The organism is Planktothrix mougeotii LEGE 06226, assembly GCF_015207485.1.
GTDB lineage: Bacteria > Cyanobacteriota > Cyanobacteriia > Cyanobacteriales > Microcoleaceae > Planktothrix.
The window spans coordinates 1-43,224 of the sequence record NZ_JADEWU010000051.1 but is presented as its reverse complement, the minus strand read 5'-3'; the positions used below and the strand labels follow the sequence as shown (position 1 = coordinate 43,224).

Genomic DNA, 43,224 nt, shown 5'->3' with positions numbered 1-43,224 from the left:
CCTCTCCCCTTCTCCCCCTCCCCTACTCCCGGTTCCCTGTTCCCTCAAACTGAACATGACAGCCTTGCCCCTACCCAGACGCTCCGATCAATTTGCTGACTCGATTTCGGGTTCTGCAACACCAGAAACCACACCAGTTTTCACCCTGAAAGAACTGGTGGCGCGTTTGCATCGAGAACAGCAAAACGTGAACGAGTTGTTAAGTTCCTTGGGGTATGCCCTGCGTAGCTTCAACAACCTGAATCAATTTTTAGAGTTAACTCCCTTAGTAGCCAGTCGGGTAACGGATGCTGATGGCGGTGCCTTAGTTCTGTTTAAACCCAACGGACAAGTGCGGTTTCAACGGCTCCATTGTCAGGAAGGACGCCAGTGTCAAGATATTCGACAAGCAATTGAAACTGTGACCCGACAAATTTCATTGATGCCAAAAACCAGCCTGGGAGACTTGTCTGAATCGGCTTTACAAACCTATACAGCGAATTTAGATTATCAGGTGAGTCGCTACCTGGGCTCTGATGTGCAGCTATTTGGCACGCCGATTTTGGTTAATAATACGGAACGGGGACGGTTATATGTTTTTAGTCATGATGCCAATTATGTTTGGACACCGACCCGTCAAAAATTAATTCGATTAGTCGCGGATCAAACCGCCGTTGCGATCGCTAATGATGAGTTAGCAACATCCCTACGGGAAAAAGAACGCTTAGATCGAGAGTTAGAAATTGGGGCAGAAATTCAGTTACAATTACTACCTCGAAAATGCCCGACTATCCCCGGTTTAGATATTGCAGCCCAATGTCAAACGGCTAACCGAGTGGGTGGGGATTATTATGATTTTATCCCCTCTAATTTTGATAAACGGGGTGATCATCCCTCTATTCATCAGGATGAACGCTGGAGTATTGTGATTGGGGATGTCATGGGCAAAGGGGTTCCCGCAGGTTTAATTATGACCATGACACGGGGAATGTTGCGGGCAGAAGTGTTAAACCGTCATTCTCCGTCTCAAATTTTAGGACATTTGAATCAAGTCATGTATGCGGATTTAGAAAATTCTAACCGCTTTGTGACGTTATTTTATTCAGAATATGATCCGGCAACTCGAATGTTGTCCTATAGCAATGCTGCTCACCATCCCCCGTTATTATGGCAAGTAGCAACGAATACGATTCGACGGTTAGATACTTTGGGAATGTTGATTGGTTTAGATGCGGATACTTGTTATTATGAAGCCCAAATTCAACTTGATCCAGGGGATACCCTAATTTATTATACGGATGGATTCACCGATGCTATGAATCAACGGGGCGATCGCTTTGATGAGGAAAATCTGAGTAAAGCTTTTCAGTGGGCGTGTCAAAATTGTAGAAATCCCCAATTGATTCTGGAATATTTGTTTGAACAAGTTCAACAATTTATTGGTTCAGGAAATCGAAATGGGGATGATATGACCCTTGTGGTGTTGCAAGTTCAACCCAACAACGGAGGTAATCTTGATGATCACAGTTCTGATACTGAATCCTATTGATGGAGTTAATAGTTTTTATCACAGTTTAGACCTCATGACTCAAGCCCCAATTTTAGCTCAACAAGTGGATGTGGATATTGTTGCTGATTTTGTCAGAACTTGGAACCATATCTTGAAAACAGGTCAACTCTGGGCTTTTTTCATTGGGGTAGTTGCTGGATGGGGACTTAAGAGTTTATTACCTTGAATATTCTTGAATATTCGGGACAGGGGGAAAAGTCGGGGAAATTATTAGCTTCTGACTTTGCACTTGGTACTCAATAAAAGCCAATAGTCAAGACTGTTTATTAGGGTTTTTTCTTCGGGCAATAATTCACTAACTCTTTAAATAAAGCTTCATTTTGAGAGGCGGTTTGTTTGGCTTTTTCTCCGATTTCTTGGGCAGTTTTTCGCGCTTGTAAGAGTTGTTGTTTTCCCTCTGGGGTAATAGAGACTTTCTCCGCAGTCGTTAAGGTTTCACCCAATTGTTTGAGGCTGTTGGATAGGTCTCTAAATTGTTGGGTAGCTTTTTTTTGAATGGTTTGTAAAGGTTTATCTTGGATTTTTAAGGTTTCAATGTCCTGAGAAATTTGATTTAATTGTTGTGAGAGTTTTTGGGTTGTGATTGCATCCCCTTGAGGAGTGAGATTAACCACTAAGGTTTGACCTTCACCAATTGCACTAATCAGTTTTGTACATTCGGCAGATTTACTGCTACAACTAATGAGGGAAAAGGCGATCGCAACAACAGCCACGATCCTTACAGGAATGGAAAAGGATAAAGAAGAGTGATTAGCCATCTAACAATTATTTGTAGCAAATAATATTTAAGGACTTCAGATTACGAATAGGGTGCGTGCGCTGTGGGGAGCGAAGCGAAGGATCACGCACCCTATTGTATTGGGTTAACTTTCATCTTCATCGGGTTGCAGTTCTTTTGCTTTTTCAAAGGCTGCAACGGCGTCTTCAGTTTGCCCTAACTCTTGCAAAGTTAGACCCAGATTATACCAGACATCTGCATCATTAGGTTGCAATTCCAGAGCTTGATTAAAGGACATTAAGGCTGCTTCTAATCTCCCTAAATTGAGTAGAGAAAATCCTCGATTATACAAGGCATTAAAATAGTTGGGTTCTAATTCAATGGCTTGTTGATAACAGTCTAATGCTTCTTCTAATCTCCCTAAATCGGATAACACGTTTCCGCGATTATTCCAAACATAGGCATCATTCGGTTCTAACTCCAGAGCCAGTTCATAGGATTGTAAGGCTTCTTCAATTCGTCCTAAAATCTCTAAGATACTGCCGCGATTATTCCAAGCATCAGCATATTCTGGATGCAGTCTAATCGCTTGTTCAAAGGAGTCTAATGCTTCTTCAAGTCGGTTTAAACTTTTGAGGGTATTACCCCGATAAAACCAAACATAAATATGATCGGGTTGGAGTTGAATTGCTGTATTAAAGGATAGTAAAGCAGCTTCAAAATCTCCGGCTTCGTCTTGTTGAATTCCTTGTTCAAACCATTCCTCCACCTCAGATGAAGTTTTCTCAATAATTGGGGTTTCTTCCAAGGGAATTTCCGGTTGATAATTAACAGGAGGTTCCTCAATAATTGGGAGTTCTTCCGGTAGAATTTCCGGTTGATAATTAACAGGAGTTTCCTCAATAATTGGGGTTTCTTCCGGTAGAATTTCCGGTTGATAATTAACAGGAGTTTCCTCAATAATTGGGGTTTCTTCCGGTAGAATTTCCGATTGATAATTAACAGGAGTTTCCTCAATAATTGGGGTTTCTTCCGGTAGAATTTCCGGTTGATAATTAACAGGAGGTTCCTCAATAATTGGGGGTTCTTCCGGTAGAATTTCCGGTTGATAATTAACAGGAGGTTCCTCAATAATTTGGGATTCTTCCTCTGTTGAGACTGTTACTCCATCTTCCAGAAATTCCGCATCAATAATTGGATAAACCCCAACATTCTCTGAAGGTTGTGCAGGAGAGGGAACCGTTACCCCATCACCTGCAAATTCCGCATCAATAATTGGATAAGGTTCTCTGTTATCTAAATTTTCCGGCTCTTTTTGTGGAGCTATTTGTTCCAAAATACTTGTGCCAATGCGTCCTGAAACATCTCCTATTTCTCCAATTTCCAAACTCGCTAACAGTAACATTCGTCGTGCGAGTTCTTCATGTTGGCTAGGTGTTTGTAGGAGTCGGGTTCCAAAGCGTTGTAACCAAGCCACTAACTCTCCTTCTTGAACTTTATTCCCAATCAACCAGCCTTTAACTTGTCCCCGACTAGCGCCTTGTTGCACTGTGTCCAAGAGTTGCAGAAACAGTGCTTCATATTCCGTATCTGTCCGAGTGGGAAGGGCTTCGGAAGTTGGGGATGGAGGAGAGGGCTGTTTCCCAAACAGGCGTTGAATCAGTCGTTTGAAAAATTGAATAATTCGGCGTAACATAAATAGGCTTAGACAATAGAGTTGTTATGAAGATTCAGGGCAAAACCCCCAAGATATCGGACATAATACACCTTTTTGATTCAGCCGTTTAATCCAATCCTTCTCTAATAATATTAAAAGCTTACAATCTCGCCCTCTGGGGTCAATAGGCCACCACGTCAAAGTTAAGTAAATTCTCGGATGTTCAGGGTCGTTGTGTTGTTATAAACTCAACTATAATTTCTACCGGATTGTCACCTATGTCGAAATTTAGAGTATTAATTGGACTAACCCTGCTACTGAGTTTATTTGCAACTGGAGCGAAAGCCCAGACTCAAAGTGTAAAATTCACTCTCGTTAACGGTACCAGTCGAACTTTAGAATCATTCTATGCTTCGCCTCCAAGTACCAGTGATTGGGAAGAAGATATTTTGGGAGTTGATGTGCTTCCTCCAGGAGAGTCAACGGAAATCACGATTAATGATGGCCGTGAAGATTGCAACTATGATTTCAAAGGGGTATTAGGCCCTAGTGATGATGGCAGCGTTGGACGAGGTGCTTTAATTCAATCGGCAGTGAATGTTTGCGATGGTGGGAGTTACACCTATTACGAAAATTAGGACGTTTGCAAAAGGCAAGAGCCAGAAAACAATATGGGTTGAAATCTCTGCCTTTTGCGGGGTTATTGCATCATTCTTAATAAACCCTGTTGACCGAGAAGCATTTCCCGCAGCAGACTGAAAATCCCCACCCAGATAATCGGGGTGATATCTACACCTCCCAAAGGAGGAACGATTTTACGGGTGACGACTAAAAAGGGTTCTGTCGGCCAAACAATCAAGTTGAAGGGAAAACGCTGTTGATTGACTTGGGGATACCAAGTTAGGACGATTCTGAAAATAAACAAAAACGTCATTAAACCTAGAATTAAGCCTAAACCCCACATTAAAATGGTTGTATTCATAAGATGAGACAAAATATTTTAAGTTTTGTTACTGCTTCTGAGATTAATTTTAACGGTTTTGGGGTATTTTCTCAGAAACCGGGGAATGGCTGCCCCAGATTTTAACCGAAAACTGGATTAACTCAGAATTATCGCCTTTCTAGGACGATGGAGTGTCAAGTATTGTTAAAATAGTAGACCAAGAAATTATTCTAAGACAAGGATCGCATTTGTTATGACACCTTCATTGATGAACTTTTTCTATAGTTTGCTGGCTGGAATTCTGATTGTGGTGATTCCCGCTACCGTCGGTCTGATTTTTATCAGTCAGAAGGATAAAGTCATTCGTTCCTAGACTGACTCTCTGGAGACAAGTCTTGGTACACTTGCCAAAATCCTTGTTAAACCGATAAACTTAGGGGCTAAGAAGTCAGAACTTAATCTGAATCCCTAGCCCCTCCTGTTTATATTTGCCAACAATACGCATCCACAAGTGCCGATCAGTAGAGATTCTCAAGAGAACTCGCTAAGATAGGACTGGCATAGGAGAACGAATAATGGTTAATTTAGGTTTAAATTTCAGCAGCTTAATCGGGATTTTGCTCGCGGTTGCTGGTGCTGGATTATATTTTCTGCGTTCCTGGCGTCCAAAGCTGGCACGGGATCATGATATTTTCTTTGCGGCCATTGGCTTACTTTGTGGCGGAATTCTGCTCTTTCAGGGATGGCGACTTGATCCCATTCTAGCGTTTGGTCAATTTTTATTAACGGGAAGTGCGATTTTCTTTGCGGTGGAAAGTATTCGCCTCAGAGGAATTGCTGTTGTCCAAGCCAAAGAACGAGCTCCGATTGTGGACGATGAACGCTATGTCAGTAACGTTTATCGGGTCGATGCAGAATTAGACGAACTCGAACCCACTGACGAATATATGCCCATGGCTCGTCAAATTCGCGGGAGTCGGGATACTCGTTTAAGTAGAGCCGATAGCTATGACGATGATGCTGTCCGTCGGCGTCCCTCTAGCCGCAAAAATAGCAGCGTTGACTATCCTCCGGTAGAAGATCGTCCTCGCAAGCGTCGTCCCCGTCCCGAATCTCGTCCTGACACTGCATCTGACTGGGGAGAACCCCCCAGAGAACGGGAAGAAAGATCGGCTAGAAAGCGTCCTAACCGTCCTCCCGCATCACCTTCAGTAGAGAAAGAGGATTGGGAAGTTTCTGAAACACCCCGTTCTCGTCGTCGTCCCTCCTCTTCTTCTTCTTCTTCTTCAGAATATCGTTATTCTGAAGACCGCAATCGCAACACAAATTCAACTGATTATGTTGAATATCGACCCGTAGACTATTCCGATGATGAGGTTGATAGTCCTTCCAATTTTGAAAAATAAATTTCATCTTGTAGGGAACAGGGAATAGGTTTCAATATCAGTTTATTTATGCTTGAGGAATGAGGCTTCTGTCTGATTCCTATTTTTTTTCTATTCCCTAGTTTTTCTTAAAATTCTTGATAATGACTTGCGGTTTCTAAGCTCATTAATTTAACACTCTCTGATGAATGAAACCCTAATTTTTCATAAAAAGGAACCATTTCAGGTAAACACATTAACAGAAACGTTTCAACCTCTTGTAAATCGGGATGAGTTAAAATTTCAGCCATTAATTTTTTCCCTAATCCTTGATTTTGATAGGAACTCTCCACCAAAACATCCCAAATTAAGGCTCGATAGGTATAATCTGTTAAAACTCGTGTAAATCCGATTAATTTTTGGGTATCAGAGTCTACTAAACCAATAATAATATCGGAGTGAGTTAACATTTTTTCGATATCTTTTGAGGTACGCTGATGACTCCACCATCCGAGTTTATAGAGTTGTTCTAAATCTTGTATTTGGGTTGGAGTTAAATCTTGAACAACGATAATCGACAAGGGAATTATTCTCCTCAATTTCTATAGAGGGTAATTGCTATTTATTATTAGTATAACATAAAATAATTACTTGGGGAGACTATTTAAAATTTCTAAAGCCGCGCGATCGCACACTCCCTCCTCTCCTAACGCTTGCTTCATCTGTTGATACTGATTTAACATTTCTTGTCGTTTTTGTTGATTTGTTAATAATTCTATCGCCTCTTGAAGGATATTTTCGGGAGTGGCTTTTTCTTGTAATAATTCAGGAACAATGGCTTGCATTTGTACTAAATTAGTCGGGGACATAAAGGGAATCGAAAATTTCAGGAAATGACGAGCAACCCAAGCCGTTAAAGCACTGACTCGATAAACCACCACTTGGGGAACATTTAATAAGGCAATTTCTAAATTAACGGTTCCTGATTTTGTTAATGCTAAATCGGCTGCTGCTAACACTTCCAACGTTTGATAATTATCGGTTACTGTTGAGACTAAAACCGCATTTAATTGATAATCTTGAATAGCGGTTTCAATCGCTGTTTTATAGTCGGGTAACGATAAGGGAATCCAAAATTTTACCTGGGGTATTTTAGCTTGAATCTGTTGAGCCGCTTCAAATAATATCGGCATTAAATATTTAATTTCTTGCCATCGAGAAGCCGGAAGTAAAGCGATCGCAATTTCATCCGGTTGAATGCCTAATTTTCGGCGAGATTCTTCACGACTTGGAGCCATTTTCATTCGATCTAATAAAGGATGACCTACCCATGTCACCTTCGCACCTTTTGATTGAAAATAACGTGCTTCTTCAGGAAAAATGGCAAGAATACGATGCGTTAGTTTAACAATTTGTGCTGTACTGCGAGAGCCGATTGACCAAACCCATTCCTGCGGTGCAATATAATAAAAAATAGGAATTGTTGGCAAGTTATGTTTAATAAAATTTCCGATCCCAATATTTGGCCCCATATAATCAATTAAAATCACTAAATCAGGAGGATGCTCTTTTAAATAGTGTTTGACTTGTTTTTGCATCAAATAGGTCGGGATAATATAGGGGATAGATTCTAAAATTCCAACGGAACCAATTCCTGTGGTATTCCCTAATAATAGCGCTCCTGCGGCTGCCATTTTTTCTCCCCCTAATGCTATAATTTCTATTAATATTCCTGCCTTTTTAGCTTGTCTGAATAAAGCTTCAATTAACAGTGATCCTTGTAAATCACCGGAAACTTCTCCGGTACTTATAAAAATCCGAATAGGGAGAGTGTTGTGAAGCATAGGAAATCAATAATTTATTCTGAGAAAACGTACTATAGAAATTCTATTCCTAACCTAATTTTTAATTATAGGGGTTTACTGACCTGATCCAAAGTCAAATTTGAAATTGGAGGAAGGATATCGGACAAAACACGATAGAATCATGAATTGTAGGTGCAAGCTGTAGCTGTCCCTACAGGAGTCTTCTGAATGCTAAAAAGTAATGTAGCTCAGGAACGTTTATGATCCTTATTAGGTCTTAGTTTATAGACCTGATTCATATTGTAACTTAAATAATGGCAGTCTTATTCATGAACTCTTTATTGACTTTAGCAAGACTTTCTTGGGGAATTCTGATTTTTAGCGGTTTCAATTTTATCGGGAATACTTCTCCCACATTGGCGAGTCCCGTTCAACAGTTGGAACAGCAATCTTCAACGTTAAAATTAGCACAACTTCCTCAACAATTATCTGAGAAACCTGTAGGAGGATTATATGTTCAATCTCTTACTCAAACTCAAGTTTTTCCCCTCAAAAAAACCCAGGTTAACGCTAAAATTTCAGGAAATCTTTCTGAGGTAGAAGTTTCTCAAACCTTTGAAAATCCGTTTAAAGAACCTTTAGAAGCGATTTATGTGTTTCCCCTTCCTGATCAAGCCGCTGTTGATCAAATGGTGATTAAAATTGGCGATCGCACGATAAAATCAAGAATTGAAACCAAAGAAGGCGCGAGAGAAATCTATCAACGTGCTAAAGATCAAGGTCGCACCGCAGCATTATTAGAACAGGAACGAGATAATATCTTTACTCAGTCTGTAGCCAATATTCAACCAGGAGAACAAATATCCGTAACGATTCGCTATCTTGATCAGTTAAAATTTGAGGGAGGAGATTATGAATTTGTATTTCCGATGGTGGTTGGCCCCCGTTATATTCCCGGTCAATTAATTGATAAAAATCAACCCAATACCAATCAAGTCCCCGATGCAGATCGGATTACACCGCCTATTATTGATCCTAACACAAAATCAGACCATAAAATTCAAGTTAATCTTGAAATTGATGCCGGAATTCCGATTGAAAATATTCGCTCAACTTCTCATAAAATTATTACCCAACAACAAGGAAATCGAGTTTTTGTTCGTTTAGATGACTCGGATCAAATTCCGAATAAGGATCTAATTCTAAGATATCAAATTTCAGGAGAAAATACAAGGGCGACGGTCTTAACAGAATCCGATCCCCAAGGGGGACATTTTGCAACTTATCTGTTACCTGCAATTCGTTATAACCCTAATCAAATTATTCCCAAAGACGTTATTTTTTTAATGGATACTTCCGGTTCTCAAGAAGGTGAACCCTTGACAAAATCCAAAGAATTAATGAAACGGTTTATTCAGGGATTAAATGCTGAAGATACTTTTACGATTATTGATTTTGCTAATACGACTAATACTTTATCAGAAACTCCCTTAGAAAATACCCCGGCTAACCGAGAAAAAGCCCTCAATTATATTAATCAATTAGAAGCCAATGGCGGTACAGAATTATTAAATGGAATTCAAGCCGTGATGCGTTTCCCTTCTCCGCCAACGGGTCGGTTACGCAGTATTGTTTTACTCACTGATGGTTATATTGGAAATGATTCTGAAGTCATTGCAGAAGTGCAAAATAAACTTAAACCTGGAAATCGGTTTTATTGTTTTGGGGTGGGAAGTTCGGTGAATCGATTTTTATTAAATCGTTTAGGAGAAATGGGACGAGGAACAGTGCAGATTGTTCGTCAAGATGAACCCACTGAAACCGTTGTTGAAACCTTTTTTAAACAGATTAATAATCCCATTTTAACCGATATTGAAATCACTTGGCAAGGGGAAGGATTAAAACCTGAAATTTACCCCATTACTTTATCGGATTTATTTGATAATCAACCGTTAGTCTTATTGGGACGTAAACTAGATCGACGCAATGGGTTATTAAGAATTACAGGAACCACAGCAAACGGCGATCGCTATGAACAAACCCTACCTGTTAATTTTCCAGCTGTTAATACGAACGAATCTGGTAATATTGCCATTGCTAAATTGTGGGGACGCACTAAAATTAAAGAACTGATGAATCAAATGTTTTCTGGTGAAACAAAATCAGGAGTTGACGCAGTAACACGCACCGCTTTATCCTATCAATTACTATCAAATTATACAGCATTTGTAGCCGTGAGTGAAGAAGTTCGAGTTAATCCAAATGGAACTCGTCATACCGTTGAAGTCCCGATAGAATTACCGGAAGGTGTCAGTTATGAGGGAATTTTTGGCACACCTGCAACCCTGCAACTTCAATCTACAAATTCAATGCCTATAGGACGAGTTCGTTCAGCATCGGGTTACAATAATTATAGGAGTCAACGAAGCCCAGAACTGGCTCCATCTTCTCCCCCTCAATTTCAAGGTGCAGATATACTCGATACAAGGCTAAATGCTGCTCGAAATACCGCTTCTACCATTGCAGTCATTCAACTAACAGGAATCAGCGATCGCAGCCTTTTAGATGACTTAAATCGTTATTTACAGGGGTTAAATTTATCAATTCCTATTAATGGAAAAATCAGCTTTGAAATGATTGTTGATCAAGGCAATGTCCAACGAGCAATTTTTGATGACCTTGACTCTAATTTAGATTTAGATGATAATCAAAAAGAAGCGATAATCATTGATCAGATTCGACGATCACTGTTCACTTGGCAACCTCCAACTTCAGTTAGTGGAAAGATCAGAATTACCTTAGAATTAAAAGCAACAAAATCCTAAATTTCATGAACAATCTGAGATCAATTTCAACCTTAAATCAAAGCTATCCCCTCAGTATTGCCCCCATGATGGATCGCACCGATCGCCATTATCGTTATTTTATGCGACAAATCACCCGGCGAACATTACTCTATACTGAAATGGTGACAACCGCAGCGATTTTGCATGGCGATCATGAAAAATTATTGAGCTTTTCTCCTGAAGAAAAACCCTTAGTTTTACAGTTAGGAGGAGATAACCCTAATCATCTGGCGACCTGCGCTAAAATAGCAGAAGATTGGGGATATGATCAGGTTAATTTAAACGTTGGGTGTCCGAGCGATCGCGTTCAAAATGGCAATTTTGGAGCCTGTTTAATGGCGCAACCGGAATTAGTTGCAAAAGCTATAGAAGCAATGCAAAAAGCGGTTAATATTCCCGTTACTGTTAAACATAGAATTGGCATTGATGACCGGGATAGTTATGAAGATATGGCGCATTTTGTTAGAATTGTTTCTGAAGCCGGATGTCAACAATTTACGGTTCATGCTCGTAAAGCGTGGTTACAGGGTTTAAGTCCGAAAGAAAATCGCACTATTCCCCCATTACGATATCAAGAAGTACATCAATTAAAACAAGAATTTCCCCATTTATTGATTGAAATTAATGGTGGGTTTAAAACCTTAGCAGAAGTCAAAGAACAATTACAATTTGTGGATGCAGTTATGATAGGACGTGCTGCTTATGATCACCCCTATTTATTTGCAACCGCAGATCAAGAAATCTATGGAGAAAAAACACCCCCTCTGACTCGCCGAGAAATCATAGAATCGATGTATCCTTATATTGACTATTGGCTACAAAAAGGGGTAAAATTAAATACTATTACTCGTCATTTATTAGAGATATTTGCAGGACAACCCGGAACAAAAGCTTGGAAACGATATATTAGTGAAAATGCCCATCTTCCAGGTGCAGGAGTCGAGGTTCTTCAGCAAGCTTTAGAGAAAGCAAATTAACGAAATCGTAGGGGCGAGGAAACCTCGCCCTTATTAACCCAGGGAATAAGAGGGTTTGGAAACCAAACCCCTACAATCAAATATTATTCTGTTTTAGAATTGCCATTTTGTTGAGATTGTAATTCGATTAATTTTCGTAAAGAACCTCCAATACTTCGTGTTTGGGGAACTTCACCTTTTCCGGCTGGCCATCCTTCCCGTTGTCGAGAACGGTTGCCATCATTTTCTTCAGTTTGGTCATGAAATAGAATAACTTGAGTCGGAAATGCTAAGTCAATTCCATTAGCAACCAGCTTATTTTTAATGGCTGTTAACACCTTATCTTGTAAATCTAAAGCATCTGCTCGACGAGGAGGTTGAATCCACCAACGTGCTCGAATATTGACGGTACTTTCAGCTAAAGCCACAACAATTGCATCAGGTTCAGGTTGTTTTAATACTCCTTCTGTTTCGTCCATGGCTTCTAACATTAACCGTCTGGCTTGTTCAATATTATCGCCATACCCAATACCAACATCGTATTCTAAACGACGGTTATCAAAGGCAGTATTCACGATAATTGAATTCGTAAATAGTTCCGAATTAGGAATCACAATTCTACGACCATCATAGGTTCTAATGGTTGTTGCTCTCGTTTGAATATTTTCGACAGTTCCTTCAAACTCCTTAAACACAATTTGATCATTAATTTGGAAGGGTTCAGTTAATAAAATTAAAATACCTGCCAGAAAATTCTGTAAAATATCCCGAAAAGCAAACCCAATTGCTACCCCACTAATACCCAATAATTGAACTAAATCTCCCGCTTTCAAAGAAGGAATAATAATCGATAATGCGATAAATAAACCGACCAGAACTGTTGTTCCCTGGGCTAATCGTCCTAAAACTAACCCTAAATTGCGAGCATGGCGACGATTTTGAGTAAAACGTCTCACCATCTGTTTAATTGTTCTAGCAATAAACAAGAAAATAAAGAAAACAATAAATGCTAAGACAAGATTCGGTAAGAGAATGATAAAATCATTAATCATCTCCTGTACCTTATCCCAAGCAGTTGATATTTCAGCACTCATAAGACTTTTGAACTCATCCGTCATTATTAATGTTAGTCAAATTCAGTCGAATTAAAATCTATCTAAGGTTGGTAATTGCGACAACACTCTACAACAATTAAGAACTTATTCGTTTAAGTATTCCTGATTGAGCAAAATCAGGTTGATTTTCTGATGGGGAAATAGGATCAATTAAATGAACCAACTCTAAATGCTGCAACCATTGGGGATTAAAATCAACAATCCAAGGTTGAGAAATTGGTTCATACCATCCGTTGATAAACCCTCTGATTCCTAAGAGCGATCGCTCCATTGTCCCCTTAAAATCTTGATTTAATTGGTTAATTAATTCGGGGTTAGTGGTCAAAAAGTTGCGAAAGTTCAGCACTAAGTCACAAAGAAGCGATCGCAAATAATCACTCTCAATTTCAGGATGTTGAGCTAACAGTTGACTAACAAAAAACATCCCAGAGCAAGGAAGTCCGGTTAAATAAAGGTAACGATGATGGAGCATAAAATTTTGTTGAAGTTTTCACCGAATCTTTAAAGAGAAACCGGGTTTCTGCGATAATATTATATTCCATCCCATTATCAACGCTACAGATGATCCCCCCAACCCCCCTTAATAAGCAGGGGGTTTTCATTTTCAAAATTAGTCAAAAATTAAAATTTCTCAATAACAGGCAGGATGCCTGTTCCACGATCTAATTATCAAATATTAACTAATATTTAATAATTAGATTTTCTTCTAGGCTAGTTCTGAATTTCCTTGTGGTACAGGCATCTTGCCTGTATATTTCTGATAAAAATCTTCGGAGAATGAAAACGCCCTGCTTAATAAGGGGGGAGTTTGTAGCAAACATTTAAGGATGAAATATAACTTTGGTATGATCACCGAGATATTTGTTCAGAAACAGGGTTTCTTCAAGAAACCCTGTGTGGGGATTTCTTCGTTAATTAAAGGTAAACGAATTAGCGGTAATTGAGTTAGCAGGGACACCAATTAAAGTGGCTAAAAGTTCATTATTAGCTGCGGCTCTCCTGTACCTATGGTGATAAGTAAATCTTATAAAGAAAGACAAGCTAGTAGCTTTTCACGCATCATCTCAAAATTTTTGAAGCCATAGCTTTGACGAAGAATTAATTTGATCCGGTTGTTTAATCCCTCCATGACTCCACTGGTTGTTCGATTAATAAAATAATGGCAAATATCGGGAAGATGCGGTTTAAGAGTTTGGGCGGTTTTTCCAAAAACAATGAGAGCCGAATTGAGCCATTTCTTTAATCTTCTCATTCCCATAAGAACCGTTGTACTGCTTTCATAAATATCTCGGAGTTCCTCTTTTAATTCATAAGCGATCCAGTGGCACCAACAATCATCAGGGCATTATTGCCATTATTATTGTTGTTGTAACCCAGTTGAATTGCTGGATGATAGCTGTTAGCGCTAAATAAACCGTCATCGGGTAGTCCATTCCCAGAAGTCGGATTTGTATAAACGGCAAAGGACTGAGTAACAGCGGCATAGCCTGAGTTATCTATTGCTGTTTGGGTGGTGTCTGTGACTCCACCTGTGTAGTTAACAATGACATCATCGCTGAAGATTGAGCTAACATCGAAGTTGACGGTTGCTAACACTCCACCATAGCTTTTCAGGGCTTGGGCTGAAAATGCTAGGGGGGTTTCAATTAAACCGATGGTTTTGTCTAATTTCCAGTCTCCTCTTTAGGATTTTATATAAGATTGATTATTGCAACAACACTCTAAAAATCGCATTGGAATCTCAATTTTATCTCCCCAATGAAGATGTAAATAAGACCCATGAACGTTAGGGAGATTTCCCCATCCTTCTAAAATTAAAGTATTATTTTCTACTGAGAAAAAACGCTGCATTTGATATAACGGTTGAGTTGAGTTTTCGAGCAATTCTGAACGATGAAACTCATGTCCGGTAATTATTTCTCCTTCTAATAATAAAGGCGTTGTTTTTAAGGCTTTGGCTTGATAATACCCTAATTTTAATCGTTTTCCCATCACCGCCGTTGTCGGTAAAACCCCCACCATTGACCAAGAATTATTTTCAAAATCAATAATATTTTCACATAAATACATTAACCCTCCACATTCGGCATAGGTTGGCATTCCTGCTAAAATAGCATTTTTAACCGCTTCTAAAATAACCTGATTTTGGCTTAATTTTTCAGCAAATACTTCTGGAAACCCGCCGCCAAAATATAATCCTTGTATTCCGGGGGGTAAGTGGTTATCGGTTAAGGGACTCCATTCGATTAATTCCGCGCCTAATTGTTGTAAAATTTCTAAATTTTCGCTATAATAGAAGTTAAAAGCAGCATCTCTGGCGATCGCAATTTTAATTCTAGGTTCTACAGTGGCGTTTAAAAATACAGTTTCTTGATGAAATTTGGTTTCTGGAGTATATTTTAATAAAGGTAATAATTGTTCCCAGTCAAACCAAGATTCAGCAAGTTTAGCTAAGTCTTGAATCAGTAAATTTAGTTCAGGTAGTTCTTCCGTTGGAATCAACCCTAAATGACGAGCAGGGATCTCAATATTGTCTTGTCTTTTCAAAATCCCTATAATCGGAATATTGAGAGATTTTAAGGAAGTTTTTAATAGTTCTAAATGGCGATCGCTTCCGACTTTATTTAAAATCAAACCTGCTAAATTTAGATGAGGATTAAGGGTTTTAAATCCTAGGGTAATTGCAGCCACAGAACCCGATAATCGACTACAATCTAAAACTAAAATAACAGGTAAATTCAAAATTAAAGCAATTTGAGCCGTGGAAGCAATTGGAACATTTTCGCCATCAGGAATCCCATCAAATAAACCCATTACTCCTTCAATTAATCCATAATCAGCACTTTGAATATGATTACAATAGCAATTTTTAATATAGGATTCTGATGTTAAAATAGTATCTAAATTATAACAAGGTTTCCCCGTCACATAGGCATGAAACATCGGATCAATATAATCAGGGCCAACCTTAAAAGATTGTACGTTAAAATTTTGTTGTTTTAAATAAGATAAAATGGCTAACGTAACAGTTGTTTTACCAACGCCACTGCGTTCACCTGCAATAATAACGGTCATGTTTTAAAATTTTTAGGGAATACCTATTATTGTATTAGGATTTTAGCGATCGCTTTTCCCCTCCTCGTAGTGAGTCCTTCAGGACTCTTAGCCCTAAAGGGCTTACCGTAGTGAGTCCTTCAGGACTCTTAGCCCTAAAGGGCTTACCGTAGTGAGTCCTTCAGGACTCTTAGCCCTAAAGGGCTTACTACATATCAAACTCTGAGCAACTATCCTTAGTTAGGAGGAACTATTGGATCACTATTTTCTGGTGTTTGACTTTGATCGGCAATAATATATGAAATGGGGTTAGATATGGGTTGTGTGACAAGGGTAGCTTCAACCGGGGAATCAGAAATTTCCGAATATTGAGGTAGAATTACTGCTAAATTCAATAGAGCGAATAAAAGAATATCCAACATTAGTCAGTTCTCCATTTAAGTTCGTTGTAGAACGAACACAGAAGAATCGAGAAGGCCTTCTGCTTGATGAATCTCTTGTGTTCTACTGATATATCAATCCAAAAAACTAAAATTATGCAAAATGGCAGAAAAATTTTTTGGGGGGTTAAATCAGGTGTCAGGTGTCGGGTGTCAGGTATCGGGAAAGAGTGTGGTTATTAACTCAGTTTCAGATTTAGAAACCTTTTAAGAAACCGGGTTTCTGCCCTAACATTTACTACTAATTGCCGATGACTCCCTTAATCACAACTCCGAGAAACCGGGTTTCTGCGTTAACTTTTGCTAGTAACAGAAAGCTCAATTAAGAAACCCGGTTTCTGAACCCCACTAGCATTTCCATTTGCGATAGCCTTCGGCTGGGCGGAGCCCATCGCATCTTAAATCTACATTATGATCGAAGATATGAAACCCAGTTTTTGACCCCCAGCGCTTGCGAGAAACCGGGTTTCTGCCCTAACCTTTGCTATTAACAAAAAGCTTAATTAAGAAACCCGGTTTCTGAACTCCCTCCAGGTAGCGATCGCAGTTTTATAATTTAGCTTCTACATACTCACAAATTGATAGAGGTTCAGGGATTTTAAACCCTTCTTCTTGTAATCCTTCTAAATGAAAAATAATGGCTTCTTGCATTAAAATTCGTACCTCTTCAACAGTTTCACCCACTGCTACACATCCGGGTAAATCAGGGACATAAGCACCATAACTATTTTCGCCTTTTTCAATTACAATAGCATAACGCATTATTGATCCTCCTCGATTTGTGCTTGTCGCCAAATACTTTTAAGCGTTCCGATGGGTACATCAATACTTAACTTACCCGAAACGGTCACAGTTCCTATTTTATCAGGATGTTTAAATTGCCGATGACTCCCTCGCGTTCTCGCTAAATACCAACCCTCTTTTTCTAATTTTTTAATAACATCTCTAACTTTCATTATTTCTTTAGATTAATTGTAAGTTAATGCTTACAGTTCTGGACAATCTAACAAAAAGTTAAACAACAAAATAAAAGACAAACCTCCAAACCCACGAGGGAGATGACCTAATGGAGCTTGTAAAGAAAAGGTTAGGTCATTGTAATTCTTCTCCACTCCTCTATTTCGCCATCCAACGTGATCACCTAATTTAGATTCTGTCTTATAGTCTACTTTAGTACCGACTTTTAACCAGATTTTTTTCTGAACACTAAAGCCAAAACGGAACATACTGTATTTTACCCATAACTGATCAATTGCAACTAAATCCCCAGATGGAAAATTAATAATTGACTCATGATTTAACCAACCCTGTTTTTCTCTACCTACTGATTGAAGTATGAGCTTTCTAGTCTCTTGGTCTGCTGCTTTCCACTGTTCTGTTATCAGTAAGTTTTCTAGGTGGGAATATTTATCAATCATCAGTTCTCCTCATTAATAATAAGCAGAGCCTCTATTAATATTATTTCTATGTATAACCTAGAAACGAAGGGAAAAGATAATTTTGTCGGAAACTACAACCCAAACTATACGGTTAGCCACAATACCAAAAGCGATCGCAATTCCTACAGTAGTAAACATGAACAACAAAGGGCAAGCGTCCCAACCTGAAGTCCAACCGACCTAAAAAGGTTCGGTAAACACACCTTCAAGGAATGGACAAACCGCCCCCAGTATAGAGATAAGCAATCGTATCTTAAAAACTGTATTGAAATTGGACTCGCCCCCTGATGCAGTTGGGTTGAGGAGTAGTCCAGAAGTCGTATCAAGACGACTGATCTCAAACAGAATCTAACTTTTTTTGTCGTAAACGGAGAACTATAAACCTTATGGGAAAAGTAGTCGGAATTGACTTAGGAACCACTAACTCTTGCGTCGCCGTGATGGAAGGGGGCAAACCTACCGTTATAGCTAATGCTGAAGGGTTACGCACCACACCTTCCGTTGTTGCTTTCGCCAAAAATGGCGACCAACTGGTGGGTCAAATTGCCAAACGTCAGTCCGTTATGAACCCCGAAAACACGTTTTATTCTGTGAAACGGTTCATCGGACGTAAATCAGAAGAAGTCAACAACGAATCTAAAGAAGTTTCTTATAAAGTGCTGCGGGATAGCAGTGGTAATGTTAAATTAGATTGCCCTGCTCGCAACAAACAATTTGCTCCAGAAGAAATCTCTGCCCAAGTGCTGAGAAAACTGGTTGATGATGCCAGCAAATATTTAGGCGAAACTGTTAAAGAAGCTGTTATTACCGTTCCCGCCTATTTTAACGACTCCCAACGTCAAGCGACTAAAGACGCGGGTAAAATTGCCGGAATTGAAGTTAAACGGATTATTAACGAACCGACGGCGGCATCTTTAGCTTATGGTTTAGAACAAAAAAGTAACGAAACCATTCTGGTTTTTGACTTAGGAGGCGGTACGTTTGACGTCTCAATTTTAGAAGTCGGCGATGGCGTGTTTGAAGTATTAGCCACTTCTGGAGATACTCACCTGGGAGGCGATGACTTCGATAAAAAAATCGTAGATTATCTCGCCGAAGAATTCCAGAAAAGTGAAGGGGTTGACCTTCGCAAAGATAAACAAGCACTGCAACGGTTAACGGAAGCGTCTGAGAAAGCTAAACAAGAACTTTCCAGTGTGACCCAAACGGAAATTAACCTTCCCTTTATTACCGCTACCCAAGATGGGCCAAAACATCTGGATATGACCCTAACGCGGGCAAAATTTGAACAATTATGTTCTGATTTAATTGACCGGTGTTTGACTCCCGTTGAGAAAGCCATCAGTGATTCTAAACTCAAGAAGTCGGATATTGATGAAGTGGTGTTAGTGGGAGGGTCTACCCGCATTCCTGCTATTCAAAAGTTAGTTCGCGATGCTCTGGGTAAAGAACCCAACCAAACCGTTAACCCGGATGAAGTCGTCGCTTTAGGGGCTGCTATTCAAGCGGGGGTCTTAGCAGGTGAAGTTAAAGATATCCTGCTCTTAGACGTTACCCCTCTGTCCCTGGGTGTGGAAACCCTCGGTGGAGTGATGACTAAAATTATTCCTCGCAATACCACCATCCCCACCAAAAAATCCGAAGTGTTCTCCACTGCGGTTGATGGTCAAACCAATGTTGAAATCCATGTTCTCCAAGGAGAACGGGAAATGTCCAACGATAACAAGAGTTTGGGAACCTTCCGCCTCGATGGAATTCCGCCAGCGCCACGGGGTGTTCCTCAAATTGAAGTCACCTTTGATATCGATGCGAACGGGATTTTGAACGTTACGGCTAAAGACCGAGGAACGGGTAAAGAACAGTCTATCAGTATTACAGGTGCTTCTACCCTCCCCGATGATGAAGTGCAACGGATGGTGCGGGAAGCCGAACAAAATGCCGCGACGGACAAAGAACGTCGGGAACGCATTGAACGCAAAAACCAAGCCGATACCCTGTCTTATCAAGCGGAAAAACAACTCAACGAACTGGGTGATAAGGTTCCCGAAGCGGATAAGACCAAGATTGAAGGGATGGTGAAGGAACTGCGGGAAGCCATTGCTCAGGATGATGATGATAAGATCAAAACCCTAACCACAGATTTACAACAAGCTTTATTTGCGGTGGGCTCTAGCATCTATCAACAAGCGGGTGGTGGAGCACCGGAAAACGGTGGCCCTAGTGGCGGCGGTTCTACCCCTCCCAGTGGTGGCGATGACGTGATTGATGCGGATTTCACTGAATCTAAATAACTTCATTACTGTGATGTGATTTCCTAATACTCCCCTCATCAAACAGGGGGGTATTTTTATATAGGGAACAGTGTAGAGACGTGCCATGGCGCGTCTCTACATGAACTTTGAGGCTCAATTTATTCCTTAGAATTCATCTTTTCTTCTGTTTGCTCAACAATTGGAGTTCCTGGTTTAATTGGGGTATCAGGAGGCGGAATTACAACTGTATCACCCACTTTTAAACCGGATTTAATTTCTACTTGAGTTAACCCTTTTAATCCCAAGGTAACGGGTTGTTTTTGGGCTTGATTATTTGAGTCTAATTTCCAGACAAAGGGGGAATCATCTGGGGATTGAATCAGTTCTGTATTCAAAATAATCACGTTTTTTCGTTCTTCTAAAATAATTTCTACACTCACAGGACTTCCGGGTATTAAGACTCCGGTAGGTTGGTCTAATTGTACGGTTGCAGGAACCGTTGCTTGACCTGATGAACTGTTGGATTGATTATTGCTACTTTCTGGGGCTGTAGCTTGTAAATTAACGTGTTTAACTCGTCCTTGAAAGGGTTTAGAATTAGGGCCGATAATCGTAATTCGTGCCATTTGATTGGGTTGAACTTGGCTGGCGTTTAGAGTCGATAACTGAAGCTGAACCAGTTCTTGACGAGGATCTCCCAAGGTAATTAAATCATCTCTAAGGTTGACACCATCTCCTGATTTTACCTGAATATTTAGCACCATTCCATCTAGGGGAGACGTGACAATATTGTTCTGTAATTTTAACGCTTGTTCTTGATAGTCAATTTTTAAAAGATTCAGTTGACTCAAACTTTGTTGTAAGTCGGATTGAGATTGTTGAAGTGCAATTTCAGCCTCTAATATTTGATTGGTAATTGTATTTTGAATCGGAATAAATTCCGTTTGTTCAGTATTTAATTTGGAAATAGAATTTTTTAAGTTTAATTCAGCATCCCTTAAACCCGCTTGTTTAGCACGAATAACAGCTTTTTGAGTATCGACCTCTTTTTCAGCAATAAATCCCCGTTCTAACAGAATATTTAATTTATTTAATTCTGCCTCAGCAGCAGCTAAATCTGCCTGAGCTTCAGTCACTCTTTGTTTTTGACGATCTACCTCAGCTTGAGATTGCTGAATTTTAAGTTTTTGAGTGATTTCTTTAGATTGAATTTCCTGTTGATATTGTTCTAAATCATCTTTATACTTGAGTTGTGCAAGTTTTAATTTAGTTTTTGCTTCTTCTACTTTTTGGCGATCGCGCTCAATTAGGAGTTCGTGCTTTTGAATCTCTAACTGTCTTTTTTTTAATGCAGTTTCTCCTTCTATAAATCTTAACCGGATTAAAGGTTGACCCGAAACAATGCGATCGCCCACCTTCACAAATACCTGATCAACCGCACTCTCCTGGGGAGATTTAATTGTGCGTTGTCCCCCTAATTCAACGGTTCCCCCTTCATTGATTTTATTATCAACAGTTCCTAATTCTACTTTCTGTAATCCTGCGGTTATGGGTTCTTCAGAACGGTTTTGTAGTTTATAATACAAACTAGCGGCTCCGAAACTGGCTCCTGTAAATAGGGTCGCAACAATGAGCCATTTAATTCCCCGTTGATAGGCTGCTTTTGCTTGATAATCTAGGCTTGACACGGGTTTTCAATATCCTCCTGGAACTTAAAATCATAGGGGTTGGCTCTCAAGTTTAGGGTTTTGGCTCGATCTTCCTCCATTATGAATCCTAGATTAATTTATTTTTTGTATTATGAAGTTTTATATTCTTTAACAAATTGATTATAACATAGTAGAGAGCCAATTTTTTGTAAGCTAAAATTAAAATATGGGGATTATCAAATCTCACAAGAAATATCTATTTTATACATTTTCTCGTGCGAAGGATTAGAGAATCTAAGGGAGCAATCAAAATGTACACATCTACAAAACCCCAAACTACAATTCTCGCTGTTGATGATAGCATTCCTATGCAAAAATTGATTAAAAAAATTTTGGAAAAGCACTATCATCTGATTGTGGCTAACAATACCATAGAAGCTCTAACTGTACTTCACCAAGAATCTATTGATTTAATGCTTTTAGATATTTCCATGCCCGGTATTGATGGTTTAGAACTGTGTCGCCTGTTACGGGGTTTACCTTATTTTAATCACTTACCCATCGTTATGTTAACAGCCCGTGATCAAATTCAAGATCAAGTCAAAGGAAGATTATCGGGGGCGACGGACTATTTAACCAAGCCCTTCTGTGAAGATAAACTCATCCATACTATTGACCAGCTTTTGAATAGCAGGCTCAGTTTACAATCTACCCGGTAATCGGTTTAAAAAAAGTCCAATTAATAAATATAACATTGAAGAGTCAGATAACCTAAAGAAACGATATAATTTCTTTAGGTTTTCAGACACACCTTAACAATGACAAGCATAATTCGGCAGGGCGAAAAGAAACGAGCTAATCTGCAACAAATCGCCAGTCATTTACCAGGAGTCATTTATCAGTTGTTACTACGCCCTGATGGTTCTACTGAGTATTTATACATTAGTCCCAGTTGCCAACAAATTTATGAGCGCAAACCCGATGAAATTCAGCGCAATTCTACTTTAATGTGGGGATGGATTGATGATCCCGAACAACAGGATTTTATTCAATCTCTTTTGGCTTCCGCCCAGAATTTAACACCTTGGCAACGACAATGGCAATATCAAACTCCATCCGGGAAAACCAAATATTTATCGGCAATTGCCCACCCTCGCCCTCAACCCAATGGCGACATGATTTGGGATGGATTAATTTTAGAAAATATACCCCCCGCATCTTCTCAAGAGTGTTGCCATTGCCTTCCTAAAACTTGTGAAATTGATCGACTGAAATCTAATCAAAATCAGCAAATTTTACCTCATCAAAAAGCTAAAATAGTTTTAGAAGAACAAGAAGAATTTTTATATAATATTTATAATGGCGTAGAACACGTTATTTTTGTTGTAGCCGTCATTAATGAAGCAGAATTTCGATGTTTAGGTTGGAATCCTAAAACCGAAAAAATCACGGGGATAAAATCTGCTGAAGTTTACGGAAAAAGTTTTTGTGAAATTTTAGGTTCACTGGAAGGAGAGAAAGTCTTAAACCATTATCGAGATTGTGTTCAAGCTAAAACCTCAATTCAATATGAGGAAGAAATATATTTTGAGGGCAGGCAAACCTTTTCTTTAACCACCCTTAATCCGATTTTAGATTCCCAAGGAAAAGTCTATCGAATTATTGGTACGTCCGTTGATATTACCCCCCGCAAAAAAGCAGAACTAGCATTACAAGAGTCACAAATTCGGTTTAAACGATTAGCCGAAAATGTACCCGGTGTTACCTATCAATATCATCAATATAATCATCAAGGACAAGGCCATTTTACCTATTTAAGCCCTAAATGTTTAGAGTTAACTGAAATTAAGCCAGAAGTCATTATAAAAAATGCTGATTTTCTTTGGAAATTAATTCACCCTGATGATGTTAATAGCTTTGTGGATTCCATGGCTGAAGCCGTAGATACAGGAAAACCTTGGCAACATCAATACCGTTTAATTACGCCTTCGGGTAAACTCAAATGGATTCAAGCCGGAGGAAGTTTAGGGAAGCAACCTGATGGCTCAATTGTTTGGGATGGTTTACTATTAGATATTAGCGATCGCAAACAAGCGGAAGAAGCATGGCAAAATTCTGAAAAGCAACTGCGAGAATTAGCCGAACGCGAAAAAATTCAAAACTGTATTGCCAATTTAATTCGTAATTCCCTAGATTGGAATAAAATTTTAGAGACAACAGTACAAGAAATTCGGCAACTTTTAAAAATTGATCGATGTTATTTTGTCGGATATCGTGCTGAATTAAATCCCCCCGAATGGGAACTTTTAAAAGAATCCAAAGCTGACAATTTAGTGAGTATTTCTGAACTTTATCCAGGGAATGCTTTACACCCGATTAGTGATATTGTGTTACAAGGAAATATTATCCAAATTGATCAAGTTATTAGCTATAATATTCCCGCAATTCGCAATTTTTTAATGGTTTTAGAATTAGAATCCGTTTTAATTTTTCCTCTGCAAATTCAATCCGGGGAAATGGGAGCATTAGTCTTAGCCCATTGTCAAGAACCTCGTCCCTGGAAACCTCAAGAAGTGGAACTTTTGCAGTCTGTCATTAATCAGTTAGAGATTGCGATTAATCAAGCAAAACTCTATACAGAATCCCAACAATCTGCCCACATTGCTACTGCTAAAACCCAAGAATTAGAACAAACCCTTTCTCAACTCCAACAAGCTCAAATTCAATTAATTCAATCTGAAAAAATGTCTAGCTTAGGACAAATGGTAGCGGGAATTGCCCACGAAATTAATAACCCAGTTAGCTTTATTTTTGGAAATCTAACTTATGCTCAAGAATATCTGGATGATTTATTTTCTGTGATTGAACTTTATCAAAACTATTATCCCCAGCCTCCCTCGGAAATCCAAGAAAAATTAGAGGACGTTGAACTGGATTTTATTGCTGAGGATCTCCCTCGGTTATTGAATTCTATGAAAACGGGTGCAGAACGGATTCGAGATATTGTTAAATCATTAAGAATTTTCTCTCGTTTAGATGAAGCAGAATTAAAAGATATTGATTTACATGAAACCTTAGATAGTACCTTAATGTTATTAGAAAGTCGTTTAAAAGAACAACCCCATCATCCCGCCATTCAAGTGATTAAACAATATGGGATTTTACCTCGGATTGAATGTTATGCAGGAGAACTCAATCAAGTCTTGATGAATTTATTAACGAATGCCATTGATGCGATTGAACAACGCAATAAAAAACATTCATTTGAAGATATTATAGCTGATCCCGGAATCATTTGGATCACAACGTTATTAACCGATTCCCATCAAGTCCAAATTCGGATTGCAGATAACGGAATTGGGATGACAGCCGATGTTTTAGCTAAAATTTTTGATCCGTTTTTTACGACTAAAGATGTCGGGTTAGGAACAGGTTTAGGACTACCTACCAGTTATAAAATTATTGTTGAAAAACATGGAGGTCACTTATCTTGTATTTCAGAAATTGGGCTAGGGACAGAAATTATCATAGAGATTCCGAAACACCAACCCATCGGTCACTAATAGGTCACAAGTAGAGACGCGCCATGGCGCGTCTCTACAGGATGCGGATGCGTAGCAAACATTAAAGGATGAAATATTATTTTTTAACAAATTGCCAACACCCTTAACTTTTTTCAACCGTTAACTCTATTAAGCGGAACATCCCTCTGGAGTATAAAGTTTTAAATATTTCCCCGAAATCCAACCATAGGCTTTTTTCTCATCATTGAGTGGTTTCGCTAACCACCATAATTCTTGATTGTAGGTACATTCAATTAATTCGACATCAACATGATTAGCAATTTGATAAATTACATTATTAGAATCAACATAAGGCGCGGAACGAACATTCAGTTTACTATCCGTTGATAGATTAACCGTTGCAAATTCTCTATCCGAGAAAACCACAGTAGCATGGGGTTTATACACATACCAAACCATACTTTTATCTTTTCCACTTCCTAAAGAGGCGACTAATGTAATTTTGTAATGATCTGAATTATACTCTTCATAATCTTGGATGATTAAGCGACTTCCCAAAGGTAAATTAATTTTTTGGGATTCGGTTAAGGTAGAAGAATCCACAGGACGTAATTTTAATAAAGTGGTATGGGTAATAATTAATCGCATTTTGGTTTCCGGTGTAATATAATCGTGACTTCACCAACAATATCAGGAATTCAGGAGAATTTTCAGACTCAAGGGGGAACAGGGATAGGACGATGATTTTCCAGTTCCAGTCATAAACTAGAGATATATAGCAATAATCCTAGGGGCGAGGCGCGCCTCGCCCCTAAACTGGGATTTGTGTCCCTTTTTTAGGATTAATAATCAGCCCTGATGATGAGGGTACAGTCTATTTTTACTTAATTTTAACAAAAACTATGAACAACACAGCCAAAATTTACACTTTATATTTTGCAATTGATGATATTACAACTTCAATCTGCAACATTATTAATAATCGACCCAATTCAGAAAAAATTAATAGCGATGAACTGTTTAATAAATTCTGGACTAAGGGTAGAAATAAATATTCTGAGCTAAACTATGATCTAGTAGCTGAAATGGGAATAGCAAATTTTAAAGCAGAACAAGAATTTGGCAGAATTGCATCAGCGATAGAAAATGCTTTAGGAAAACTGGAAAATGATCAGAATTGTTACTTGATTTACTGTCTGTGGTTTGCTTTAAATATTGCTATTGTTGAGTATTCTTTTAAAAACCCATCAGTCAACCAACATAACCTATATGTGGAGATAGAAAATCAGTTAAGATTAGCTCATGAAAAATATCTTTTTTCGTCCCAGTCACGTCTGGAAGAGTGGCAGAATATTGAGGCGATAGTCAAATCAAAATTAGGAAATTTTTAACAGAGTTTTCAGTAAGACTAGAAGATAATTATTTGAGAAAGGGTAGGTATATAAACTGATTTTTTATTATAGATCATGATCTATAATAAAAAAATAGAAACTTGATTACAGGATGGTTAAATTAATGAAACCTACCCCCAGAATTGTCATTCCTCAAGAAGTTAGAAGATATGTATTTTTACGAGATAATTATCAATGTAAAAGCTGTGGGAAAACCGAAAATGAAACCCAACTGACCATTGATCATATTATCCCATTAGCAAAAGGAGGGTCTAACGATATTAGTAATTTACAAACCTTGTGTTCTCAATGTAATCAGAAAAAGAAAGCTGATTTTGATCCGCGTTTCAAGCGAAATTTTACAATTTAATAATTTAAACTAAAAATGATATAATAGTAAAATTAAACGACCGAGTTAGGGATTTTTAGTTCTACAAATGATAAATCCTCTGAGAAAAAAACTGCATTACTTAGTTGATCAGATCTCCGAAGAAGACTTAGGAAAAGCCTGGAAATCCTTGCAAACCCTATTTTATGATACCTATATGCTCAAAGCGATTCAAGAAGCCAAGGAAACTCTAACACCCGGAGACTCCTTAACCTATGATGAAGCCCTAGAACTGTTGCATTTTGAGTATAGTAGACCCAGTGGCTCCCATTCAGAACATCACCATCCCACCTATCGTCCTATTCCCCAAATGAATGACTGAGTAACCCCATCGTGACGCTTGATGTCCGCTATGGTCGATCTTTTATTCATGACCTAATAAGCTTAGAACCATCCGCTTATTCTAAGGTCTATCATTTTGTCTTTGTTGAATTTAAACAGATTAAAACTCTCAAAGACTTACCCGAACTTAAGCCATTAGGTTCAAGTGCTATTTTTTATCGCTTTACTTTAGAAAATTATTTAATTGGAATAGAAGTAACCGGTCAAATTGTTAAATTCGTCCGAATTCTACCCAAACCCAAGATTTAGAGCAGAAGTAGGAGGAGACAAGCAACCGTTAACCGCCCCTACTTTATTACAAACTGTTAAGGTGTATTGCAAAGCGTCACAACTAACAGGGGAGAAATGGTTTCCAGGTGAGTGTCCGTGATACCATCACAAATTAGTAAAAAGACGAGATAGATTGGGAGAAGACCGTTGACACTACGGGTTGCTGTTGTTGGTTCTGGCCCTGCGGGTTCTTCCGCAGCCGAGACGCTAGTTAAAGCAGGCATTGAAACCTACCTGTTTGAACGCAAGCTGGATAACGCCAAACCCTGTGGTGGGGCGATCCCGCTTTGTATGGTGAGTGAGTTTGACTTACCTGCTCATGTCATTGATCGGCGGGTGAGAAAAATGAAAATGATCTCTCCCTCCAACCGTGAGGTTGATATTTTCATTGAAAAAGAAGACGAATATATTGGAATGTGCCGTCGGGAAATTCTCGATGGGTTTATGCGCGATCGCGCTGTCTCTTTAGGAGCAATTTTAATCAATGGTACTGTTCATCAATTAGAAATTCCTAAAACCAGTTCCGAGCCTTATGTAATTCATTATCATGATCATGCAACGGCTGAAGGTGGCGTAGGTACCCCCAAAACCCTAGAAGTGGATGTGGTGATCGGGGCAGATGGGGCCAACTCCCGCATTGCTAAAGCCATGGATGCTGGGGATTATAATTATGCGATCGCCTTCCAAGAACGCATCCGTATCCCTGAAGATAAAATGGCCTATTATGAAGATCGGGCGGAAATGTACGTTGGAAACGACGTTTCCCCAGACTTCTACGCCTGGGTATTCCCCAAATATGATCACGTTGCGGTGGGAACAGGAACCATGAAACCCAACCAAGCGCTGATCAAACAATTACAAGCGGGAATTCGTGCCCGGGCAGCCAACCGCATCGAAGGCGGTAAAATTATTAAAGTCGAAGCTCACCCCATCCCCGAACATCCCCGTCCTCGTCGGGTTGTGGGACGTGTGGCTTTAGTGGGAGATGCCGCTGGAACAGTTACGAAGTCCTCTGGAGAAGGCATCTATTTCGCCGCCAAGTCTGGCCGGATGTGTGCTGAAACCATTGTGGAACGGAGTAATAGTGGTCAACGCATTCCCACAGAGGCCGATCTGAAGGAATATATCAAACTCTGGGATAAGAAATATGGGATTACTTATCTGGTGTTAGATATTCTGCAACGAGTCTTCTATCGCACGGATGCGACCCGTGAAGCTTTTGTAGAGATGTGCGCGGATAGGGATGTGCAGAAGTTAACTTTTGATAGCTATCTGTACAAAACCGTCGTTCCAGCAAACCCTCTAATTCAGATGAAGATTACAGCAAAAACCCTAGGGAGTTTGTTACGCGGCAGTGCGTTAGCACCGTAATCAGTTATCAGTGTAGAGACGCGCCATGGCGCGTCTGTACCAGTTATCAGTGTAGAGACGCGCCATGGCGCGTCTGTACCAGTTATCAGTGTAGAGACGCGCCATGGCGCGTCTGTACCAGTTATCAGTTTAAGAGTTAACTTCTTTTCTTGACTGATAACTGATTATAAGGAGAATTTAGTATGAGTTCAAAAAACCCGTCAGAAGAACAACTGAATGCGACGGATATTCTGGAATTAGTACAACAGGAAAAAACAGCTACCTTGAGTCATTTAGTTTCAAGTGTGGTGCATGAAATTAATAATCCATTAGGGTGTATTGCCGGAAATATTACTTATATTAAAGATTATGTCAAAGATTTATTAAATTTAATTGAATTGTATCAAGAACATTATCCCGATCCCGTTAGTGAAATTGCTGATGAAATTGATGCGATTGATTTAGAGTATTTAATGGAAGATGTGCCGAAATTGTTATCGGCGATGGAGAATGGAGCAGAACGTTTACATCAAATTAGTAATGCTTTACGGACGTTTGGGAGATTTGAAAGCGATCGCCCAGTATTATTTAATATTCACGATGGCATTGATAGTGTATTATTAATGTTAAAAAGTCGTTTCAAGGGAACAAAAATCCGATCTCCTATTGAAGTGATTAAAAACTATGGAGACATCCCTGAAATTAACTGTTATCCCGGACATTTTAATCAAGCTTTATCTTATTTAATTAATTATAGCATTAATGCTTTAGATGAAAAAGCCAAAGCTCAACCCTCTAATCCTGAATTTAAACCCACAATCACAATTAAAACCAGCTTAACTTCAGATTCTGTTATTTTATCAATTCAAGATAATAGTTTAGGAATATCTGAGGATGTTCAAAATGCAATTTTTGAAGCTTTATTAATCACAAAACCCGTAGAACAAGGAACTGGAATTGGCTTATCCGTTAGTCGTCAAATTATTGAAGAGCGACATCAAGGTACAATTAAATGTCAGTCAGTATTAGGAATTGGAACAGAATTTATCATCGAACTTCCCAGATCATCAGATTCTTAGACTTAATCCTAATTTCAATTATTAAAGACATCTTCATAAATTTGCGCCATTGTCAGCGTTAACCCCACAGATTCTAAGGTTAAATCGTCTTTTTGTCCTAAAATTTGGATTGTCCAATTTCCTTGATCATCTTGACGATAAACTTCGACTTGCATTTGCGCTTGAGAGACTAAAACATATTCTTTTAAACTGTCTAGGGTTTGATAGTTCATTAATTTTTCTCGTCTATCCGTAGTTTCTGTCGTTTCTGAAAGAACTTCTATAATTAAATTGGGTTGCGTTTTAAAATATCTGTGATTATCTTGGGGGTTACAAGTTACAAGCAAGTCAGGATAATAAAAAATATCATCTTGAACTTTAACTTTCATATCCGACACAAACACCCGACAAGAAGTTCCCCGCAGATGAGGACGCAATAAAGCCAAAATATTTCCTACAATAATATTATGTTCCTCACTCGCACCCGCCATCGCAAATACATAACCACCGACGTATTCATGGCGAGTAGGATTTTTAGCTTCGGCGTTTAGATAGTCTTCAACCGTAAATAGGGGTAAGGGCGATCGCATTTTTTATTCCTCGTCATTATCTTTTATCAACATTCTATTAAAATTATAGTCAAGATTTATGGGTTCGGGAAAACAACATCTTCATAAAGCAAGGAAAGGGGAAATTCAAAATTAAGACTGGTAAGATCAATCTTATCAGTTTCGCTGTACGGGTGTAATTCCCAAAACCCTTTTTCATTCAAACGGAAGCAGTCAACATTGATAGATTGACTATTAATTAATAAATATTCTTTGAGAGTAGAAATGCGTCGGTAATGGGTAAATTTAGTCCCTCGATCATATCCTTCTGTACTAGGAGAAAGAACTTCTACAATTAAACAAGGATATTGAATAAATTGAATTGCTGTGCGATCGCGGCTATCACAAGTTACCATGACATCAGGATAATAAAAAGGCCCCGTTTCTGACACCGCAACTTTTGCATCAGCTAAAGACACTTTACAGCCTTTACCCCGCAGATGATTTTTTAATGCGGTTGTCAGGTTGACTGCAATATCATTGTGAGGAATAGTACCGCCCGCCATAGCAAAGACTTCGCCATTAACATATTCATATTTAAGGGTTTGATCGGTTTCCCATTCCAGATAGTCTTGGGGAGTTAGATAGGGCAACTCAGCATTAGCACTCATAATTTTTTATCTCATAGTTATTGTTATTTTCAGTTTAACTTAGCTGCTGTTTAAGATAGCATTGAAAAAGGGGATTTAATATAAATAGCAAAGATAGGTGCGGAAATAATCAAGGATTGTGGATAATTGGGTGGGTTGCGATCGTGAAAAAAACTGCTTGAGTTCGGTTCAGATTTTTTCAATTGTGGTAATGACTCAATCAAATATTCGCACAGCTTTAAGTTTTGACAACCATTTTATTCAAGCTGGTTTTGAGAATTTGCCTTGATATGAAGCTGAATATATGCTTTGAATACGGGATTAATCTGAAACATCGATCGCTATCCCTATAAAAAATTAAGCAATGGCAAATTCAGTCAAAGGCCGTTTACTTGGATGATGGAAACCTAAAACGATATCGCTTTGCGGAATTCCCGCCGACAGTAAATCATCCACAATACATAAATTAGTTAAATCTTGTTCCACCCAAACCTTGCACTCTTTAATCCTCAGATAGAGGATAATATGCTGGACTAGCTTTGTATCCTCCCAGCCAAAGCGAAACCAAAGATATTGATCTCGAATTTCATCCAAAGCTAGACGATCGCTAATTTCAAATTCTAGTTTTTTCTTGACTTGTTGATTCACCGTCATATCATAATAGTTACTCAAGATTTCTTTGATGATACTGCGATACTTTTCTAAGTCAGCCATTTGACCAATTCCTCCTTATTTGTATCCACTGCTATTAAAAAAACACGATTATCTTTAATGACTATTTGCACAGATTTTCTTTGAAAAAAGCTTTCATATACCAGATGATCTATCGCTAAATAAAGTGTATATTCTGGTTCAGTCAATTGAATTAAGTTTCGATAGACAATGTATTGTCCCAACGCGCTATGAAAGTCATACATCAGGGATTTGCCAACGAAGCTTTTGACTTCAACAACAATTTTTTTGCCTCCGCGTTCAGCAGCAATTGATTTTTCAGCAGCTAGATCGGCATAAAGTTCAGCATCCTCATATTTGATGAAGTAAGGATCGTCTGTGATGAACCAACCGTCTTTGATTAAGGCGTTCTTGACTGCATCATGGTGAACTACCCAACACCCATCTGAGTACAGATAGGGTGTGGGCTTCCCAATTCAATGGGGATTGCCTCAACCTTCGTAGATTTTTTACGTCCCGAAGATTTTGGTCTTACATCCCCTCCAAGGGCAGAAGAGCTAGTTCCTAACTCCAAAAGTCGCAAGCCTTCATTTCTAATATTTATTGCGGCATTGATATCTCTATCATGCGTACTCAGGCAGTGAGGACAGTCTACAAACCTTACACCCAATGAATCATAACCATGTTGCAGCATTGGGATTGGTAGTAGAGTTTCACTACAAAGTTGAGAAGATGGGAAGAAACGACCAATTTCAAGATAAGTATGACCAAATCTCTCAGCTTTGTATTTAAGCATGGTTAAAAACATCCCCCATCCTTGGTCACTAATAGCTTTTGCCAAGTTAGGATTTTTAACCATATTCTTAACTACCAAATCTTCTACACAAATAACTTGGTTTTCGTATGCTATTTTGCGAGATAGCTTGTGTAGAAAGTCTTCACGGACTCTAGCTATTTTGCTAGAAACTTTTGCAACTAAACGTTTAGCCTTACGGCGTTTATTAGAATTTTTATCTGTCTTTTTAGCTAATTTTTTCTGTTTGCGATTTCTATTCTGTCCTAGTTTCGCTAATTGCTTCTTGGGAAGGTCATATTTTGAACCCTCTGAAGTTATAGCAAAATGCTTTAATCCTAAGTCAACTCCGATAGCGCCTCTAATTGCAACTACTGGAATATCTTCTTGGTTAAACAGAATAGAAGCGTAGTAATTACCATCTGCATTTTTTGATATGGTTACAGTGGTGAATTTTGCAGTTGGCAATTCTTTGTGGAACACCGTTTTCATTAACCCCAAATTACCGGGAAACTTAATCACAGAATCCTCTGGCATCAGTTTTACATTTTGGGGGTATTGAATTGATTGTTTACCATGCTTAGATTTAAAGTTAGGAAATTTAGCCCGTCCCTCAAAGAAGTTGACAAATGCGCGCTTATTGATTGAATGTTACTCGTTGCAACACTTGACTGTATGCAAGTCCTAGCCATTCGTATTCCTTTTTCAATCCAGGTAGCAACTTATCCATCGCTGCTTTAGAAAGCCCCCTTCCTGATTCTTTATACGCTGTGGATGTGGCATTAAGCATATAGTTCCACAACCATCTAGTATTGCCAAAACATTGAGCTAAATAGGATTCTTGCTCATCAGTGGGGTAAATTCTAACTTTAATTGCTCTATACATGGCATCGACCTTACCGTGTTTACATATTTATGGTAATATATATTTTTATAGTTGTGTCAACCAAAACAAAATATTTTGCTCGTTTCGTCGTTGTAGTCTTCCTGGTTTTCGCTGCGCTCAAATATAGTCAGACTACACTCCTCAACTCACGCGCAATTCATCTCAACACTGACCTGAGTACAGGTACAGTGTGAGCCTTCTTGCTGTTTAAGGTAAAGGTCTTTGGCAGGCATGGTCTGAAGGTCGTGGTAGCAATTTCATTGTACACCATTTCTGGCTTGTAGCGCAACTATAGCAATCGCCCCTACATATATGCTTTGAATACGGGATTAATGTGAAACATCGATCGCGTTTCTATTTGTACTTTTTCTATTAAATCACGTCTAATTAATGATTGTATTGCTTGCATAAATTCAGGTTTTGATAATTCCAGGTTAGCAGGTTTTTGGGCAATATTCACAGATTGATCTTGAGTCGCTAACCAATTAATTACCGTTTTTTCTGATTCCGATAAACGCTCTAAGTGAGATTTTAAATTAGGTTCTAAATCCCCTATATAGATATCATTTTGTTCAGTTAAAAATAAGGAAACACTACCATTAAACAGTTCAATAATTGTTGAAGCAATAATCTTTAACCACCTAGGATGACCTTGATAGATTGTAATTAATTCTAACCAATTTTCCTGATCAATTAACCCTTTTTCTCGTAAGATTTCGGTTGCTTCTTCTCCTAATCCTTTGAGATTTAAGGTTTGTGCGGAGCTATTTTCTGTTTCTAAATTGGCTATTTCTATGGGTTTTGTCCAACTCAGGAGAATTAAACAACTTTGATGGGGAGATGTAGTAATTTGTTTAAAAAATTTACTATAATCTTCATATTCAGGTAAATATTGACCAGCTAATTCACCTTTTTTTAAAATATCCTGTAGGTCATCAAGAATCACTAAACACCGAGAGTTACGAAAATAATCAATAACTGTAGATAAGGGGGTTTGTTGAGATTTAGAAAAAAATTCTTTGAGTTCGGTTTGTAGCGTTGACAGGGTAGGAATATTATTAAGGCTTTTCCAGATAATATAATCAAATTCACTATTAATTTCCTCTATCAGCTTAACTGTTAGCGCACTTTTCCCAATTCCACTTAATCCATAAATCGTAATTAAGCGAGTATGGTCTTCTAATATCCATTGTTTGAGGGTAGTTAATTCTGAAGTGCGGTTGTAAAAGGTTGTTAATTCGGGTGCATTTTTTAAGTCAATAATGGGGGATTGATTTTGGTTTTTGGGAGTGTGAGGAGAAGAAGGTGATCGAGCGGTTGTCGAACAGATATTCAAGTTATTAATCGCTACATAATCTCGTCCAATATTACTACTAATAGCTGAGGAGGAAATATTCTCGAAAGCTGTCTTCTCTAAGATGGATTTAAAATTTGTTTTAGTAATATCTTGCTTTAATGCTTTTGATAGTATTTTCCAAATTTCTGAGCCTGTGTTTCTCACATGACTTTTGCTTAAATGTAGTTTTTCTGCAATTTTGGAGTAAGTTTGAGCTTGTAAACTTCCCTTGAGTATAGCTTCTTGTAGGTAATCGAGGTGGGAGCCTGTCTTAGCAAAAACTAGGTCATCGGCCATTTTTAACACTTTCTCAATGTCCATAGGTACAGGAAAGGGTAAGGTTTACTCCCTAATATTGTAGCTCATTTTTCGTACATTTCGTATCTTTTGTACTTTGGCAATCATTGTATCGTACAAAAGTCCGTATTTTTCAAACTTTACATCCCCGTCAGGTTGGTAGTATTTTATTTGATAAGTATACAAGCCAACAAAGGTGTAGCCTTGCTTAAACCTGATGAACTGACAGTCTTATTTTTTGGCAAGACTGGTGTTGGTAAGAGCAGCACTCTCAATTCTATGTTTGGACTGAACTGGGCTACTGATAATGCTGTTGCTTGCACGAAAGAACCTCAGATTGCCTACTTAGATCGCTCTCACTATGCAGGGTTTCCCTATCAGCAAGTACGAGTTGTTGATATGCCGGGAATTGGCGAGAGTCTGACTGACGATGAAACGTATATGCCTCACTATGAAGAATGGATACCTCAGACCCATTCTTTAGTGTGGGTGACTCAAGCAGATACGAGAGCTTACAAGCGGGATGAGATTTTTTTGACCAAGTTCCTGCCCTTATTTCAGCCGTCTCTTTTCCTGATTGTTGCTCTTAATAAGATAGATTGCCTCGGTGTTGATGAAGATGAAAAGCCGTTTAATCTGGAGCGAGGAGAGCCTTCTGAAGCACAACTTAACCGGATCTTTGAAAAAATAGAAGATGTTTACCACATTTTTCAAGGTGTTCTTAATGGAAAAGTCAGCTTTGAGAAAAAGCAAATTATCCCGCACACATCTGTTTACGGCTGGGGCTTAGACAACCTGAAAACTAAAATATTCGCAAGGGGTTGAATTATGTTGAGTTCTTTGTTTGGAAAAAGTGAGCAAACTCCGGTTCGGCTTGTCATTGGTTTAAACCAAGTCGATAAAATGATTCCCGATGGGTGGGATGATCGGTTAAATATGCCCACTCAAAAGGCTGAAAAAGAAATTGAGCGTCGGAGCAAAGATATAATTCAACGGTTAAGTAGATACACTCATCTATCTTCTGACAATATCGAATATTACTCGGCTTTGAAGCGTTATCGGTTGCTACCTTTGCTGACTAAAATCATCAAAAATGCCTACGCGGGATTCAAACTCGATAACGTACAACCTGCCGATCCTTTTGAATTAGCAGATCCTGAAGTGAAAGCTTTTGCCGATGAGGAGCGCCAAAAAAGAGCAAAAAGTAAAGGGAAAGAAGTTAATGCCAAAGACAAAATGTTCGATGAAATGAGAAAAATTCTCTCAGAAGATGAGTTAAACTTGGTGCTCGATAAGTTCAGACAGGAACGCAGAATCCCGCCCAAAGTTGCTATCCTTGGCAAAGCCGGTGTGGGGAAAACAACAACCCTTAATAGTGTGTTTAATGCACAATGGAAAACGAGCCACACAATTGTTGGTACAACTAAGGCTCAAATGAAAGAATTTTCCCTCTCAAGCGGCGGAAGTTTAGCTGTTGTTGACTTACCGGGCTATGGACGTAGTATTGCAGAAGATCGAGAGTATGAAAAAATTTATCAGGAGATTATTCCTTCCTGTGATTTAGTATTTCTGGTTCTGCAAGCAAATACCAGAGATTTTGCCGATGATCAAGAAATGATTATGAAAATTTCTGAGTGGCTTAGAAATTTTCCTACCCCTCAGCGCTAAGGAGTCTGGAAAATGGCCTTAACCGAAGCTGACAAGAGAAGGCTTGAGCAGATTTTCGATCAATTAGAGTATCACGAGCAACAAAAGGTTTTATCGTCTCAACAGGCTTTTGAAAATTGGTTGCGTAACAGCGCTTATTCAATTTACTGTAAAGTCAGAGATTGGTTAAATGACCTTTGGAACTGGTTATTTGAATAGTTTGCAGACCATCATTGGATGGGAAGAGGTAACGCTAATATGGGAAAAATGACAGATGAAGAAAAACGCCGGGTGATGGAAATGCTGGATGAACTTGATCGAAGCCAATTAGAGAAAGTTTTAGCTTCGTTAGAAGCTTTTGGAAATTGGTTATATAATAGTGCTTACTCAATTTATTGCAAAGTCAGGGATGCTTTGAGGAGCTTGTGGCAATCCATTTGTAATTTTTTTAGTTAGTTGTTTGTCGCGGGAGTTATCTCAATGGCGTTAAGTGATTACGAAAAGCAGCAAGTTATAGAAGAACTCGACATTTTAGAAGAAACAACACGAAGAGTGATTTTAGCCTCTCTTGAAGCTTTTACAGAATGGTTAGCCAATGTGCTGTATGTAATTTATCTCAAAATTAAAGATGTAGTAAGCCGATTTTGGAACTGGCTACGTTCACAATTTTAAAGATCGTTCCCAGGCTCATGCTTGGGAATGTATGATGGTTAATGTCTGTTTGTTCAACTGAAATTGACAAAATCAAATCAATATGATTAAATATATTAGGGTAAAAGTATCTATAAAAAATGCCAACAGTTTTAAGATTTGAAAGCTATCGCTTTTATTTTTACAGCCATGAACCCAACGAACCTCCCCATATTCACATTGATAGAGATAATCTCTCAGCTAAATTCTGGTTATCGACCGTATCTTTAGCCAAAAATATAGGATTTAATGCTAAAGAGTTAAGAAAAATACAATCCCTTGTGGAAGTCAATCAACAACAATTTTTAGAGGCATGGTATGAATACTTTGGCAATTCAAACTGATATTCGTGTGAAAAATGTTCTCATCCATGAAGATGCTTTTAGTGTGGAATTAATGGATGGACGCACTCTCACCACTCCCTTAGCTTGGTTTCCTCGACTACTAAAAGCTAATCCTGAACAATTACAAAAATGGGAAATTTGTGGCGGGGGTTATGGGATTCATTGGGAAGAAATCGATGAAGATATTAGTACCGAAGGATTATTACGTGGTGCTGCGGCTCCTCAAAATCAAAGGCAATCCCTAGTATAAATTCTATTGTCGCTCATTTCAAGATTCTACCTTAAAATACTAATCCTAGAGCGATCGCTTTTATTGATATAAAAAGAGCGATCGCTATTATTATAAATAAATTTAAGGTAAAAGTTGAGATTGTATAAAACTTAATCCCTGATCAAATTGTGATATCATTCTGCAATTAAAACTATTCAATTCGGCTTTAATTTCTGGTGTATCGAAATCTCTTGAATTACGGTTTAAAAAACAAGCAATTGTTGGTTGATTCTGCTGTAGATGAAACAGAATTGAAGCATAGACTAAGGCATCTTGAGGCATCAAAGCATAACGGTTTTCATAAGTTGCTGCTTCAGAGAGAATATTCCTATTTAGCGGAATAATATCTGCATGATTCAATAACCTATTTCTATATTTTGCAAATCGTTTTGTTTCTTGAACATCAATTTCAACCAACAAACTAAAAAACTCTCTAATATTATTTTGAATCCGATTTTTATAGGAAACTGTGCGTTCAAGCTGTTTAAATTCTCGATCAAGAGATTGCTGCAAAGCTTTACGGTTTCTAGCTTGACGAATTAATTTTTCATGGGGTTCAGCTAAACTATAGGCGGGAATAATTAATGTTGCAGGTTTTTGCTCACTCAGTAACAGAATTTCTTCACAGCTTTTAAACTGTTCTTGCTCGAAAACTAATTCCAGGACAAAATTAGTCTCAACGTAAATATTCACGCAATATCCTCATATTGAAAATAACCACCTGCTATAGCTGTCCCTAGTCCTGACTCAACTAACCATTGTTGAGATTTATCACTCTCTTTACCAAAGTTTTGAGAATGAATGATTTCTCTTAACCAAGAAGTAACAATCATTTCAAAACTCTGGGAATTGATTTGATCTGCGGTAACTCCAACTTGTTCAAAGTAAGGTTTAAAAATCAGAGTTGCATCAATAATATAAGAAGGTTCTGTGATCTGTTTTTGATGATTAAGATTAGACCATAAATAGATTGAATCAGTAAAAGCCAACATAATATAAGGGGTTTTTGGAAAATTTTCACTTTCAAAAATTTTCCCGCCTAATTCTATCACCCAAGGAAGTGGAGGATTAGATCGTCGCTTCACTTCAACAATTAATATCAGTTGGTTTTCACGATTATAAACCGATATATCCCAACGAGAACGTCCAGATAATTTTGCTGCTAAATCATTCTGATTAAAGGTAGCAAGTTGAGAGTTGTTTTCGAGATTTTCAACCTGAAGTTCTGCTAAAAAACGGGTTGCAATCGCATTTTGTTCCTCATCGGGAAGTTTTTCCAATTCTTCCATAACTTGCTGAAGTAATTTATTCATTTTAATTTCTCCTTTTCTCATTATGGGTGAAGTATTACTAACTACGAGCATAAGTCAAATCATCATCTAATTCTTCTGGTGTGTAGTGTCGTAAAACTCCACGATCTCCCAAGAGTTGCCCAAATTCATATTTATCCATAACAGCCAGTTCTCGTGCTTTACCAAAGGATAATAGATCCTGGGTATAGAGAGCGATCGCTAATTCTTGTCGCAATTCCTGTTCAATACGTTGTTCAGGTAAACGAATTGCTTGTAAAACAGAATCAGAAATTGAAATTTGTAGTCCCATATTCGTTTATTATCAATAAATTTAAGGTAAGAGTTGAGATTGGATTCTATCGTTTAATAATTGTTATTCTGTTCGCGTCATTTTGGTATTTGATTGCTGGCGCTGTGCAATTTCAATTAACATCCTTAATGCCTCATTGACAGCTTGATCATTAGGAAAAGCTTGGGCAATATCAGGGTCTAAAAGCACTAAGTTTGTCCCCGCACGATACCGCTCAACATACTTCCCTTTAACACCTCCTTCCAATTGCTGAAAATCATACTCAGACAGCAATTCATCTTCCATTTCGTTCTGTTTATCCTTGTTCATAAAACCTCTGCTCCTGTCGTGTGGCTTTTCGGGCGCTGATGATTCGTACCCTTTCTAATCGATCAGTGTGTGCAACAATTAAAATTTGCCCAAACCTAGATATACCTATAATAATATAGCGGCTTTCTCCGATAGAATGGTTAGGATCAGGAAAAGTTACAGAAAGGGGATCATTAAATACAGTAACAGCTTCCTGAAAGGAAACGCCATGTTTCTCTAAGTTTCGTGCTGCTTTATCTGGATTCCACTCAAATTTCATACTTAGCTTACTTCATGGCAGCTTGGATGTATTGAAGATTCTACCTTAAAATACTAACCCTAGAGCGATCGCTTTTATTGATAGAAAAGAAGCGATCGCTCTTTTTCAAAAACCTCAACTTCACTTTATGGGATAAAAATCCGACTTACACCCATATAAGTATTAATATCAATCACAATTTCAACTAGACGAACTGCACAACGCTCCCGATATTCAGAGTCATTCAACAAGCGATCAGCATCACTAATAGTAATCACGGGGAGTGATGTAGAAGTTATTTCCTCGCGCATCACTTGTTCCAGAGAGTTATCACCCTTCATGCTCCGATTTGCGGTCAATAGAATCATCTGGTTTGATTGAGCTAATCGCCAAACTAAGCGATCATCACTATTGATTGGTAAGCCTATTTCATCAAAGGTGATAAATCGAATCAGTACCCAATCTAGCCAGCCACTATTTAAAATACTACCTGAGAGAAGTATAGCGTGTCCTCTTAAATTATGATCGACTAAAAAATTCATGGCTGAGACTTAAATTTGGCTTTGGCTGCTTGAAGTTTTGCTCGAATAGCTTCTTGACCAGGTTGGGGGGGTTGAGCGGCAATTCTAGCAATCAAATCACGATTTTTTTCTTCATAATATAGTCGCAGTTCTTCAGCTTCTTTAAGAACGATTTGATATTCAGCTTCAACATCAGAGCGATTAGCTTCAATATAAGCTAAAGCTGCGTTAATTTGTGCCTCTGTCAGATCAAATAATCCCCTGATAAACTTAGGGGGATATTGAGCCGTCACATAGTCCATAATATCGTAGATAGTGATGCGTGTACCTGCGATTGTTAATCCTCTTTCTGTACGGATAATAGCTGTTTGTTCGTTAGAGATGGTTGTCATACCCATAGTCTCCTAGAAGTTATTTCTATTTTAACTCACCGCGACTCCAACATTTAAAACTCTGTCTCAATAACAAGATTATCATCCTCTAGGAGCATCTCAATTTTTTCCCTCGTTCCCAGGCTAGAGCCTGGGAATGTCTGATCAGAGGCTCTGCCTCTAGTTTTAGGTGGCAGAGCCACCCGAATATCATTTCTGGGTAGAACCTAGAAACGAGAAAATACTAATCCTAGAGCGATCGCTTTTATTGATAGAAAAGAAGCGATCGCTATTATTATAAATAAATTTCTGTCGTTTCCTGGTTCTAGTTGGAACTGCTATGATCAGATAAAAAACGTCAACCTCCGCAAAAACCATGACCACAGTAACACTAGAGTTACCTGAAGAAATTTTTTCAGCCCGTCGCCTTCCCCCTGATTATTTTGTTCAGGATATGCGCCTAGCTGCTGCTATCTATTAGTCTCCTAGAAGTTATTTTTATATTACTAACTGATTTAATCACCTACAACAGGAGCTTGAGCTTGGCTGATTCTTGGGAGAATAAAATTATCCGTTGTGGTATTAATAGGATAATCAGTCTCTCATTTTCAACCCAAGAGATCTTTAGCCATCTTGTCACCCCGTAAGCTTTTCTACCTTTTCTGCCTATTAGAAAAACTATATATTAAGTTTTGTTAAAATTGAGTCCTATGATTGGCTTTGCTATTTCAAGGAGCACCTATTGTTGGTAAACTCTTTAATTAAAGTTTAATTGAAAATCCCCTTCAAAGAGGACACTAAAGTTGGGTGTTTTCCCCTTTGGTTGATGATGTGTTCAAGTCATATCTAAGCTAGAGGGTGCAGATTTTAATCCCATTCATCACACCTTAACCTATCAACACCGGAAAAAGTTATTGATTTTGTGCATCAACCCTAGAGTTGAATGTTGAAGTTTAACGAAAGGGTAAAAACATTATTCTTCCAAGTTGGAATCAAAAGATTAGGAGTATCAAGCTTTCACATCAGGTTATGGCAGTTACCAAATCCAGGTTTGACAAAAACTGATGGTAAAACCAAGGGCGGTGAAGTTTATTCCTCCCGGTTCCCGGCTATCAGTCTGTTTTGAAGTCAGCAGTTTTTAGCCGTTGAGATGGCTAAACATTAGGCTGATTAAATTTAAAACTTTCCTCAATATAAGGAGCATTCAGTTTTATGACCAGCACCACAACGGCATCACTACTGTATTTTAATGGTTCCGATGATAAGATTGATGTTGGCTACAACAATGAGTTAAATCCCCAAACTTTCACAATTGAAGCTTGGGCTTTATCCCTCACCTCAAATACAGGAATTGAACGTTCTGTATTAACTTCCCGCCCCGATAGTTATCGGTGGGGGTATATGTTTTATCAAGCTTGTGTTCAAGATAATTGGGAATTATGGCTGTTACCTCCAAATTGTGATTATCAAAAAATTCGGGGGCCAAAAGTTCAAGCCAATGTCTGGACTCATTTAGCCGGGACTTTTGATCCCAGTTCATCCGTAGCACGGTTATATATCAATGGTCAACAAGTCGCTCAAGAAACCGTAGTCCATCAACCTACCGCGCCGACAGGTTATAACAGCCGCAATATCTTACGCATTGGAGCAGGTTCTACCGAGTCGGGGTATTGTGTTGGGGGGAATTATTTTTTTAATGGTTATATTGATGAAGTTCGCATCTGGAATACCGTTCACAGTGCACAAGAAATTCAGGCGACAATGAATCAACGCCTCACGGGTCAAGAAGCGAATTTAGTGGCTTATTGGCGGTTAAGTAATATCTCCGGCGCCCAAGTCCCTGACCTCACAGGTCATGGTCATAATGGCAATATTTGTAAAGGTTCTATGGGTGCTAATATGATTAACCCACCCTTTACTCCTCCGTCCACTCCTGCGC

56 protein-coding genes are annotated in these 43,224 nt (G+C 38.6%); 26 read left to right on the top strand and 30 right to left on the bottom strand.

Going from position 1 to position 43,224, the window contains the following annotated elements:
- Positions 1-55 precede the first annotated feature (55 nt).
- The gene (locus tag IQ236_RS18920) at positions 56-1,528 is read left to right on the top strand and encodes a GAF domain-containing SpoIIE family protein phosphatase (RefSeq protein WP_193870731.1); all 1,473 of its coding nucleotides are present in this window, start codon (positions 56-58) and stop codon (positions 1,526-1,528) included.
- Positions 1,497-1,715, top strand: coding sequence for a hypothetical protein (locus IQ236_RS18915; RefSeq protein ID WP_190523158.1), 219 nt, complete (start codon positions 1,497-1,499; stop codon positions 1,713-1,715). Before IQ236_RS18920 ends, IQ236_RS18915 begins: the two co-directional genes overlap by 32 nt.
- 100 nt (positions 1,716-1,815) lie before the next feature.
- Here the strand turns inward: IQ236_RS18915 and IQ236_RS18910 are convergent, their stop codons facing one another.
- Together IQ236_RS18910 and IQ236_RS18905 are read right to left on the bottom strand one after the other, a co-directional pair.
- Positions 1,816-2,307, bottom strand: a complete 492-nt coding sequence (locus IQ236_RS18910) for a hypothetical protein (protein WP_193870730.1) — start codon at positions 2,305-2,307, stop codon at positions 1,816-1,818.
- A gap of 105 nt (positions 2,308-2,412) precedes the next feature.
- Positions 2,413-3,963 (bottom strand): tetratricopeptide repeat protein, encoded by a 1,551-nt coding sequence (locus IQ236_RS18905; protein ID WP_193870729.1) that lies wholly within the window; start codon positions 3,961-3,963, stop codon positions 2,413-2,415.
- A 239-nt stretch (positions 3,964-4,202) separates the two neighbouring features.
- Between IQ236_RS18905 and IQ236_RS18900 the strand changes: the two genes are divergently transcribed.
- Complete coding sequence (locus tag IQ236_RS18900; RefSeq protein WP_193870728.1) at positions 4,203-4,562, top strand: hypothetical protein; 360 nt, start codon at positions 4,203-4,205, stop codon at positions 4,560-4,562.
- 62 nt (positions 4,563-4,624) lie between these two features.
- Here the strand turns inward: IQ236_RS18900 and IQ236_RS18895 are convergent, their stop codons facing one another.
- Positions 4,625-4,906, bottom strand: a complete 282-nt coding sequence (locus IQ236_RS18895; RefSeq protein WP_193870727.1) for a YggT family protein — start codon at positions 4,904-4,906, stop codon at positions 4,625-4,627.
- A gap of 214 nt (positions 4,907-5,120) precedes the next feature.
- On the opposite strand from IQ236_RS18895, the gene psbX reads away from it, so the two are divergent.
- Together psbX and IQ236_RS18885 are read left to right on the top strand one after the other, a co-directional pair.
- Complete coding sequence (gene psbX / locus IQ236_RS18890) at positions 5,121-5,240, top strand: photosystem II reaction center X protein (protein WP_083617394.1); 120 nt, start codon at positions 5,121-5,123, stop codon at positions 5,238-5,240.
- 202 nt (positions 5,241-5,442) lie between these two features.
- Positions 5,443-6,273, top strand: a complete 831-nt coding sequence (locus IQ236_RS18885; RefSeq protein WP_193870726.1) for a Ycf66 family protein — start codon at positions 5,443-5,445, stop codon at positions 6,271-6,273.
- Between the two features lie 107 nt (positions 6,274-6,380).
- Here IQ236_RS18885 and IQ236_RS18880 read toward each other — a convergent pair whose 3' ends face one another.
- A complete protein-coding gene (locus tag IQ236_RS18880) occupies positions 6,381-6,812 on the bottom strand; it encodes a GNAT family N-acetyltransferase (RefSeq protein ID WP_193870725.1) in 432 nt (143 codons plus the stop codon).
- Between the two features lie 66 nt (positions 6,813-6,878).
- Positions 6,879-8,075 (bottom strand): lipid-A-disaccharide synthase, encoded by a 1,197-nt coding sequence (lpxB, locus tag IQ236_RS18875; protein WP_228041739.1) that lies wholly within the window; start codon positions 8,073-8,075, stop codon positions 6,879-6,881.
- A gap of 290 nt (positions 8,076-8,365) precedes the next feature.
- On the opposite strand from lpxB, the gene IQ236_RS18870 reads away from it, so the two are divergent.
- Both IQ236_RS18870 and dusA read left to right on the top strand, forming a co-directional pair.
- Positions 8,366-10,861: a VIT domain-containing protein gene (locus tag IQ236_RS18870; protein WP_228041738.1), complete on the top strand. Its 2,496-nt coding sequence runs from the start codon at positions 8,366-8,368 to the stop codon at positions 10,859-10,861.
- Between the two features lie 5 nt (positions 10,862-10,866).
- Entirely contained in the window at positions 10,867-11,859 is a 993-nt protein-coding gene (gene dusA, locus IQ236_RS18865; protein WP_193870723.1) for a tRNA dihydrouridine(20/20a) synthase DusA, read from the top strand.
- Between the two features lie 83 nt (positions 11,860-11,942).
- On the opposite strand, the gene IQ236_RS18860 is transcribed toward dusA, so the two are convergent.
- The 9 genes from IQ236_RS18860 to IQ236_RS18820 form a co-directional block, all read right to left on the bottom strand.
- Positions 11,943-12,932, bottom strand: coding sequence for a mechanosensitive ion channel family protein (locus IQ236_RS18860; protein ID WP_193870722.1), 990 nt, complete (start codon positions 12,930-12,932; stop codon positions 11,943-11,945).
- Between the two features lie 97 nt (positions 12,933-13,029).
- Positions 13,030-13,425, bottom strand: a complete 396-nt coding sequence (locus tag IQ236_RS18855; protein WP_193870721.1) for a hypothetical protein — start codon at positions 13,423-13,425, stop codon at positions 13,030-13,032.
- Between the two features lie 552 nt (positions 13,426-13,977).
- Positions 13,978-14,211, bottom strand: coding sequence for a transposase (locus tag IQ236_RS18850; protein WP_228041737.1), 234 nt, complete (start codon positions 14,209-14,211; stop codon positions 13,978-13,980).
- Between the two features lie 44 nt (positions 14,212-14,255).
- The gene (locus tag IQ236_RS18845) at positions 14,256-14,549 is read right to left on the bottom strand and encodes a hypothetical protein (protein WP_193870720.1); all 294 of its coding nucleotides are present in this window, start codon (positions 14,547-14,549) and stop codon (positions 14,256-14,258) included.
- A gap of 87 nt (positions 14,550-14,636) precedes the next feature.
- Entirely contained in the window at positions 14,637-16,028 is a 1,392-nt protein-coding gene (locus IQ236_RS18840) for a cobyrinate a,c-diamide synthase (RefSeq protein WP_193870719.1), read from the bottom strand.
- A 215-nt stretch (positions 16,029-16,243) separates the two neighbouring features.
- On the bottom strand, positions 16,244-16,429 hold the full coding sequence (locus IQ236_RS18835) for a hypothetical protein (protein ID WP_193870718.1): 186 nt from the start codon (positions 16,427-16,429) through the stop codon (positions 16,244-16,246).
- 567 nt (positions 16,430-16,996) lie between these two features.
- A complete protein-coding gene (locus IQ236_RS18830) occupies positions 16,997-17,209 on the bottom strand; it encodes a type II toxin-antitoxin system HicB family antitoxin (RefSeq protein ID WP_193870717.1) in 213 nt (70 codons plus the stop codon).
- Positions 17,209-17,403 carry a type II toxin-antitoxin system HicA family toxin gene (locus IQ236_RS18825; RefSeq protein ID WP_193870716.1) on the bottom strand — a complete coding sequence of 65 codons (195 nt, stop codon included), beginning with the start codon at positions 17,401-17,403 and terminating at the stop codon, positions 17,209-17,211. The genes IQ236_RS18830 and IQ236_RS18825 overlap by 1 nt, the downstream gene beginning before the upstream one ends.
- Before the next feature lie 30 nt (positions 17,404-17,433).
- A complete protein-coding gene (locus IQ236_RS18820) occupies positions 17,434-17,865 on the bottom strand; it encodes a GUN4 domain-containing protein (protein ID WP_193870715.1) in 432 nt (143 codons plus the stop codon).
- Between the two features lie 48 nt (positions 17,866-17,913).
- On the opposite strand from IQ236_RS18820, the gene IQ236_RS18815 reads away from it, so the two are divergent.
- Together IQ236_RS18815 and dnaK are read left to right on the top strand one after the other, a co-directional pair.
- Positions 17,914-18,054, top strand: coding sequence for a hypothetical protein (locus IQ236_RS18815; RefSeq protein ID WP_193870714.1), 141 nt, complete (start codon positions 17,914-17,916; stop codon positions 18,052-18,054).
- 218 nt (positions 18,055-18,272) lie between these two features.
- A complete protein-coding gene (gene dnaK / locus IQ236_RS18810) occupies positions 18,273-20,177 on the top strand; it encodes a molecular chaperone DnaK (protein WP_193870713.1) in 1,905 nt (634 codons plus the stop codon).
- A gap of 119 nt (positions 20,178-20,296) precedes the next feature.
- Here dnaK and IQ236_RS28250 read toward each other — a convergent pair whose 3' ends face one another.
- Positions 20,297-21,826: an efflux RND transporter periplasmic adaptor subunit gene (locus IQ236_RS28250; protein WP_193870712.1), complete on the bottom strand. Its 1,530-nt coding sequence runs from the start codon at positions 21,824-21,826 to the stop codon at positions 20,297-20,299.
- Positions 21,827-22,098: 272 nt separating this feature from the next.
- On the opposite strand from IQ236_RS28250, the gene IQ236_RS18800 reads away from it, so the two are divergent.
- Both IQ236_RS18800 and IQ236_RS18795 read left to right on the top strand, forming a co-directional pair.
- Positions 22,099-22,506 (top strand): response regulator, encoded by a 408-nt coding sequence (locus IQ236_RS18800; RefSeq protein WP_193870711.1) that lies wholly within the window; start codon positions 22,099-22,101, stop codon positions 22,504-22,506.
- 99 nt (positions 22,507-22,605) lie between these two features.
- Positions 22,606-25,350 (top strand): PAS domain-containing sensor histidine kinase, encoded by a 2,745-nt coding sequence (locus tag IQ236_RS18795; protein WP_193870710.1) that lies wholly within the window; start codon positions 22,606-22,608, stop codon positions 25,348-25,350.
- 129 nt (positions 25,351-25,479) lie between these two features.
- Here IQ236_RS18795 and IQ236_RS18790 read toward each other — a convergent pair whose 3' ends face one another.
- On the bottom strand, positions 25,480-25,959 hold the full coding sequence (locus IQ236_RS18790; protein WP_193870709.1) for an SH3 domain-containing protein: 480 nt from the start codon (positions 25,957-25,959) through the stop codon (positions 25,480-25,482).
- Positions 25,960-26,213: 254 nt separating this feature from the next.
- On the opposite strand from IQ236_RS18790, the gene IQ236_RS18785 reads away from it, so the two are divergent.
- The 6 genes from IQ236_RS18785 (at position 26,214) to IQ236_RS18760 (ending at position 30,131) form a co-directional block, all read left to right on the top strand.
- Positions 26,214-26,702 (top strand): hypothetical protein, encoded by a 489-nt coding sequence (locus tag IQ236_RS18785; RefSeq protein ID WP_193870708.1) that lies wholly within the window; start codon positions 26,214-26,216, stop codon positions 26,700-26,702.
- Positions 26,703-26,826: 124 nt separating this feature from the next.
- Positions 26,827-27,072 (top strand): HNH endonuclease, encoded by a 246-nt coding sequence (locus IQ236_RS18780; protein ID WP_190521599.1) that lies wholly within the window; start codon positions 26,827-26,829, stop codon positions 27,070-27,072.
- Between the two features lie 67 nt (positions 27,073-27,139).
- Complete coding sequence (locus IQ236_RS18775; protein WP_228041736.1) at positions 27,140-27,412, top strand: hypothetical protein; 273 nt, start codon at positions 27,140-27,142, stop codon at positions 27,410-27,412.
- Between the two features lie 11 nt (positions 27,413-27,423).
- Positions 27,424-27,681, top strand: a complete 258-nt coding sequence (locus IQ236_RS18770) for a cytotoxic translational repressor of toxin-antitoxin stability system (RefSeq protein WP_072720121.1) — start codon at positions 27,424-27,426, stop codon at positions 27,679-27,681.
- A 168-nt stretch (positions 27,682-27,849) separates the two neighbouring features.
- Positions 27,850-29,073, top strand: coding sequence for a geranylgeranyl reductase (gene chlP, locus IQ236_RS18765; RefSeq protein ID WP_193870707.1), 1,224 nt, complete (start codon positions 27,850-27,852; stop codon positions 29,071-29,073).
- A gap of 182 nt (positions 29,074-29,255) precedes the next feature.
- Positions 29,256-30,131, top strand: a complete 876-nt coding sequence (locus IQ236_RS18760; RefSeq protein ID WP_193870706.1) for a sensor histidine kinase — start codon at positions 29,256-29,258, stop codon at positions 30,129-30,131.
- Between the two features lie 14 nt (positions 30,132-30,145).
- Here IQ236_RS18760 and IQ236_RS18755 read toward each other — a convergent pair whose 3' ends face one another.
- The 7 genes from IQ236_RS18755 to IQ236_RS18730 all read right to left on the bottom strand — a co-directional run bounded on the left by IQ236_RS18755 (position 30,146) and on the right by IQ236_RS18730 (position 35,316).
- On the bottom strand, positions 30,146-30,700 hold the full coding sequence (locus tag IQ236_RS18755; RefSeq protein WP_193870705.1) for a Uma2 family endonuclease: 555 nt from the start codon (positions 30,698-30,700) through the stop codon (positions 30,146-30,148).
- 56 nt (positions 30,701-30,756) lie between these two features.
- Complete coding sequence (locus tag IQ236_RS18750) at positions 30,757-31,329, bottom strand: Uma2 family endonuclease (protein WP_193870704.1); 573 nt, start codon at positions 31,327-31,329, stop codon at positions 30,757-30,759.
- A gap of 336 nt (positions 31,330-31,665) precedes the next feature.
- Entirely contained in the window at positions 31,666-32,022 is a 357-nt protein-coding gene (locus tag IQ236_RS18745) for a XisI protein (protein ID WP_193870703.1), read from the bottom strand.
- The gene (locus tag IQ236_RS18740) at positions 32,010-32,435 is read right to left on the bottom strand and encodes a XisH family protein (protein WP_193870734.1); all 426 of its coding nucleotides are present in this window, start codon (positions 32,433-32,435) and stop codon (positions 32,010-32,012) included. The genes IQ236_RS18745 and IQ236_RS18740 overlap by 13 nt, the downstream gene beginning before the upstream one ends.
- Positions 32,411-33,418 carry an RNA-guided endonuclease InsQ/TnpB family protein gene (locus IQ236_RS18735; protein ID WP_322744255.1) on the bottom strand — a complete coding sequence of 336 codons (1,008 nt, stop codon included), beginning with the start codon at positions 33,416-33,418 and terminating at the stop codon, positions 32,411-32,413. The genes IQ236_RS18740 and IQ236_RS18735 overlap by 25 nt, the downstream gene beginning before the upstream one ends.
- Positions 33,411-33,659 (bottom strand): helix-turn-helix domain-containing protein, encoded by a 249-nt coding sequence (locus IQ236_RS28245; RefSeq protein WP_322744254.1) that lies wholly within the window; start codon positions 33,657-33,659, stop codon positions 33,411-33,413. Before IQ236_RS28245 ends, IQ236_RS18735 begins: the two co-directional genes overlap by 8 nt.
- A gap of 304 nt (positions 33,660-33,963) precedes the next feature.
- Positions 33,964-35,316, bottom strand: coding sequence for an NB-ARC domain-containing protein (locus IQ236_RS18730; protein ID WP_193870702.1), 1,353 nt, complete (start codon positions 35,314-35,316; stop codon positions 33,964-33,966).
- Positions 35,317-35,496: 180 nt separating this feature from the next.
- Between IQ236_RS18730 and IQ236_RS18725 the strand changes: the two genes are divergently transcribed.
- From IQ236_RS18725 to IQ236_RS18695, 7 genes are all read left to right on the top strand, one after another.
- Positions 35,497-36,117: a GTPase family protein gene (locus IQ236_RS18725; RefSeq protein WP_228041735.1), complete on the top strand. Its 621-nt coding sequence runs from the start codon at positions 35,497-35,499 to the stop codon at positions 36,115-36,117.
- Between the two features lie 3 nt (positions 36,118-36,120).
- Entirely contained in the window at positions 36,121-36,960 is an 840-nt protein-coding gene (locus IQ236_RS18720; RefSeq protein WP_228041734.1) for a GTPase, read from the top strand.
- 12 nt (positions 36,961-36,972) lie between these two features.
- Positions 36,973-37,158 (top strand): hypothetical protein, encoded by a 186-nt coding sequence (locus IQ236_RS18715; RefSeq protein ID WP_193870700.1) that lies wholly within the window; start codon positions 36,973-36,975, stop codon positions 37,156-37,158.
- 39 nt (positions 37,159-37,197) lie between these two features.
- Complete coding sequence (locus IQ236_RS18710; protein WP_228041733.1) at positions 37,198-37,395, top strand: hypothetical protein; 198 nt, start codon at positions 37,198-37,200, stop codon at positions 37,393-37,395.
- A gap of 24 nt (positions 37,396-37,419) precedes the next feature.
- A complete protein-coding gene (locus IQ236_RS18705) occupies positions 37,420-37,611 on the top strand; it encodes a hypothetical protein (protein ID WP_193870699.1) in 192 nt (63 codons plus the stop codon).
- Between the two features lie 119 nt (positions 37,612-37,730).
- Positions 37,731-37,973, top strand: coding sequence for a DUF4160 domain-containing protein (locus tag IQ236_RS18700; protein WP_193870698.1), 243 nt, complete (start codon positions 37,731-37,733; stop codon positions 37,971-37,973).
- On the top strand, positions 37,948-38,223 hold the full coding sequence (locus tag IQ236_RS18695; RefSeq protein WP_072720129.1) for a DUF2442 domain-containing protein: 276 nt from the start codon (positions 37,948-37,950) through the stop codon (positions 38,221-38,223). The genes IQ236_RS18700 and IQ236_RS18695 overlap by 26 nt, the downstream gene beginning before the upstream one ends.
- Before the next feature lie 102 nt (positions 38,224-38,325).
- Here the strand turns inward: IQ236_RS18695 and IQ236_RS18690 are convergent, their stop codons facing one another.
- From IQ236_RS18690 to IQ236_RS18660, 7 genes are all read right to left on the bottom strand, one after another.
- The gene (locus IQ236_RS18690) at positions 38,326-38,937 is read right to left on the bottom strand and encodes a PIN domain-containing protein (protein ID WP_193870697.1); all 612 of its coding nucleotides are present in this window, start codon (positions 38,935-38,937) and stop codon (positions 38,326-38,328) included.
- The gene (locus tag IQ236_RS18685) at positions 38,934-39,557 is read right to left on the bottom strand and encodes a hypothetical protein (protein ID WP_193870696.1); all 624 of its coding nucleotides are present in this window, start codon (positions 39,555-39,557) and stop codon (positions 38,934-38,936) included. Before IQ236_RS18685 ends, IQ236_RS18690 begins: the two co-directional genes overlap by 4 nt.
- A gap of 37 nt (positions 39,558-39,594) precedes the next feature.
- Positions 39,595-39,846, bottom strand: a complete 252-nt coding sequence (locus IQ236_RS18680) for a UPF0175 family protein (RefSeq protein ID WP_193870695.1) — start codon at positions 39,844-39,846, stop codon at positions 39,595-39,597.
- A gap of 63 nt (positions 39,847-39,909) precedes the next feature.
- Complete coding sequence (locus IQ236_RS18675) at positions 39,910-40,155, bottom strand: hypothetical protein (protein ID WP_083623129.1); 246 nt, start codon at positions 40,153-40,155, stop codon at positions 39,910-39,912.
- A complete protein-coding gene (locus tag IQ236_RS18670; RefSeq protein WP_193870694.1) occupies positions 40,142-40,414 on the bottom strand; it encodes a BrnT family toxin in 273 nt (90 codons plus the stop codon). Before IQ236_RS18670 ends, IQ236_RS18675 begins: the two co-directional genes overlap by 14 nt.
- Before the next feature lie 125 nt (positions 40,415-40,539).
- On the bottom strand, positions 40,540-40,935 hold the full coding sequence (locus IQ236_RS18665) for an ACP S-malonyltransferase (protein ID WP_193870693.1): 396 nt from the start codon (positions 40,933-40,935) through the stop codon (positions 40,540-40,542).
- Positions 40,932-41,306 carry a DUF433 domain-containing protein gene (locus IQ236_RS18660; protein ID WP_193870692.1) on the bottom strand — a complete coding sequence of 125 codons (375 nt, stop codon included), beginning with the start codon at positions 41,304-41,306 and terminating at the stop codon, positions 40,932-40,934. Before IQ236_RS18660 ends, IQ236_RS18665 begins: the two co-directional genes overlap by 4 nt.
- Positions 41,307-41,661: 355 nt before the next feature.
- Between IQ236_RS18660 and IQ236_RS18655 the strand changes: the two genes are divergently transcribed.
- Complete coding sequence (locus tag IQ236_RS18655; protein WP_228041732.1) at positions 41,662-41,766, top strand: UPF0175 family protein; 105 nt, start codon at positions 41,662-41,664, stop codon at positions 41,764-41,766.
- A gap of 731 nt (positions 41,767-42,497) precedes the next feature.
- Positions 42,498-43,224 (top strand): LamG domain-containing protein (locus tag IQ236_RS18650; protein WP_193870691.1); only part of this gene is annotated, 727 nt, incomplete at its 3' end.

Bases quoted from the DNA above. Each gene is read 5' to 3' on its own strand.
- IQ236_RS18920 (WP_193870731.1), top strand. From the start codon at position 56: ATGACAGCCTTGCCCCTACCCAGACGCTCCGATCAATTTGCTGACTCG.
- IQ236_RS18915 (WP_190523158.1), top strand. From the start codon at position 1,497: ATGATCACAGTTCTGATACTGAATCCTATTGATGGAGTTAATAGTTTT.
- IQ236_RS18910 (WP_193870730.1), bottom strand. From the start codon at position 2,307: ATGGCTAATCACTCTTCTTTATCCTTTTCCATTCCTGTAAGGATCGTG.
- IQ236_RS18905 (WP_193870729.1), bottom strand. From the start codon at position 3,963: ATGTTACGCCGAATTATTCAATTTTTCAAACGACTGATTCAACGCCTG.
- IQ236_RS18900 (WP_193870728.1), top strand. From the start codon at position 4,203: ATGTCGAAATTTAGAGTATTAATTGGACTAACCCTGCTACTGAGTTTA.
- IQ236_RS18895 (WP_193870727.1), bottom strand. From the start codon at position 4,906: ATGAATACAACCATTTTAATGTGGGGTTTAGGCTTAATTCTAGGTTTA.
- psbX (WP_083617394.1), top strand. From the start codon at position 5,121: ATGACACCTTCATTGATGAACTTTTTCTATAGTTTGCTGGCTGGAATT.
- IQ236_RS18885 (WP_193870726.1), top strand. From the start codon at position 5,443: ATGGTTAATTTAGGTTTAAATTTCAGCAGCTTAATCGGGATTTTGCTC.
- lpxB (WP_228041739.1), bottom strand. From the start codon at position 8,075: ATGCTTCACAACACTCTCCCTATTCGGATTTTTATAAGTACCGGAGAA.
- IQ236_RS18870 (WP_228041738.1), top strand. From the start codon at position 8,366: ATGAACTCTTTATTGACTTTAGCAAGACTTTCTTGGGGAATTCTGATT.
- dusA (WP_193870723.1), top strand. From the start codon at position 10,867: ATGAACAATCTGAGATCAATTTCAACCTTAAATCAAAGCTATCCCCTC.
- IQ236_RS18860 (WP_193870722.1), bottom strand. From the start codon at position 12,932: ATGAGTGCTGAAATATCAACTGCTTGGGATAAGGTACAGGAGATGATT.
- IQ236_RS18855 (WP_193870721.1), bottom strand. From the start codon at position 13,425: ATGCTCCATCATCGTTACCTTTATTTAACCGGACTTCCTTGCTCTGGG.
- IQ236_RS18850 (WP_228041737.1), bottom strand. From the start codon at position 14,211: ATGGGAATGAGAAGATTAAAGAAATGGCTCAATTCGGCTCTCATTGTT.
- IQ236_RS18840 (WP_193870719.1), bottom strand. From the start codon at position 16,028: ATGACCGTTATTATTGCAGGTGAACGCAGTGGCGTTGGTAAAACAACT.
- IQ236_RS18835 (WP_193870718.1), bottom strand. From the start codon at position 16,429: ATGTTGGATATTCTTTTATTCGCTCTATTGAATTTAGCAGTAATTCTA.
- IQ236_RS18830 (WP_193870717.1), bottom strand. From the start codon at position 17,209: ATGCGTTATGCTATTGTAATTGAAAAAGGCGAAAATAGTTATGGTGCT.
- IQ236_RS18825 (WP_193870716.1), bottom strand. From the start codon at position 17,403: ATGAAAGTTAGAGATGTTATTAAAAAATTAGAAAAAGAGGGTTGGTAT.
- IQ236_RS18820 (WP_193870715.1), bottom strand. From the start codon at position 17,865: ATGATTGATAAATATTCCCACCTAGAAAACTTACTGATAACAGAACAG.
- IQ236_RS18815 (WP_193870714.1), top strand. From the start codon at position 17,914: ATGTATAACCTAGAAACGAAGGGAAAAGATAATTTTGTCGGAAACTAC.
- dnaK (WP_193870713.1), top strand. From the start codon at position 18,273: ATGGGAAAAGTAGTCGGAATTGACTTAGGAACCACTAACTCTTGCGTC.
- IQ236_RS18800 (WP_193870711.1), top strand. From the start codon at position 22,099: ATGTACACATCTACAAAACCCCAAACTACAATTCTCGCTGTTGATGAT.
- IQ236_RS18795 (WP_193870710.1), top strand. From the start codon at position 22,606: ATGACAAGCATAATTCGGCAGGGCGAAAAGAAACGAGCTAATCTGCAA.
- IQ236_RS18790 (WP_193870709.1), bottom strand. From the start codon at position 25,959: ATGCGATTAATTATTACCCATACCACTTTATTAAAATTACGTCCTGTG.
- IQ236_RS18785 (WP_193870708.1), top strand. From the start codon at position 26,214: ATGAACAACACAGCCAAAATTTACACTTTATATTTTGCAATTGATGAT.
- IQ236_RS18780 (WP_190521599.1), top strand. From the start codon at position 26,827: ATGAAACCTACCCCCAGAATTGTCATTCCTCAAGAAGTTAGAAGATAT.
- IQ236_RS18775 (WP_228041736.1), top strand. From the start codon at position 27,140: ATGATAAATCCTCTGAGAAAAAAACTGCATTACTTAGTTGATCAGATC.
- IQ236_RS18760 (WP_193870706.1), top strand. From the start codon at position 29,256: ATGAGTTCAAAAAACCCGTCAGAAGAACAACTGAATGCGACGGATATT.
- IQ236_RS18755 (WP_193870705.1), bottom strand. From the start codon at position 30,700: ATGCGATCGCCCTTACCCCTATTTACGGTTGAAGACTATCTAAACGCC.
- IQ236_RS18750 (WP_193870704.1), bottom strand. From the start codon at position 31,329: ATGAGTGCTAATGCTGAGTTGCCCTATCTAACTCCCCAAGACTATCTG.
- IQ236_RS18745 (WP_193870703.1), bottom strand. From the start codon at position 32,022: ATGGCTGACTTAGAAAAGTATCGCAGTATCATCAAAGAAATCTTGAGT.
- IQ236_RS28245 (WP_322744254.1), bottom strand. From the start codon at position 33,659: ATGTATAGAGCAATTAAAGTTAGAATTTACCCCACTGATGAGCAAGAA.
- IQ236_RS18730 (WP_193870702.1), bottom strand. From the start codon at position 35,316: ATGGACATTGAGAAAGTGTTAAAAATGGCCGATGACCTAGTTTTTGCT.
- IQ236_RS18720 (WP_228041734.1), top strand. From the start codon at position 36,121: ATGTTGAGTTCTTTGTTTGGAAAAAGTGAGCAAACTCCGGTTCGGCTT.
- IQ236_RS18715 (WP_193870700.1), top strand. From the start codon at position 36,973: ATGGCCTTAACCGAAGCTGACAAGAGAAGGCTTGAGCAGATTTTCGAT.
- IQ236_RS18710 (WP_228041733.1), top strand. From the start codon at position 37,198: ATGGGAAAAATGACAGATGAAGAAAAACGCCGGGTGATGGAAATGCTG.
- IQ236_RS18705 (WP_193870699.1), top strand. From the start codon at position 37,420: ATGGCGTTAAGTGATTACGAAAAGCAGCAAGTTATAGAAGAACTCGAC.
- IQ236_RS18700 (WP_193870698.1), top strand. From the start codon at position 37,731: ATGCCAACAGTTTTAAGATTTGAAAGCTATCGCTTTTATTTTTACAGC.
- IQ236_RS18695 (WP_072720129.1), top strand. From the start codon at position 37,948: ATGAATACTTTGGCAATTCAAACTGATATTCGTGTGAAAAATGTTCTC.
- IQ236_RS18685 (WP_193870696.1), bottom strand. From the start codon at position 39,557: ATGAATAAATTACTTCAGCAAGTTATGGAAGAATTGGAAAAACTTCCC.
- IQ236_RS18680 (WP_193870695.1), bottom strand. From the start codon at position 39,846: ATGGGACTACAAATTTCAATTTCTGATTCTGTTTTACAAGCAATTCGT.
- IQ236_RS18675 (WP_083623129.1), bottom strand. From the start codon at position 40,155: ATGAACAAGGATAAACAGAACGAAATGGAAGATGAATTGCTGTCTGAG.
- IQ236_RS18670 (WP_193870694.1), bottom strand. From the start codon at position 40,414: ATGAAATTTGAGTGGAATCCAGATAAAGCAGCACGAAACTTAGAGAAA.
- IQ236_RS18665 (WP_193870693.1), bottom strand. From the start codon at position 40,935: ATGAATTTTTTAGTCGATCATAATTTAAGAGGACACGCTATACTTCTC.
- IQ236_RS18660 (WP_193870692.1), bottom strand. From the start codon at position 41,306: ATGACAACCATCTCTAACGAACAAACAGCTATTATCCGTACAGAAAGA.
- IQ236_RS18655 (WP_228041732.1), top strand. From the start codon at position 41,662: ATGACCACAGTAACACTAGAGTTACCTGAAGAAATTTTTTCAGCCCGT.